At 69.4% G+C, this 49,581-nt stretch carries 45 protein-coding genes; 35 read left to right on the forward strand and 10 right to left on the reverse strand.

Features of this window, described 5'->3' with window-relative positions; genetic code table 11:
* The coding region (locus VKZ50_02315) for a PE family protein (protein ID HLJ58544.1) at window positions 1–610 on the forward strand (610 nt) is incomplete at its 5' end.
* A 27-nt stretch (window positions 611–637) separates the two neighbouring features.
* Here VKZ50_02315 and VKZ50_02320 read toward each other — a convergent pair.
* Window positions 638–1,420, reverse strand: a complete 783-nt coding sequence (locus VKZ50_02320) for a hypothetical protein (GenBank protein ID HLJ58545.1) — start codon at window positions 1,418–1,420, stop codon at window positions 638–640.
* A gap of 165 nt (window positions 1,421–1,585) precedes the next feature.
* Here VKZ50_02320 and VKZ50_02325 point away from each other — a divergent pair, with 165 nt between their 5' ends.
* From VKZ50_02325 to VKZ50_02355, 7 genes are all read left to right on the forward strand, one after another.
* Entirely contained in the window at window positions 1,586–3,391 is a 1,806-nt protein-coding gene (locus VKZ50_02325; protein ID HLJ58546.1) for a hypothetical protein, read from the forward strand.
* A 77-nt stretch (window positions 3,392–3,468) separates the two neighbouring features.
* Window positions 3,469–5,409 carry a S9 family peptidase gene (locus VKZ50_02330; GenBank protein HLJ58547.1) on the forward strand — a complete coding sequence of 647 codons (1,941 nt, stop codon included), beginning with the start codon at window positions 3,469–3,471 and terminating at the stop codon, window positions 5,407–5,409.
* Window positions 5,410–5,512: 103 nt separating this feature from the next.
* Window positions 5,513–6,274, forward strand: a complete 762-nt coding sequence (locus tag VKZ50_02335) for a glycerophosphodiester phosphodiesterase family protein (GenBank protein HLJ58548.1) — start codon at window positions 5,513–5,515, stop codon at window positions 6,272–6,274.
* 22 nt (window positions 6,275–6,296) lie between these two features.
* Window positions 6,297–7,172 carry a sugar ABC transporter permease gene (locus VKZ50_02340; GenBank protein HLJ58549.1) on the forward strand — a complete coding sequence of 292 codons (876 nt, stop codon included), beginning with the start codon at window positions 6,297–6,299 and terminating at the stop codon, window positions 7,170–7,172.
* Complete coding sequence (locus tag VKZ50_02345; protein HLJ58550.1) at window positions 7,169–8,065, forward strand: carbohydrate ABC transporter permease; 897 nt, start codon at window positions 7,169–7,171, stop codon at window positions 8,063–8,065. Before VKZ50_02340 ends, VKZ50_02345 begins: the two co-directional genes overlap by 4 nt.
* A 77-nt stretch (window positions 8,066–8,142) precedes the next feature.
* Window positions 8,143–9,495, forward strand: coding sequence for an ABC transporter substrate-binding protein (locus VKZ50_02350; protein ID HLJ58551.1), 1,353 nt, complete (start codon window positions 8,143–8,145; stop codon window positions 9,493–9,495).
* Window positions 9,496–9,728: 233 nt separating this feature from the next.
* Complete coding sequence (locus VKZ50_02355; protein ID HLJ58552.1) at window positions 9,729–10,640, forward strand: CehA/McbA family metallohydrolase; 912 nt, start codon at window positions 9,729–9,731, stop codon at window positions 10,638–10,640.
* Between the two features lie 107 nt (window positions 10,641–10,747).
* Here the strand turns inward: VKZ50_02355 and VKZ50_02360 are convergent, their stop codons facing one another.
* The 9 genes from VKZ50_02360 to VKZ50_02400 all read right to left on the reverse strand — a co-directional run bounded on the left by VKZ50_02360 (window position 10,748) and on the right by VKZ50_02400 (window position 20,186).
* Entirely contained in the window at window positions 10,748–11,452 is a 705-nt protein-coding gene (locus VKZ50_02360) for a putative N-acetylmannosamine-6-phosphate 2-epimerase (protein HLJ58553.1), read from the reverse strand.
* A complete protein-coding gene (locus VKZ50_02365; GenBank protein ID HLJ58554.1) occupies window positions 11,449–12,447 on the reverse strand; it encodes a BadF/BadG/BcrA/BcrD ATPase family protein in 999 nt (332 codons plus the stop codon). Before VKZ50_02365 ends, VKZ50_02360 begins: the two co-directional genes overlap by 4 nt.
* Before the next feature lie 110 nt (window positions 12,448–12,557).
* Window positions 12,558–13,670 (reverse strand): serine hydrolase domain-containing protein, encoded by a 1,113-nt coding sequence (locus VKZ50_02370; GenBank protein HLJ58555.1) that lies wholly within the window; start codon window positions 13,668–13,670, stop codon window positions 12,558–12,560.
* Window positions 13,671–13,725: 55 nt separating this feature from the next.
* Complete coding sequence (locus tag VKZ50_02375) at window positions 13,726–15,105, reverse strand: anhydro-N-acetylmuramic acid kinase (protein ID HLJ58556.1); 1,380 nt, start codon at window positions 15,103–15,105, stop codon at window positions 13,726–13,728.
* Window positions 15,102–16,007, reverse strand: a complete 906-nt coding sequence (gene murQ, locus VKZ50_02380) for an N-acetylmuramic acid 6-phosphate etherase (GenBank protein ID HLJ58557.1) — start codon at window positions 16,005–16,007, stop codon at window positions 15,102–15,104. Before murQ ends, VKZ50_02375 begins: the two co-directional genes overlap by 4 nt.
* Window positions 16,008–16,098: 91 nt before the next feature.
* Entirely contained in the window at window positions 16,099–17,007 is a 909-nt protein-coding gene (locus VKZ50_02385) for an ABC transporter permease (GenBank protein ID HLJ58558.1), read from the reverse strand.
* Window positions 17,004–17,951, reverse strand: a complete 948-nt coding sequence (locus VKZ50_02390) for an ABC transporter permease (protein HLJ58559.1) — start codon at window positions 17,949–17,951, stop codon at window positions 17,004–17,006. The genes VKZ50_02385 and VKZ50_02390 overlap by 4 nt, the downstream gene beginning before the upstream one ends.
* A 133-nt stretch (window positions 17,952–18,084) precedes the next feature.
* Window positions 18,085–19,605 (reverse strand): ABC transporter substrate-binding protein, encoded by a 1,521-nt coding sequence (locus tag VKZ50_02395; protein HLJ58560.1) that lies wholly within the window; start codon window positions 19,603–19,605, stop codon window positions 18,085–18,087.
* A 107-nt stretch (window positions 19,606–19,712) separates the two neighbouring features.
* On the reverse strand, window positions 19,713–20,186 hold the full coding sequence (locus VKZ50_02400; GenBank protein ID HLJ58561.1) for a GNAT family N-acetyltransferase: 474 nt from the start codon (window positions 20,184–20,186) through the stop codon (window positions 19,713–19,715).
* Window positions 20,187–20,316: 130 nt separating this feature from the next.
* Here VKZ50_02400 and nagA point away from each other — a divergent pair, with 130 nt between their 5' ends.
* From nagA to VKZ50_02535, 27 genes are all read left to right on the forward strand, one after another.
* Window positions 20,317–21,450 carry an N-acetylglucosamine-6-phosphate deacetylase gene (nagA, locus tag VKZ50_02405; GenBank protein ID HLJ58562.1) on the forward strand — a complete coding sequence of 378 codons (1,134 nt, stop codon included), beginning with the start codon at window positions 20,317–20,319 and terminating at the stop codon, window positions 21,448–21,450.
* 371 nt (window positions 21,451–21,821) lie between these two features.
* Window positions 21,822–26,279, forward strand: coding sequence for a glutamate synthase large subunit (gene gltB, locus VKZ50_02410; GenBank protein ID HLJ58563.1), 4,458 nt, complete (start codon window positions 21,822–21,824; stop codon window positions 26,277–26,279).
* Between the two features lie 92 nt (window positions 26,280–26,371).
* Window positions 26,372–27,274 carry a hypothetical protein gene (locus VKZ50_02415; GenBank protein ID HLJ58564.1) on the forward strand — a complete coding sequence of 301 codons (903 nt, stop codon included), beginning with the start codon at window positions 26,372–26,374 and terminating at the stop codon, window positions 27,272–27,274.
* Window positions 27,275–27,410: 136 nt separating this feature from the next.
* Window positions 27,411–29,060, forward strand: coding sequence for a protein kinase (locus VKZ50_02420; GenBank protein ID HLJ58565.1), 1,650 nt, complete (start codon window positions 27,411–27,413; stop codon window positions 29,058–29,060).
* A gap of 17 nt (window positions 29,061–29,077) precedes the next feature.
* Window positions 29,078–29,356 carry a NifU N-terminal domain-containing protein gene (locus VKZ50_02425; protein ID HLJ58566.1) on the forward strand — a complete coding sequence of 93 codons (279 nt, stop codon included), beginning with the start codon at window positions 29,078–29,080 and terminating at the stop codon, window positions 29,354–29,356.
* 108 nt (window positions 29,357–29,464) lie between these two features.
* Complete coding sequence (locus tag VKZ50_02430) at window positions 29,465–29,746, forward strand: metallopeptidase family protein (GenBank protein HLJ58567.1); 282 nt, start codon at window positions 29,465–29,467, stop codon at window positions 29,744–29,746.
* Between the two features lie 295 nt (window positions 29,747–30,041).
* Window positions 30,042–30,674 carry a TetR/AcrR family transcriptional regulator gene (locus VKZ50_02435; GenBank protein HLJ58568.1) on the forward strand — a complete coding sequence of 211 codons (633 nt, stop codon included), beginning with the start codon at window positions 30,042–30,044 and terminating at the stop codon, window positions 30,672–30,674.
* A 29-nt stretch (window positions 30,675–30,703) separates the two neighbouring features.
* Window positions 30,704–31,276 (forward strand): orotate phosphoribosyltransferase, encoded by a 573-nt coding sequence (gene pyrE, locus VKZ50_02440; GenBank protein HLJ58569.1) that lies wholly within the window; start codon window positions 30,704–30,706, stop codon window positions 31,274–31,276.
* A 274-nt stretch (window positions 31,277–31,550) separates the two neighbouring features.
* Complete coding sequence (sufC, locus tag VKZ50_02445; GenBank protein ID HLJ58570.1) at window positions 31,551–32,387, forward strand: Fe-S cluster assembly ATPase SufC; 837 nt, start codon at window positions 31,551–31,553, stop codon at window positions 32,385–32,387.
* 36 nt (window positions 32,388–32,423) lie between these two features.
* The gene (sufB, locus tag VKZ50_02450) at window positions 32,424–33,833 is read left to right on the forward strand and encodes a Fe-S cluster assembly protein SufB (protein ID HLJ58571.1); all 1,410 of its coding nucleotides are present in this window, start codon (window positions 32,424–32,426) and stop codon (window positions 33,831–33,833) included.
* Window positions 33,834–33,977: 144 nt separating this feature from the next.
* Window positions 33,978–35,309, forward strand: coding sequence for a Fe-S cluster assembly protein SufD (gene sufD, locus VKZ50_02455; protein HLJ58572.1), 1,332 nt, complete (start codon window positions 33,978–33,980; stop codon window positions 35,307–35,309).
* Window positions 35,306–35,650: a non-heme iron oxygenase ferredoxin subunit gene (locus VKZ50_02460; GenBank protein HLJ58573.1), complete on the forward strand. Its 345-nt coding sequence runs from the start codon at window positions 35,306–35,308 to the stop codon at window positions 35,648–35,650. Before sufD ends, VKZ50_02460 begins: the two co-directional genes overlap by 4 nt.
* A gap of 74 nt (window positions 35,651–35,724) precedes the next feature.
* Window positions 35,725–36,951 (forward strand): cysteine desulfurase, encoded by a 1,227-nt coding sequence (locus VKZ50_02465; protein ID HLJ58574.1) that lies wholly within the window; start codon window positions 35,725–35,727, stop codon window positions 36,949–36,951.
* On the forward strand, window positions 36,941–37,372 hold the full coding sequence (locus VKZ50_02470; protein HLJ58575.1) for an SUF system NifU family Fe-S cluster assembly protein: 432 nt from the start codon (window positions 36,941–36,943) through the stop codon (window positions 37,370–37,372). Before VKZ50_02465 ends, VKZ50_02470 begins: the two co-directional genes overlap by 11 nt.
* Window positions 37,373–37,534: 162 nt before the next feature.
* A complete protein-coding gene (locus tag VKZ50_02475) occupies window positions 37,535–38,134 on the forward strand; it encodes an NADH-quinone oxidoreductase subunit B family protein (GenBank protein HLJ58576.1) in 600 nt (199 codons plus the stop codon).
* A 50-nt stretch (window positions 38,135–38,184) separates the two neighbouring features.
* Window positions 38,185–39,288: an NADH-quinone oxidoreductase subunit D gene (locus tag VKZ50_02480; GenBank protein HLJ58577.1), complete on the forward strand. Its 1,104-nt coding sequence runs from the start codon at window positions 38,185–38,187 to the stop codon at window positions 39,286–39,288.
* A gap of 18 nt (window positions 39,289–39,306) precedes the next feature.
* On the forward strand, window positions 39,307–39,780 hold the full coding sequence (locus VKZ50_02485) for an NADH-quinone oxidoreductase subunit I (GenBank protein ID HLJ58578.1): 474 nt from the start codon (window positions 39,307–39,309) through the stop codon (window positions 39,778–39,780).
* A complete protein-coding gene (locus VKZ50_02490; protein HLJ58579.1) occupies window positions 39,777–40,439 on the forward strand; it encodes an NADH-quinone oxidoreductase subunit C in 663 nt (220 codons plus the stop codon). The genes VKZ50_02485 and VKZ50_02490 overlap by 4 nt, the downstream gene beginning before the upstream one ends.
* Before the next feature lie 151 nt (window positions 40,440–40,590).
* A complete protein-coding gene (locus VKZ50_02495) occupies window positions 40,591–42,174 on the forward strand; it encodes a molybdopterin-dependent oxidoreductase (protein ID HLJ58580.1) in 1,584 nt (527 codons plus the stop codon).
* A gap of 151 nt (window positions 42,175–42,325) precedes the next feature.
* Window positions 42,326–42,847: a peptide deformylase gene (gene def, locus VKZ50_02500; protein HLJ58581.1), complete on the forward strand. Its 522-nt coding sequence runs from the start codon at window positions 42,326–42,328 to the stop codon at window positions 42,845–42,847.
* A 4-nt stretch (window positions 42,848–42,851) separates the two neighbouring features.
* On the forward strand, window positions 42,852–43,274 hold the full coding sequence (locus VKZ50_02505; GenBank protein ID HLJ58582.1) for a DUF2203 domain-containing protein: 423 nt from the start codon (window positions 42,852–42,854) through the stop codon (window positions 43,272–43,274).
* Between the two features lie 94 nt (window positions 43,275–43,368).
* Window positions 43,369–44,766, forward strand: a complete 1,398-nt coding sequence (lpdA, locus tag VKZ50_02510) for a dihydrolipoyl dehydrogenase (protein HLJ58583.1) — start codon at window positions 43,369–43,371, stop codon at window positions 44,764–44,766.
* A 217-nt stretch (window positions 44,767–44,983) separates the two neighbouring features.
* The gene (locus tag VKZ50_02515; GenBank protein ID HLJ58584.1) at window positions 44,984–45,949 is read left to right on the forward strand and encodes a thiamine pyrophosphate-dependent dehydrogenase E1 component subunit alpha; all 966 of its coding nucleotides are present in this window, start codon (window positions 44,984–44,986) and stop codon (window positions 45,947–45,949) included.
* 2 nt (window positions 45,950–45,951) lie between these two features.
* Window positions 45,952–46,935: an alpha-ketoacid dehydrogenase subunit beta gene (locus tag VKZ50_02520; protein ID HLJ58585.1), complete on the forward strand. Its 984-nt coding sequence runs from the start codon at window positions 45,952–45,954 to the stop codon at window positions 46,933–46,935.
* A 36-nt stretch (window positions 46,936–46,971) separates the two neighbouring features.
* The gene (locus VKZ50_02525; protein ID HLJ58586.1) at window positions 46,972–48,297 is read left to right on the forward strand and encodes a dihydrolipoamide acetyltransferase family protein; all 1,326 of its coding nucleotides are present in this window, start codon (window positions 46,972–46,974) and stop codon (window positions 48,295–48,297) included.
* 57 nt (window positions 48,298–48,354) lie between these two features.
* Complete coding sequence (lipA, locus tag VKZ50_02530) at window positions 48,355–49,218, forward strand: lipoyl synthase (GenBank protein ID HLJ58587.1); 864 nt, start codon at window positions 48,355–48,357, stop codon at window positions 49,216–49,218.
* A gap of 152 nt (window positions 49,219–49,370) precedes the next feature.
* On the forward strand, window positions 49,371–49,581 hold a 211-nt coding region (locus VKZ50_02535; protein HLJ58588.1), incomplete at its 3' end, for a ThiF family adenylyltransferase.

Consider the following 49,581-nt stretch of genomic DNA (forward strand, 5'->3'; position numbering starts at 1 on the left):
GAACGGCGGGAACGATAGCGGGGGCAACGGCGGAAAAGGCGGTAACGGCGGCGACGGCGGTGATGCGGGTAATTCGATGAGCGGGGGGAACGGCGGCGACGGCGGCAGCGGTGGCAGCGGTGGCGATGGTGCGGTCGGACCCAACGGCGGTGCGGGCGGCGCGGGCGGTGCGGGCGGCAACGGCGGCTCGTGCGTCGGTGGTGGATGCACGGCCGGCAACGGCGGCAACGGAGGCAGAGGCGGCAACGGCGGGATGGGCGGATCCGGCGGAAGCAATGGCGCGGGCGGCGCCGGCGGGAATGGTGGGAGCGGAGGCGGCTGCATCGGGGATGGGTGCAGCGCCGGCGACGGTGGCAACGGTGGACTCGGAGGCAGCGCGGGAACGGCATCCGGCGGATCGATCGGCGCCAACGGCCAGAATGGCCGGAACGGCCAGAACGGCAGCCTCGGGTCCGGCGGAAACGGCGGGGCAGGTGGAGCGGGCGGGAACGGCGGCAGCACACCGGGCGCTTCCGCCGCCTCAGGCGGCGTGTCGGGGCCGAACGGTCTGGGGGGTCGTGGCGGCGGGTGCGCGGGAGACGGGTGTTCGCCCGGACGCAACGGTCACTGATCTCTGGTGTGGACGACCGATCGCTCGCTACGCGGGGCTGAAGAAGTCGCTCGTGGTCGTGGTGAAACGGACGCGTCGATACCCCGCCAGCGTAACGGTCGCGACGGTGAGACGTCCCCCAACGAGTTGGTGAAGATCGGGTTCGCCCTGTCTCGCCCGTGCGAAGCGGGCGACGCCGAGCGTGATCGAGCCCAGCAGTTTCGCCAGGGCGACGCCGTCGACGAGGCTCATCTGGCGGAGCGGAACCAGATATTCGAGGCGTGCGACGATCTCCGCAGTCTTCGCGTCAAGCAGGGAGAGGTCCACCGCGGGATCGATCCCCTTGAACAACCGGGTGATCGCGTGGCCCTGACCGCGCCAATGATAGTTCGGCGCATCGGTGGTGGAGAGTAGGCGCCGCTCGCCAGCCGGCCACGCTGCTTCGTAGATCCTCCCCACACCGTCGGGGCCGTACCCGCCGATCAGAAACCCCACGGGCTCCGCGTCCGGCGCCTGGTCGGAGGCGGCCGCCCCGTCTTCGCGCCCGAGCGAGGCGAGAAACCCGTCGACGATCGTCGTGACATCGCGCGAGGCTTCTGGGGCCAGGCGCGCGGCATATCGCGCTGCGAGTGCGGCGATCGTATCCCCGCGCAGATGACTTCGGCCGTGCGTCACCGCGGCCGTCTGAGGGCCGAGCGGAAAGATCTTGCGTGCGGAATCCGTCAGAACGTCGATCGCGCGGTGGTCGCCCGTCTGCCGCCACCGCGTCGTCCGGCCGTCCGCGGCCAGCACGATCCCTTCGGAGAGCGAGATCGCGATTGCGATCGTCATGCCGAGCGCCTCCTTACCGCCATTTCGCTGTCGGTTCAAGGAATTCTGGCTGCGGGCCAGAATCCTTGTCTGCCGTAACGGGCAACGCGTGGCGCGTCAACCGGTCGCCGTAGGAGACGTCGTATCGTCCCAGGGTCCATGATGAAGACAGGTGCGTCACGGATCGTGTGGCTTGCAATCGCGCTGGGCCTCGTGTGTGTGTGGGGTGACGGTCCGGCCGGCGCCCAGGCGTTCTCCGACCGCGCCGCGCCGGCGTGGGTCTCCGGCGTCGTGGACGGCTTGGTCCACCACGGCGTCGTGGCTGGGCCGGCGCTCGATCCGCTGGTCGCGCCGCTCGTCCAAGACGGCGGCAAGGACGTGACTCGCGGGGAAGTCGCCGCCTGGCTCGCCCGGGCGCTGCCCGAGCTCGTGGCGCGGCTGCAGGTCCCCAGTCCGTCGGCCGGGGTCCGCCGAAGCGATCTTGCCGCGGTGCAGCGGCTGGTGCACGAATTCGAGGCGGAGCTTGCCTCGCTCGACGTCCTGAGCGAGGTGTTGCAGCGTCAGGTCGCCCAACTCGGGACCGAGGTGAGACAGGTCAAGGTCAGCGGCGACACCCGCGTCCGCTACGAACTCAGCCGCATTGCGCTCAACAACCCCGGTCGGGGGCCGATCGCGTCGTCGTCAGCGGAACCCCTCCTGAACTTCGCCAGTATGCGCGCTCGGGTGGAGTTCGACGGCGGTCTGACGGACGATGCCCGATTCCGGCTGCGCCTGACGACGTTCAATCAGGTCGGGACGACGGACGGAACATTCAGCGTCGTGAACGCGGCGCCGGCCGGGCAGTTCAACACCATGTTTATCCCGTTCAACAGCGGGCTGACGGACGCGATGGCCCAGATCAACATGTTTCAGTTCGATTGGGGCGGCGCGTTCGGTCTGCCGCTTGAGATTCAGATTGGTCATCTCGGCGGCGACACGTGGTTGCCGCGCAACGGCGATCCGTTGTACCCGATGTCGCCGCCCCCAGGCCAGACGACGGTGTTGCAGCTCGGCCCGGTCGGGCTGCTGCTCGACACGGCGAAAGACGTCGTTGGCGAGCGGAGTCTCGGGACGTACGGGGTCGATGCCCTCGTGGCGACCTACCACCCCGAGGGCATGCAGGCGCAGGTGCTCCTCGGCGGGGTCGGGGGTGTCACGTTCATCGGCGGTCGCGCGCAGGCGGCGCTGACGCCAGACGTGACGGTTGGCGTGAACACGCTCACGGACACGTGTGACCCCGGTGGGGGCGTGAACAACGCCGAGCTCGTCTCCGACCTGACACTCCTGGGCGCGGGAAAGGGCGTTGCCCAGTGTTCGTTCGTCTGGTGGGGCGCGCAGAACGGCTGGGTCAACGCCGCGAACGCGGGGACCACGAGTCCGATCACGAACATTCCCGGCACCGGCTACAGCGCCGACCTGAACGCGGCGCTCGGACGGGACGTGCGCCTGCAGGCCGAGCTGGGATGGTGGTACGATCCCACCGCCCAGACGACGGGCATGGGCTGGCAAGCCCAGGCGGTCGTGGGGAATCCCGACGGGCGCGCCCCGATAGTGGTCCTCGGCTATCAGTCGTTCGACTCCGCGTTCTACCCAGCGTACGGGGCGGCAGAGGATGCCGTCGTCGGATTCATCTGGCCCGGCGGGTTTCGGAACGCCTTCGGCATCGTGGAGTTCCCCCCGGTCGCCGGCTGGACGTTCGCCGCGGGATACGAAAGCGGCACATCGCTCGGCACCGGTCCGCAGCCGGGGGCGGCCGGGTTCGGCGGGCCGGCGTTCGCCAACGCCGTGTGCGAAAGTTGCGCCCCGAAGGGGCAGTCGTTCTCGGGCTGGCTCGTGTCGGCGGGGCACGTCCTCGGCCAGGACGCCACGCTTCGCCTGTACTACTTCTCATGGCAGTTCAACGGCGTGTCGCAGGCCGACTCGTACCGCCTGGAGCTGGATTACCGGTTCTGATCCGGTTCGGCGATTCCGCGACGCTGGGAGTGTCGCCCGGGCGCGTCGAAGCAACTAGCCTCGGGAGGTGACCGCCGTTGTCGCCACAGACCAAGTCGTACGGCTCCTGGACGTCCCCGATCACCGCCGATCTGATCGTTTCCGGTACCATCGGTCTGGACCAGGTCGTCTTGGACGGCGACGACGCGTACTGGATCGAGGCGCGCCCTTCGGAGGGCGGACGGCATGTCGTGGTGCACCGTACGCCGGACGGGCGTGTCGTGGACGTCACGCCGGCCGGCATGAACGCGCGCACGCGCGTGCACGAGTACGGTGGCGGCGCGTACACGGTCCACCGTGGCGTGGTGTACTTCTCCAACTTCGTCGACCAGCGCCTCTTCCGGCAGGACCCGGGCGCACCGCCCCGGCCGCTCAGTCCCGCCGCGGACATGCGGTACGCCGATGCGGTGATTGACGCTCGTCGCGAACGGTTGGTGTGCGTGCGCGAGGACCACACGACCACGGCGTCTGAGGCCGTGAACACCCTCGTCAGTCTGCCCTGGAACGGCGACGACCGCACCGGCGGACGGATCCTCGTCGAAGGCAACGACTTCTACTCGTCGCCGCGCCTCAGCCCGGACGGCTCGCGCCTGGCATGGCTGACGTGGAACCATCCAAACATGCCGTGGGACGGGACCGAGTTGTGGGTCGCGGACCTCGCGGCCGACGGTGCGGTCGCGCGGAGCACGCGCGTCGCGGGCGGCGCAGCGGAGTCGGTGTTTCAACCGGAATGGGCGCCGGACGGCACGCTGTTCTTCGTGTCGGACCGCACCGGTTGGTGGAACCTCTACCGCGGGGGCGACGGACGGAACGATCCCGTGTGTCCGATGGCGGCCGAATTCGGCGTCCCGCAGTGGGTCTTCGGCATGTCCCAGTACGCGCTCAGGCCGGACGGCCGGCTGATCTGCGCGTACCGCGCGCCCGGGGGCGGCGGGCTCGGCGTGCTCGATCCGGCCACGGGTCGGATGGCCCCGGTCGAGATGCCGTACCGAGGCGCCGAGAACGTCCGGTGCGGAAAACGTCACGCGGTCTTCATCGCGGGAAGTCCCGTCGCGTTCCGCGCGGTGGTGCGCCTGGACCTCGACACCGGCCGGACGGAGGTGTTGCGCCGCTCCGCGGAGAGCGAGCCGGATCCGACGTACCTGTCCCAGCCGGAGGCCATCGAGTTCCCGACCGAGGGCGGCCATACCGCGTACGGATACTACTACGCCCCCCGCAACCCCGACTTCGCCGGCCCCGCGGACGCACGTCCGCCGCTCCTGGTCACGAGCCACGGAGGGCCGACGGGTGCCGCATCTCCGACGCTGAACCTGTTGGTCCAGTACTGGACGAGCCGCGGGTTCGGATACCTCGACGTGAACTACGGCGGCAGCACGGGGTACGGGCGTGCGTATCGCGAGCGGCTGTACGGGCAGTGGGGCGTTGTGGACGTGGACGACTGCGCGAACGGCGCCAGGTACCTCGTCCAGCAAGACCGCGTGGACGGCCGCCGCCTCGTGATCCGCGGCGGCAGCGCCGGCGGCTATACGACGTTGTGCGCGCTCGTGTTTCGCGACGCGTTCCAGGCCGGCGCGAGCCACTTTGGCATCGCCGACCTCGAGGTCTTCCGGCAGGACACGCACAAGTTCGAGTCCCGCTACGACCAACACCTGATCGGTCCCTACCCGCAGCGCCGCGATCTGTATCGCGCGCGCTCGCCGATCCACTTCCTCGACCGGCTCGCGCGGCCGTTGATCCTGTTCCAGGGGCTCGAGGACAAGGTCGTTCCGCCGAACCAGGCCGAGATGATGTTCGAGGCGGTGCGCGCGAAGGGACTGCCCGTCGCCTACCTGGCCTATCCCGGGGAGCAGCACGGATTCCGGCGGGCGGAAAACATCAAACGCACCCTCGAGGCGGAATTGTACTTCCATGCCCGAGTGTTCGGATTCCCGCTCGCGGACGCCGTGGACCCGGTGCGGATCGAGAACCTCCCCGGCTGACGGGAGGCGCACGCTCTTCGCCGTTCCTTAACCGAACGACAACGGACGAACGCAGGTATCCGGCAACGGACCCATCGAACAGAGACGCACAGCAGGAGGAGCGGTGGCGAGCGAGGGCATTCGCGGACGGCGGTGGCGGGGAGGGCCCGTGGTTGGCGTGGCGCATCGGGGCGCGGCGCGGTACGCTCCCGAGAACACGCTCCCGGCGTTCCGGCTGGCGCTCGACGAAGGCGCGGCCGCAGTGGAGTGCGACGTTCAGCTGACCCAGGACGGACACGTGGTCGTGATCCACGACCAGATCGTCGATCGCACGACGGACGGGAGCGGCGCGGTCGCCTCGTTGACTCTCGAGGCGCTGCGGCGGTTGGACGCAGGACGGTGGTTGGGCCCGGCGTTCGCCGGGACCACGATTCCCACACTCGATGAGGTGCTGGACCTCGTCCGCGGGCGCGCGCTGCTGCAGATCGAGATCAAGAATGCGCCCGTATTTTACGATGGGATCGAGCGTCGAGTGCTCGACGGGATCCGGCGGAGGGGGATGGAGGAGGACGTGCTGCTGATGTCCTTCGACCACCAGAGCGTGCGGATCGCGCGGGACCTCTCCCCCCGCAGCCCTTGCGGGATCATCTATGCGGCGCGGCTGGTGGACGCTCCGGCGGCCGCACACGCCGCAGGGGCGGACGCGCTGTGCCTCCACTGGACGTTTGCGACCGAGGACGTCGTGGCCGGGGCGCATCGGGCGGGGCTGCGAGTGTTCGTCTGGACGGTCGATGACGAGCCCGCGGCGCGCCGCTGCCTGGCGCTCGGCGTGGACGGCATCACCTCGAACGACCCCCGGTTGCTTCGGCGGGTGCTGCCGGCGTGACGACGGCGCGGATCGGCGCCGCATGAGATCCGCGCGCGCGTTGGTCCAGGCGCTCGTGTACCTCGTGCCGTCGTTTGCCGTGTTCACGCTGTTCGTCTTCTACCCGCTGGTCCGCAACGCCCAGATGAGCCTCTACGAGACGAACCCGTTCGGCGGGCTGACCCTGTTCGTCGGCACCGGCAACTACGCGCAACTGCTCGCTTCGCCCGAGTTCCTCAACAGCCTCCGCGTGACGTTTTTGTTTGCGCTGTACACCGTCCCCGCAGGGATCGCGATCGGCCTGCCGCTGGCGTTGCTGGCCAACCGGCGGATTCGAGCGATCGGCGTATACCGGACTGCCTACTCGTTCACGATCGCGGTGAGCATCGCGGCCGCGGCGCTGATCTGGGAGTGGATGCTGGACCCGAACGTCGGCATCTTGAACTATCTGCTGTCGGTCGTGCACGGGCCCCGCATCGGGTGGTTGACCGACCCCCACTGGGCGCTGCTCGCCATTGCCGCGACCACCGTCTGGAAGGACCTGGGGTTCAACGTCGTTGTGTTGCTCGCCGCGCTGCAGGGTGTCCCCGACGAGCTGATCGAAGCCGCGCGCATCGACGGCGCGGGGCAGTGGGCGGCCTTCCGCAACGTAGTCATCCCGGCGATCTCGCCGGCGTTGTTCTTCATCGGCGTCGTCGCCACGCTCGGTGTGCTGCAGTCGTTCGGGCAGATCCACATCCTGACGCAGGGTGGGCCGGTCGGCTCCACCAACGTCATCGTCTACTCGATCTACCGCAACGCCTTCTTCAACTTCCGGTTCGGGCTCGCGGCCGCGCAAGCGATGGTGCTGTTCGCGCTCGTGCTCATCCTGACGGGCCTGCAGTTTACGGTGTTCGAACGGTGGGTGACGTACCAGTGACACCTGCGTCTGCCGCGTCGGCGGCGGCCCGCGCGGACCGGGTGCTCCCGCGGCGCGCGGCCGCCCGGACCCTGAGGCGCGCGGCGTCGCGCATCGGCCTGGACGTGTTGATGGTCGCCGTCGCGCTCGTCGTGTTGTTTCCGGTGCTGTTCGCGCTCTCGACCAGCTTGAAGACCGCCGCGGAGGTCGATCGGTATCCGCCGACGCTGTGGCCGCACGTGCTGAGCCCGGGCAACTACGCGGAGGCACTCCAGCAGGCCCCGTTGCCGCGGTTCCTATTGAACTCGTTGATCCAGTCCGGCGTGATCACGCTCGGGCAACTGGCGACCGCGTCGCTTGCGGCGTTTGCGTTCAGCTTCATGCAGTTCCCGGGACGCCAGGTCCTGTTCTTTCTGTTTCTCGCCACCCTGATGATCCCCGGCGAGGTCACGCTGATCCCGAACTACCTCACGGTGCGGACATTCGGGTGGATCAACACCTACGCGGGGTTGGTCACGCCGTACCTGGCGACCGCGTTCGGCACGTTCCTGTTGCGCCAGTTCTTCATGACGATCCCGCGCGAGCTGCAGGACGCCGCGCGCATCGACGGCGCGTCGCGGCGCCGGTTCCTGTGGACGATCGTACTCCCGCTGGCGCGCCCGGCGCTCGCGACGCTCTCGATCTACGCGTTCTTGTCGGCGTGGAACCAGTACCTGTGGCCGCTCCTCGTGATCAACTCCACGGATATGCGGACCGCCCAGATCGGCCTCGCGCTGCTGCAGTCCCAGGAGGTGGTGGCGTGGAGCCTGGTCATGGCCGGGGTGGTGCTGATTCTCGTGCCGACGGTGTTCCTGTTCATCCTGGGATACCGCCACGTGGTCCGCGGGCTGACCGCCGGGGCGGTGAAAGGATAGCGCGCCCCCGCGCCTCGGCAGGCCGGAGGCGAACGACAGACCAGGCATGCGCGTACTCAATACCGGGAGGTGGCATCATGGGGAGACGGGTCACACGGCGGACGTTCTTGAAGGCTGCAGGCACGGTGGCGCTCGGCGCGGCGGCGGCCGGCACGCCCGTGCGGCGGGCGTGGGGTCAGACCCCGACGCGCATCGTGTTCTGGCACGCGATGGGCGGCAACCTGGGCGAGACCGTGGTGAACGCGTTCGTGAACAAGTTCAACGCCGCGCGCAAAGACATCCAGGTCGAAGCGCAGTTCCAGGGCAGCTACGATGACCTGATCAACAAGCTGCGCGCGTCGCTCGGGTCGTCCTCGGTGCCGGCGGTGAGCCAGGTCTACGACATCGGGACGCGGTTCATGATCGACAGCAAGGCGATCGTGCCGATGCAGACGTTCATCGACCGTGAGAAGTTCGACATCAGCCAGTACGAACCCAACATCCTCTCGTACTATCGGGTCGGCACGCGGCTCTACTCGATGCCGTTCAACACCTCGTCCGCGATCCTCTACTATAACAAGGACCTGTTCAAGCAGGCGGGCCTCGATCCCAACCAGCCGCCGCGCACGTTTGAGGAGATCGAAGCGTACGCCACGAAACTGGTGCAAAGCAACGCCACACGCTCGGGCATCACGATCGCGATCTATGGATGGTTCTTCGAACAACTCCTTGCCCGCCAGGGCGCGCTGTACGTGAACAACAACAACGGGCGGACCGCCGCCGCGACCGCGGTCGTCTACGATCACGAGGAGCAGGGGACCCGCATCCTGGAGTGGTGGGCTCGAATGGTCAAGAACGGGGTCGCGACGAACCCCGGGCGCCCGACGGCAGCAAGCCAACGCGCGTTCGCGGCTGGCCAGACGGCGATGACCGTGGACTCGACCGCCACCCTCAAGAGCCTCCTCACGCAGTCCGGCGGACGGTTCCAACTCGGGACCGGCTACTTCCCCAAGCCCCCCGCCGCCACGAACGGCGGCAGCATCGTCGGCGGGGCATCCGCCTGGATTCTCAACGGGCGTCCACCGGCGGAGCAGCAGGCGGCGTGGGAGTTCGTGAAGTTCATCTCGGCGCCCCCGCAGCAGGCGGCGTGGTACGTCGGGACCGGCTACTTCCCGATTCGGCGGGACGCGTATCGCGAGCCGATTGCCCGGCAGACGCTCGCCCAGTACCCGCAGTTCCTCACCGCGATCAGCGAGTTGCGGAGCAGCCCGATCAACCCGGCGACCCAAGGCGCGTTGCTCGGCGTGTTCCCCGAGGCGCGCCAGAAGTCCGAGGACGCCATCGAGGCGACCGTGCTCGGCCGCAAGTCGCCGCAGCAGGCGCTGGCGGATGCCGCGCGCGACGTGAACCAGGCGATCGCCGTGTACAACCGCACGATGGGGGTGAGTTAGCGCGCGGCGCGTGCGTCGCGGCGATCAGACAGTCAGAAACGCTCGGGTCGTGGAACCGGCGGACCGGCCGGCCCGTGGGATCGTGTTCGAGCCGCGCCGGACCGCCCGCCCGCAGCACCATGATGACGCGGTCGGGAAGCGCGTCGGCGAACCAACGCGCGGGCGGGTCGTTCCGTGAATGAGCGGCGCCCCGCACTACTCCCGGGGCATCCCGGAACGTCGGAGGTCGATCGGTGACTCGTCGCCCAAACCCGTTTGCGCTGCCGGGACGATGGTATCGCGGGATGTTCCACTGTCACACGACGAACTCGGACGGCGCGCGGTCGGTCGAGGACACGGTCAGTTGGTTCGCAGACCGCGAGTACGATGTGTTGGCGATCACCGATCACAATCAGTTGACATGCGCGCATCCCCCGGCCGGCGGCCGGCTCCTGCTCGTGCCAGGCACCGAGGTGGACGCCGGGCGGTCCCGGCTCGGCGAGCCCTATCACCTCGTCGGAATCGGGGTGGACGCGATGATCGACCTGCCGCACGACGCGGCGTCGCGCCACGGTCTGCCGGTGCAGGAGGTTATCGACCGGCTCCGCCGCGCGGGCGCCGTTGTCTTCGTGGCGCACCCGTACTGGAGCGGTCTCGTCGTCGACGATCTGCTCCCGCTCCAGGGCGTCGCCGGGCTCGAGGTCTACAATACGAACACGGAGGTGGACGTCGCGAAGGGCGTTAGCGGCGTGCACTGGGACGACTGTCTGTGCGCACAGAAGCCGCTCGTGGGCATCGCGAACGACGACACGCACTGGCGGATGGGTGACGCCGGCCGCGCGTGGACGATGCTGCGGGCGGAGAGCCTCTCACAGGCCGCGGTCGTCCGCGCGCTCGCCGAGGGCGCGTTCTACGCGTCCACCGGTGCCGTGCTGGAGAACGTCGTGTTCGACGGCGAAGCCGTGACGGTCCGAGTCGGGGCGCCGGGCGCGCGGGAGATCCGGTTCATCTGCGACCTCCGCTGGGGACACCGCGAGGCGGCGGTCGGGATGCCGCTGCGGGAGGCGACGTTCACGCTTCGCGGGCGGGAGCGGTACCTGCGCGTGGAGGTCATCGGTCCCGCGGGCGAGCGGGCCTGGACGAACCCGTTGTTTGTGGGACGGTAGGATCTCTCACTCGACGAGCGGTGACCGCCCCTCGTCGAACAGGCTCCCCGACACTACTTCACGCGCCGCGCGTTACGGTGATGAGGCGACGCCCCGGCGTCGGCACGCTAGCGCGCGCACCGCTGGGCGGCGTCGAGCGCGCGCACGAACCGTTCGGTGATCGTTTCGGGCATCGTGATCGCGCGGCCCACCACGACCGCCCACGCGCCTGCGTTCAGCGCCGCGGCGGCGTCTTCGGGTGTCGTGATGCGTCCCTCCGCGACGACGGGCACCGCGACCGCCGCGGCGAGCGCCCGTACCAGGTCGAGGTCGGGGCCAGCCGCGTGGCGGCTATGTGGCGTGTAGCCGGCCATGGTCGTCGCGACGGCATCGGCGCCGCGCGACGCGGCCGCGAGTCCCTCCTCGAGCGTGGAGACGTCGGCCAGCACCGGTACCCGGCACTCGGCGTGGATCCGATCGATGAGGGCAGCGAGCGGGTCCGCGCCGGCGTCGCCCTCGCGCTCCGTGGTGGCCTGCACGGCCACGATGTCGGCGCCGGCGCCGGCGACGGCACGGGCTTCTTCGAGTGTCGGCGTGATGTACACCGGCGCGCGGTCTCGGATCTTGTACAGGCCGATGATCGGCACGTCGACGGCCGCGCGAACCGCGGCGACGTCGTCCGGGCCGTCGATCCGGACACCCGCTGCCCCGCCGCGCACGGCGCACCGGGCAAGCGCGGCGATGATCGCCGGATCACGAAGCGGGCTGTCCGGAAGCGCCTGGCAGGAGACGATCAGCCGTCCGCGGAGCCGATCGAGACACTCGGCGCTCATGGCGTGCGCTCGGCGGTGCGCATCTGCCACGTCGCCGCGAGGAGCGCCAAGCGCTCTGGGGTGTGCGTCACCCCCGCTGAACGCAGGGCCAGCAGCAGCGCGCCCGCCGCGGGTTCGTACCTCGGCGGCACGAGCACTGCGCCCGGGGCTGCGGGGGCGAGCGCCAGGCGCAGCGGCTTGAACACGATGGGGCCGGCGTCGAACACCCCCCCGACCGGCGCGACCGGCGTGGCTCCCTCGGGCCATGTCAACCGGCGGATGACTGCCGCGACGAGATCGGCGAGTGAGGCGGCCGCGCGCTCGACGAGTCGGCGGGCGACCACGTCGCCGGCGGTCGCGGCGGCGGTGACGACGCGCGACAGGCTCGCGACCTGAGCCCGATCCATCCGGCCTTCGTAGAACGCCATCGGGATCGCCTCGACGGCCATCCCGATCGCGGGCGGGATTCGGTCGACGAGGACCGTTTCTGGCCCGGTCCCGTCCAGAGCGTGCAAGGCGGCGTGGACGCCCGCGCGGCCGAGGGCAAAGGCGCTTCCGTCATCGCCGAAGATGTAGCCCCAGCCGCCGACGCGCGCCTCCCGGCCCGCGGGATCCAGGCCGAGCGCCACCGATCCGGTTCCCGCGATCACCATCACTCCCGGTCCGCACGCGAGCGCCCCGGCGAGCGCGATAGCGGAGTCGTTGTCGACCCGCGCGGTCTGCGCGCGGAGCACCTCGCCTACGACCTCCGCGAACACGCGCGCGCGGTCGGTGCCGGCCGTGATGCCGGTCATGCCAAACTGCGCCGCGCGAAACTCGATGGACCCGAGGTTCGCCACGCGCAGCGCGGCCTCGAGCGCGGCCCCGACCGCGCGGCGGGCACGCTCGCGCCCGCCTGGGGCGAGGATGTGGTTGCTGGGACCGCCGCGGCCGATACCGAGGACTGCGCCGTCGTCTGCGCAGACGGCGCAGAGCGTGCTCGACGCGCCGCCGTCAACCCCGAGGAAGTAGTCCATGCTCGACCCGATGTTCGGGACGGTGGGAGACAGGTCCTCTCGCGTCGACCGGTCAGCCGCCGCGCGGGCCGCTCGCGGCGGTCGCCCGCGTCGCGTGATGGCGACGGAGGTCAGGCCTGAGCCGAGAGGAGCCCCCGTGCGATCGCCTCGGCGATGCGGGGTCGCAGCGCGAGAATGCCGGTCCGGTCCCGGCCGAGGTGGATCGCGTTCGTGAGGAGCACGATCGCAAGGTCGTGCTCGGGATCGATGACCAGCGCGGTTCCGGTGAAGCCCGTGTGGCCGTAGGCGCGCGGCGACAGGCAGTCCCCCCACCACCCCTGGGTGCCGGTCAGTGCCCATCCGAGCCCACGCGCCGGCTCACCGGACGTCTGGGGCGTGGTGGCCTCCTGCACCATGGTCGGGATCAGCACCGGGCCCCCGGGGCCGCGGCCCTTCGCGAGCCACATGCGAGCGTACGCGACGAGATCGTCGGCGGTGCCGAACAAACCGGCGTGCCCGGAGATCCCGCCCATGGCGTGGGCGTTGCTGTCGTGGACCTCGCCCCAGATCAGCGTCTTCCGCCACGTGTGCCGGCGGCCCGCGCCGCCGGTCATCTCCTGCTCGATCGCGGTGCCGTCCTCGGTCGGCGCGATCCGCTCTCGCAGCGCCGGCATCGGGAGGTATCCGGTGTCCGACATGCGGAGTGGGGCGAACAGGCGCGCGCACGCCGACTCGTCGAGTGGCGCGCCGAGGGTTCTCCGCGCGACCTCCCCCAGGAGGATGAACCCGAGGTCACTGTACACGACCTGCGTGCCCGGCGGCGTCACGAGCGGCGCCGCAGCGGCACGCCCGACGATCGCCCCCCACCCGGAGGTCTCGAGGTAGAATGGGATCCACGCCGGGAGGCCCGAGGAGTGCGACAGCAACTGGCGGAGCGTCACGCCGGCGTGGGGGAACTCGGCGACGTGGCGCGTCACGGGATCGTCGAGGCCAAGGCGGCGCTCCGACGCGGCTTGCAGGATCAGGGGAGTCGTGGCGACGACCTTCGTGAGCGACGCGAGATCGTAGATCGTGGCCGGTGTCGCCGGCCTCGGTACCGGCCGGCGGGCCGCCAGGCCCTCCGCGTGACGCAGGATCACCTCGCCGCGATAGAGGACGCTCAGCACGGCGCCAGGATAGGCGTGGCCGATGCCGTCCGCCAGCAGTTCGAGCGCGGGGCCGAACACGGCCGCCGGTTTGCTCACGCCGCGTCCCTCCCGTGTCGCGCCCGACTCTTCGTCCGACACCTGCGACGGCGCACTAGCGGGGCGGCCACGTCCACTTGCCAAGGATCGCCGCGTGTCGCGCACCGGTGACACGCGGCAGGTTGCCCGGGATGCCCATCAGGGTCGCATGGCCCAGCAGCGCGAACGCGAGTGCCTCCTTCGCGTCGGCAGGCACGCCGAACTCGTCGATCCGCCGGACCCGGATCGGCGCAACCGCGCGTGCGAGGCGGTGCATCAGCGCGGGGTTGTGGACGCCGCCGCCCGCGGCGACCAGATCGGCGATCGCGTGCCGGGGAACGACGTATCGCGCGACGTTGCGTCCCACCGCGTCCCCGGCGAACGCGGTGGCCGTGGCGATCAGATCGTCCGCCGGCAGGCGGCCCCACGTCGCGAGCAGCCCATCCAGGAACGGGCGGCCGAACTGCTCATGCCCGGCCGTCTTTGGGGGCGGGGCGTTCACGAAGGGATGCGCGAGCAGCTCCCGGAGCAGGTCTTCCCGCACGGTGCCGCGGGCCGCGCGCGCGCCGTCGCGATCGAACGTCTCGGCGCCGCCGGAGAAGTGCCGGACGAGGCCGTCGATCAGCATGTTGGCGGGGCCGCAGTCGAACGCGTACACATCGTCGCGCCGCCCGCTGGCGGGCAGGACTGTGATGTTCGAGATGCCGCCGAGGTTGAGCGCGATCCGGCCGTGCGGCGCTGAGAGCAGCACGATGTCGGCGTACGGGACAAACGGGGCGGCCTGTCCGCCCGCCGCGATGTCGGCCGCCCGGAAGTCGGCGAGGACCGGCCGGCGGGTGCGCTCGGCGATCACCGCGGATTCCCCGAGCTGCATCGTCGCCGCGCGGCTCCACGGGTCCGACGGGTCCGGCACACCCACGTGGGCCACCGTCTGACCGTGGGAAGCGATCAGGTCGACGCGGGTCATCGGGCACCCGGCGCGTTTCGCGGCCGCGAGCGCGGCGTCGGCGAAGGACTCGCCGAGCAGGTAGTGCAGCGACGCGATCTCCTGCGTCGTCGCCGGCTGCGTGAAGACGTCGATGACGCGGCGGCGCACCTCGGGCGGGTAGGGCACGGTCGTGTGGGCGACGAGTCGCACCTTCGGATGGTCGTGCCCCGCACCCTCGGTGGGAGCACGGCGTCCCGTGGCGCGGCCACGCCCGGCGGGGAGGCGGTCCGTGATCTCCACAAGCGCGGCGGTGATGCCGTCCGCCGACGTTCCCGAGATGAGGCCGATGATGCGTTTCGTCGTCTTCGCCCGGATGGCCGCCGCCAGATCCGCCGCGGCGGTCCCCGTTCGCGCGGACGGGGCGCGGGACGGGAGCCGGACCCCGTGCGGGCGTGTCGCGGCGCGGGTCGGCCGCGCGGCCACCCTGCGGGTCGGGGTGCGGCCGGTGCGCCGACGTCGGCCGCTCATCGCCCCGCCGCTCCGAGTGCACGACGGACGCTGCCGGCGTCGCGCAGCGCGTCCGCGGCGGCTTCGGGGCCGAGGCCGCGCACGAGCATGATGATCGCGACCGGCACGCGCCCACCAGCGTGTGCGAGGGCGTCGACCGCGGCCGACTCTGGGGCCCCCGTTGCGGTCGTGACGATCCTGACCGCGCGACGCCGCAGCTTCTCGTTGGTGGCCTGGAGGTCCACCATGAGGTTGCCGTAGACCTTGCCGAGCTGGACCATCGTCAGCGTGCTCAACATGTTGAGCACGAGTTTCTGTGCTGTGCCCGCCTTGAGCCGTGTGCTGCCGGCGATCGCTTCGGGGCCGGGCAGGAGGACGATCGCCAACTCGCAGGCTGCTTCGAGCGACGATCCCGGCGAACACGCCACCGCGATCGTCGTCGCCCCCAGTTCCCGCGCACGACGGACCGCGCCCAGCACAAACGGCGTCTCGCCGCTTGCGGCCACGCCGACGACGGCGTCCGCGGGACCGATGCGCCGCGCGTCCATCTCCCGCGCGCCAGCGGGTGCGTCGTCCTCCGCCCCTTCGGCCGCCCGCAGCAGCGCGTCGGGCCCGCCTGCGATCACCGCCTGCACCAGGTCAGGCGGCGTGCCGAACGTGGGCGGGCACTCCGCCGCGTCGAGCACCGCGAGCCGGCCGCTCGTGCCGGCGCCCGCATAGACCAGGCGCCCGCCGCGCCGGAGCGCGTTCGCGATCCGTTCGACTGCGGCGGCGATCTGCGGAAGGGTCGCCGCGACGGCGTCCGGGACCCGCCGATCCTCCTCGTTCATCAATCGCGCCTGCTCGATCACGGGCAGCAGGTCGAGCGAGCGCGTGCGTTCGTTGATCATCTCGGTCAGCGGTTCGCGTGCCGGGGACGTCACCGGAATCCTCCACCGTTGTGTCCGACGTGGATGCGTGTGTGACCGCGGTCGACCGGCGACCCCAGTTCCTCGGCCCCGGAGGCGGCGCGCATCATAGCCTGAGACGGGGATCCAGCAGGTCGCGCAGACCGTCGCCCAACAGGTTGAACCCGAGGACGATCAGTGAGATCGCGATCCCCGGAAACACCGCCGTCCACGGGGCCGTCGTCATGAACCGCCGTGCCTCGGCGAGCATATTGCCCCACGACGGCGTCGGCGGCTGAGTGCCGAGTCCGAGGAAGCTCAGCGCGGACTCCGTGAGGATCGCGAACGACAGGCTGAGCGACGTCTGCACGATAATCGGCGCCAGGATGTTCGGCACGATGTGGTGCACCAGGATGCGCGTCACGCTCGCACCCTGCGCGCGCGCCGCCTCGACGTACTCGACACCGCGCGCTTGGAGCGTGCTGCCCCGCGTGACCCGGGCGAACTGCGGGATGTAGACGAGCCCGATCGCGGCGACCAACACCGGCGGTCTTGTTCCCGCCACCGCCATGATCGCGATCGCGAGCAGCACCGCCGGAAAAGCGAAGATCACGTCCATGATTCGCATCAGGACGTTGTCGAGGGCGCCGCCGTAGTAGCCGCTGAGGACGCCGATCGTCCCGCCGCCCGCGAGCGCGATCGCCACGGACACGAACGAGACCCCGAGTGAGACGCGCGAGCCGAACAGCAGCCGGCTCAGCACGTCGCGTCCGAACTGGTCCGTGCCGAACGGGTGGCCCCCCCCAGGCGGAGCGAGCAGCGCGCCGGGGGCCATCGCGATCGGGTCCACCGGGGCCAGGAATCGGGCGCCCACGGCGGCGAGCAGATACGCACACACGATCACCGCACCGACGAGGGCCGTGGGCGTGTGCACGAACGCCCGCACCTGCGACGGGGGGCGTCGCGTGGTACCGGCCGGCGCGCGGCCGTGCCGGGCCGCGGCCAGGGCGGATTTCGGCGCGGGCGCGGGGCTCATTCGTATCGCACCCGCGGGTCGACGAGCGCGTACAACACGTCGACGGCGAGATTGGTGAGGACGAACAGGCCTGCGATCAGGAGGACGACGCCTTGGACCACGGGGTAATCCCGCTGCCCGATCGCGTTGAGCGCGAGGCGTCCCATCCCCGGCAGGGCGAACACCTCCTCGATCACCACGGTGCCGCCCAGCAGATACCCGGCCTGGAAGCCGATCACGGTGATGACCGGGATCAGCGCGTTCCGCAGGGCGTGCCGGTCCACGACGACGCGCTCCAGGAGGCCCTTCGCGCGCGCGGTCCGCACGTAGTCCTCGCCCAAGACCTCCAGCAGCGAGGAGCGGACGAACCGCATGAACACCGCGGCGAGGGACACCCCGAGCGAGATCGCCGGCAGTGCCATGACCGTGAGGTTGGCGATGGGGTTCGTCGCAAAGCCGACGTACGTGCCGATCGAGGCGATCGGGAAGTTGGCCAGGACCAGGAGGAGCATCGCGGCGAGCCAGAAGTTGGGAACGCTCAACCCGATGAGCCCCACGACGCTGACCAGCGCGTCGATCGCGGTGCCCCGCCGGAGCGCCGCGGTGACGCCGATCGGGATGCCGATCACAAGCGCGATCACCAGGGCGAACAGCGTGATCTCGCCGCTGATCGGAAGCCGCGCCAGGATGTCGGGGAGCACGGGGCGGCTCGTCCGGAGCGAGACACCGAAGTCTCCTTGGAGCACACGGCCGATCCAGTCCACGTACTGCAGCGGTAGCGGCTGATCGATGCCGAACAGCCGCCGGAGTTCGGCCATCTGTTGCGGCGTCATCGCGACCTGGGTGCCGAGAAACATCTGCACCGCGTCGCCCGGGAGCAGGTGGACCAGCAGAAACACCACGATCGACACCCCCCACAGCACCGGCACGAGCGTGAGCAGCCGGCCCGCGAGGAACGCGGTCATCGAAGCCCCGTGCCGCGCCCGCGTCGCCCCACGCAGCGGGCGCGAGGGTCAGGCGGCGTCATCGACGCAGGGATGGATCGGACGGCCGGGGGGCGGCGCCATCGCGGTCGCCACCCCCCAGGTGTCCCATCGGTTACCGTTGGATCGAGGTTTCCTGCAAGTACTCCAGCGAGCCTGTGGGGATGACCCGGAACCCCTTCACGTAGCCCTGCAGCACCTGGCTCGTATACGGCGTGTACAGGAACACCGCCGGTGCGTCCGTGACGAGCGCGCGCTGCGCGTCGTCGTAGATCGGCTTGCGCTCGGCCACGGTCAGGTGCACCCGGCCCCGGTCCAGGAGCTTGTCGACCGCGGCGTCCTTGAACAGGAAGTTGTTCACGGCGCCGGTGCTGTAGAACGTGCGGTACAGGAATCGGTCCGGATCGGGGTCCCCACCCCGGAGCTCGACCATCGTGTCGAAGTCGCGCTTGACCCAGCGGTTGATGTACGTGCCCCACTCGACGTTGTCGATCGTCGGATTCAGCCCCACCGCGCGCAGCTGGGCCTGGATGATCTGCGCGACCGCCAACCCGCCCTCGTACGTCGGCGACGCCACGATGTTGAACGACGCCCCCGCGACGCCGGCTTCCTGCAGCATCTGCTTGGCCTTGGCCGGGTTCGTGTGGTACTCGGGGAACGACGCGACCGGCAGCGCATACACTCGGTCCGGCGCCGGGATCGGCCCGCTCACATCGCCGAGTCCGAACTCCGCCGCGGCGACGATCGCCTGACGGTCGATTGCGTACGCGATCGCGTCGCGCACCTTCGGATTCGTGAACGGTGCGTGCGTCGTGTTGAACGAGAAGATGCGCAGGTTCAGGCTCGCCGCCTGCGCGACCTGCAGCGTCTTGTCTCCCTGCGCCTGCTTGACCAGGCTCCCGTCCGAGATCGTCGCCATGTCCAGGCTCCGGCTGCGCACGCCGGCGAGCAGCGACGCTTCCTCCGGGACCACGCGGATCACGATCTCATCGACTTTCGGCAGCCCGCGCTTGAAGTAGTTCGGATTCTTCTCAAGTCGCATGTAGTTGTCCGGCACCCATTCCGCGAGCACGAACGGGCCGGTGCCGGCCTCGGTCTTCTGGAGGTCGCCGTTCTTGAGCACGGCCGCCTTCTCCACGATCGCCAGGTTGGCCGAGGTCAGCGCCGCGAGCGTGGACGCCAGCGGGTACTTCAGGTGCAACCGCACCGTCAGCGGGTCCGTTGCGGTGACGGTGTCCACCGCGTCCAGGTAGGACCGCGCCGGGGACGCCGTCTTCGGATCGAGGACTCGTTCGATCGTGAAGGCGACATCGTCGGCCGTCAGCGGCGTGCCGTCGTGAAACCGGACGCCCGGATGCAGGTGGAAGACGTAGGTCCGGTTGTCGGGCGTATCCCACGACGTCGCGAGGTCGCCGACGACGTGCAGGCCCGCGTCGTACGTCACGAGCTTGTTGTATAGAAGATCGATCCGGCGGAACGAGGAGAACGCCGTCACCTTGTTGGGATCCAGCCCGACGATCTCCTGGTCCACGCCCATCGTCAGCGTGACCTTTGCCGGCGCCGCGTACGTCTGCCCGGCGAGCGGCAGCGCGAGCAGCAACGCCACGAGCACGACCAGAATCCGCTTCGCGTGCATCTCTCACCCCCTGTGTACGGTTCCCGGAGCCCCGGGGTTACGTCGGCACCGGCGCAGGCTCCGTGACCGCGTCACCGCCTCTATGATAGCCCTTATGGCGCCCGCGGTCACTCCGGCCGGATCGGACCGAGCGTCTTCCGATACAGGGCTTCCGTAATGCCCGCCCTCACGTAGTCGGGGATTTCCCCGATCCACCGGTAGCCCCGCCGTTCGTAGAAGCGGCGCGCGTCCGCGTTGCCCGCCGACACGAGCAGAAAGACGTTGGGACCGTGTGACAGGATGTCTTCCTCCGCGGCGTGCATCAGTCGGTCGCCCGCCCCGCGCCCCTGGGCTCCCTCCGCGACCCCGACGGCGCGCACATACCCGCTGCGATCGAACGTACCGCGCAGGCTGTACACGACGAACCCGATGACACGGCCGCGGTCCTCCGCGACCCGCGCCCGGGCGGATCCGGTCAGCGCGCCGGTGAATAGTGCACGCGCGTCGTCCGGAGTCGTCCCGTAGCGTTGCCAGAGCGGAAGCCCTAGCATGATCGCGGCGCAGAGCTCCACGTCCGTCTCCCGGAGCGGCCGGATCGTCACGCGGCACAGTTCTCCGCCGCGATCCCGTGCGCCTGCCGCCGCGCGGCGCCCCACAGACCGTCGGCGCCGCAGGAGGGCGGCGCGGCGGGCCTGAACCAGTGGGACCATGATCATTTCCGCAGGCACAGTCATGGCGCCCGATCGGAACCTCAGCCCCGGCTTCGTCGCGATCGAGGACGGCCGCATCACGCGCGTCGGTGCCGGCGAGCCGCCGGGCCGCGACGCGGCGGGCGTGCTCAGGTTTCCGGACGGCACCCTGATCCCCGGGCTCATCGATCTTCAAGTCAACGGCGGCGCCGGCGTGGATTGTTCGCACTGCGTCCTCGAAGACTATGACGTGCTCGGGCGGTACCTTGCCGGGACCGGCGTCACGGCCTACCTCCCGACGATCGTCAGCGCCCCGCTTGAGGATATGCGCCGGGCGGCCGAGGTTGCGGCCAGCGCGGGAGCCCGGCGCAGCCAGCTGCCGCAGATCCTCGGGGTGCACCTCGAGGGGCCGTATCTCAATCCGCTGCGCCGCGGGGCCCATCGCGCCCAGGACCTCAGGCACCCGACGGTCCCGGAGGTCACCGAGACGGTGCGCCGCGTCCGCGGCGCCGTGCGCGTGATGACGCTTGCGCCGGAGCTCGAAGGCGCCGAACCCGTGGTGCGCGCGCTGGCCGCACAGGGGATCGTCGTCGCGCTGGGGCATACCGACGCGGCCTACGACGAGATCCGAGCCGCGGCGCAGTGGGGCGCCCGGCTCGTCACCCACGTGTTCAACGCGATGCGCGGCCTGCACCACCGGGAGCCCGGCGCCGCAGGCGGCGCGCTGCTCACACGCGGGCTTGTGGTGAGCGTGATCGCCGACGGCATCCATGTCCATCCTGCGGTGCTCAACCTGATCGCGCGCACGGCGGGCACCAACCGGGTGGCGCTCGTGTCGGACGCCGTCTCCGGGGCCGGGATGGAACGGGGCAATTTCACGCTGGGCGCGCAGGCGATCGAAGTGCGGGACGGCGTGCCGCGCTTGCCCGACGGCACGCTTGCGGGGAGTGTGCTCAGAATGAGCCGGGCCGTTCGCAACTTCGCGGCTGCCGCCGAGGTGGGTCTGCGAGAAGCCGTGCAGTCGGCGACGCTCGTGCCAGCGCGGCTCCTCGGTCTCGCGCGCAAGGGCCAGATCGTCGACGGGCACGACGCCGATCTGGTCGTGTTCGATCGCGAAGGCGGCGTGGCGCTGACGCTCGTCGCGGGGCAAGTCGCCTATCTCCGCCACGGCGCATAGCCCGGGCACGGGGCGGCGGCAACAGTTCTCGCACGCAGCGCCGTGCGAAGATCCGAACAATCTGCCCGTTTCCCTTGACAACCTACGCCAATTCTGGTACACACAGTTAAATAACCGATCAGCATCATCGGCACGGCGGACCCGTTGTTTCGTGCTCGGCGACGGGGAGGGAGTGTGCCTAGGGATCCGCGGCCCCCAGGAGGGGTCGGACCGGACCGAGCGGCACAGGCGGCCTAAAGGGCGCTACACCATCGGGACAAAAGCCCGAGGGAGAGGTTCCTCTCACACAGGATCGCTCCCTCGGGCTTTTGCTTTTGGCGCGGCGGAGCGACGGTCCGGCGGGACGGGTATCTCGCGCGAGGGGGACCACGATGTCCGGCCTCTATGACCGGAGGTTTGAACACGATGCATGCGGCGTCGGGTTCGTGGCGACGACGGGCGGCCGCAGTCACGCGCCCCTCGCGCACGCATTGGACGCGCTCGCGAACCTGGCGCACCGCGGCGCGGTCTCTGCGGACGGCAAGACGGGGGACGGCGCCGGGGTGCTCACCCAGATTCCCCATCGGTTGCTCGCGCCCGACCTGCAGCGACTCTCGGTGCGCGTGCCCCGACACAGCGACCTGGGGCTTGCGATGGTGTTCCTCCCCCGCGACAACCGGACGCGCGGGCGCGCCCGCGCAATCGTTGAGGACGCGATCACCCGCGAGGGGCTGGTGTTCTTCGGGTGGCGGCAGGTGCCGGTCGCCTCGGCGGCGCTCGGCCGAGATGCGCTCCTCACCCGGCCCGAGATCGAGCAGGCGCTGGTCGGCCGGCCCGATCCGCTCGGCGCGGACGAGTTCGAGCGGACGCTGTACCTGGCGCGGAAAGTCATCGAGCGGCGGCTCCTCGAGGAGCGCATCGCGGAGTGTTCGGTGCCGTCGTGCTCGCACCGGACCGTCGTGTACAAAGGCCTCTGCGTCGCCCCGCAACTCCCGCGCTTCTACGCGGACCTGCGCGACCCGGCGTTTGAGACGGCGCTCGCACTGTTCCATCAACGGTACAGTACGAACACATTCCCGAGTTGGCCGCTCGCCCAGCCGTTCCGGTTGCTGGCCCACAACGGAGAGATCAACACGTTGTGGGGCAACGTCAACTGGACGCGCGCCCGCGAGGCCCACCTGCGCTCCCCGTTCTGGCGGGAGCGCATGCGAGACCTGACCCCGGTGATCCAGGCGGACGGCAGCGACAGCGCGATGCTGGACAACGTACTGGAACTCCTCGTGCAGTCCGGCCGCGACCCCCTGCATGCGATGATGACGCTCGTCCCCGAGGCCTCGGAGGGGGCGACGGAGATGGCGCCCGAGCTCCGCGCGTTCTATGAGTTTCACGCTGGTCTCTCGGAGCCGTGGGACGGGCCCGCGGCCCTCGCGTTCTCGGATGGCCGCGTGGCCGCGGCGGCGCTGGACCGCAACGGACTGCGCCCGGCGCGGTACATGATCACGGAGGACGGGTTAGTGGTCGTCGCGAGCGAGGCTGGCGTGCTCGATCTCGACCCCAGCCGGATCGTGGAAAAGGGTCGGCTGGGCCCCGGTCGGGTGATCGCCGTCGATACCGTGGCGGGCCGGATTCTCAACGACGAGACGATCAAGCGCGAGGTCGCCGGCCGTCGGCCATATGCCGCGTGGCTCGCTGCGGGCCGGACCCGCGTGCCTTCGGACACCGCGCCCCCCGCGGTCGACTCCCCCTCGTTGGCGCGGCGGCTCGTTGCGTTCGGTTACTCGGACGAGGAGTTCAAGCGCATTCACACACCGATGTTCATGGAGGCGAAGGACCCGGTTGGGTCGATGGGTGACGATACGCCGCTTGCGGTGCTGTCGTCGCGCCCGCGTCTACTCTACGCCTATCTGAAGCAGCGGTTTGCCCAGGTGACGAATCCGCCGATCGATTCCCTGCGCGAACGCCTCGTGATGTCGCTCGTGACCCTGCTCGGCGCCCGCGGCAACCTGCTGGAGGAGGCACCCGAGCACGCGCGGCTCGTCGAGTTGCGCTCTCCGGTGATCACCGCAGTCGAGCTCGGGTCTCTCGCATCGCTCCCCGAGGAGACGCTGCGTGTGCGCACCCTGTCGGCGCGATTCGCGGCCGCGGGCGGCGCGGACGGGCTCGAGCGCGCCCTCGTGCAGCTGTGCGACGAGGCGGCGTACCAGGTCGAGGAGGGCGCGACGCTCCTCGTCATCTCCGACCGCGGAATCGATGCGGCGCACGCGCCGATCCCGATGGTGCTCGCCGTCGGCGCCGTGCACCAGTCGTTGATCCGCCGCGGGCGACGCATGCGCGTGAGCCTCGTGGCGGAGACCGGCGAGGCGCGGGACGTCCACCACACGGCGGTGCTCATTGGCTACGGCGCGAGCGCGGTCTGCCCGTACCTCGCACACGAGATGATCGTGGAGGAGGCGCGCCGGGCAGGCGCGGATCCCGCGGCGTGGCTGGCCAACCACCGCAAGGCGATCGAAGCGGGGCTGCTCAAGATCATGTCCAAGATGGGCATCTCCACGGTGTCGAGCTACCACGGCGCCCAGATCTTCGAGGCCGTGGGACTGGACACAGCACTCGTGGAGTTTGCGCTGACGGGGACACCGTCCCGGCTCGGCGGCATCGGGCTCGCCGAGATCTCCGAGGACGTGCTGCTGCGTCACCGCCGCGCGTTTGGCGACGACGGCGTGCCTGCGTTGGACGACCCCGGGTTGTTCCGGTTCCGCAAGGACGGGGAGTACCATGCGTTCCACCCGAACGTCCTGCGGACGCTGCACCGGCTCGCGCTCCAGGGCGGCGACGAAGAATATCTCGCGTACGCGTGGGAGGTGACGCACCGGCCGCCGACCGCGCTGCGCGATCTCCTCGAGTTCCACGGCGGCGCCCCGATCCCGGTGGAGGGTGTGGAGCCGGCCGCCGAGATCGCCCGACGGTTCGTCGTCTCGTCGATGTCGCACGGATCGCTCAGCAAGGAAGCGCACGAAACGCTCGCGATCGCGATGAACCGCCTGGGCGCGAAGAGCAGCAGCGGGGAGGGCGGGGAAGACCCCGATCGATTCGTGCGGCGGCCGAACGGGGACTGGCCGAACTCGGCGGTGAAGCAGGTGGCTTCGGGGCGGTTCGGCGTCACCGCGTCGTACCTGAACGCGGCCCAGGAACTCGAGATCAAGATGGCCCAGGGGAGCAAACCCGGCGAGGGCGGTCAGATCCCCGGGGCCAAGGTCTCCGCGGAGATCGCGCGGATCCGGCACACGCAGCCGGGCATCGCCCTGATCTCTCCGCCGCCGCATCACGACATCTACAGCATCGAGGATCTCGCGCAGCTGATCTACGATCTGAAACAGGGCAATCCGCGGGCCCGCGTGGCGGTGAAGCTCGTCAGCGAGGCGGGCGTCGGCACGATCGCCGCGGGCGTAGCCAAGGCGTACGCGGACACGGTGCACATCGCCGGCGCGGACGGCGGCACCGGTGCGTCGCCGCTGGACTCGATCAAGAACGCGGGGGTGCCGTGGGAGCTCGGGCTCGCGGAGACCCAGCAGACGCTCGTCCGCAACAACCTCCGCGGCCGGGTGAAGATCCGGGTCGACGGGGGATTGAAAGTGGCGCGCGACGTGCTGATCGCGGCGCTGCTGGGGGGCGAGGAGTTCGGATTTGCGAGCGCGGCGGTCGTCGCACTCGGGTGCGTGATGGCCCGCCAGTGCCACCTCAACACGTGCCCCGTCGGGATCGCCACCCAGCGGGATGATCTGCGGGCTAAATTCCCCGGGACGCCGGAGCGCGTGGTCCACTTCTTCCTCGCGATCGCCGAGGACCTCCGCCGGTTGCTCGCCCAACTCGGCGCGCGGGGCGTGGACGAGATCGTCGGCCGTCAGGACATGCTGCGGGTGCGGTCGGACATTCCCGTGCCTCGCGCCCGCCGGCTCGCGCTCGACGCGCTGCTCGCCGATCCGGATCCGTCGGGCACACGTGTCCGGCGCCACCAGCAGGAGCGGAACGACCGGCCGGGCGAGCCGTACGACGACGCGATTTTGATCCAGATCGGGGAGGATCTGGCCGCGGGCCAGCGCGTGGACCGGACGTTTGAGATCCGCAACGTGCACCGGACCGCCGGCGCCCGCATCGCGTCGGCGATCGCGCGCCGCCACGGGGACGCGGGGCTTCCGGACGAGACCATCACGCTGCGGTTCGTGGGGAGCGCCGGCCAGTCGTTCGGGGCGTGGTGCGTGGGCGGGATGCGGCTCGCGCTCTACGGCGAGGCGAACGACTACGTCGGCAAGGGAATGGCCGGGGGAGAGATCGCGATCCGTCCGCCCGGCGTGCTGCTCGCGCGATCCCACCGGCACGTGATCATGGGGAACACCGTGCTCTATGGAGCGACCGGAGGCCGCCTGTTCGCCGCCGGCCGGGCCGGCGAGCGGTTCGCGGTCCGCAACAGCGGGACCGTCGCGGTGGTCGAGGGCGTCGGAGATCACGCCTGTGAGTACATGACCGGCGGCGTCGTCGTGGTGTTGGGGGAAACCGGACGCAACTTCGGCGCCGGGATGACCGGTGGCTGCGCGTACGTCCTCGACGAGCGCGGAACGCTCGAGCACCGCCACAACCCCGGTCTCGTCGGCCTTGCGCGCGTGTCCGACCCGGACGACGTGCGGACGCTGCGCCGATGGGTCGAGGCACACCGGCATGCGACCGGCAGCGAGCGCGCCCGCGAGGTACTCGAGGACTGGGACCGATGGCTGCCGCTGTTTTGGAAGGTCGCGCCGCGGGCCCTTCCCACAGCGGACGTGGTCGCGACCCCGGTGCCCTCGCCGGAACGGGCGTAGGCGCGGCCCGCCCGGGGCCGTTCGCAGCCGCGCCGCCACGCTGTGTTACAATGGGGCGTGGTGCAGCCCGAACGGCGAGGGAGTCTGTCGTCGTGACCGCGTTCGATCACCTGACAGGGTTCTTCCGCGGAGAACAGGAGATCGCGGCGGCGTACCTGTACGGACAGCCGGCCGTCAGCCGCACGTGGCCCGATTCGGACATCGAGGTCGGGATCCTGTTCCGCGAGGGCCTGGGGAGCGACGCGATCACCGAGTACCTCGAAGGGATCGGCAGCAGTTCGCCCCTGGGAGACGCGCCGGGCGTGCTGATGCCCTTTGCCCTGAACCTGCACGTGCTTCCGGTCGTGTACGAGGTCCTCACCTGGGGCTCGCTGCTCGCGGACAACGACCCCGCCGCCCGCGAGACGTTCGTGCGACAGACGACCGAGCGGTTGGCGCAGGAACGTCCGAGGCTCCTGGAAGAGGCGCACGAGACGATTCTCAAGGCCCGGGCGTTCGGCCTTCCGTCGACCGACGACGCGGTCCGCACCGCCTCGCAACCAGCGCGCTCGCTGGATCCCGTGCGCATCGGGTGGCGTCTCGCCCGCGTGCTCACGTCGGTGCCGATTCTCGAGATGTTCACCCGGGATATCGAGGCCGTGGCGCAGGACGCGGAGCGGGTCGGCCAGATCATCGGCGTGTTCAGCAACGCAAGCGGCGCCGCGACCGGGATCGCGAAGGCCATGCTCACCACGCTCGGCATCGCCCGCCCCCCCCGCCGGTGGGAGGTGTTCCTGCCGCTTGCGGACGCGGGCGTGATTCCGATGGAGCTCGCGCTCCACCTCGCCGCGATGGTCGAGACCCGGTGGACGCTGCTCACGGGTAGCGGGATCATGTCCCCCGAACGCGTGATTACGCTGATCCGCGGCTACCTCCCGCCCATCATCACGTTCGCGCGACGGGCGTCGTGGACGACCGAACTCCCTGGGTTCACGACGACGCAGCGGCTGCACTGACGATCCGGACGTGTGTCCGCCGCACGCACCGCCCCGAACGCTCGCGCGTAGGCCAGTCGAGAACGCTGTTCCGCTCACGTCTGTGGGCCGGGTCCCCCTGTCCACAGGGGTAGGCACGGTAGGGTAGAGGTCGGCCGTGACGGAGACACCGGGACAGCCTCTCGACCCGCCGCCCACCGCGTCGGACGCCGGCCCGGTGCTTGCCGGGCGTTTCGCGCTCGGGAAGCCGCTCGGCAGCGGCGGCATGGCGACGGTGTACCAGGCGTGGGATCAGGCACGGGGGGTGGCGTGCGCGGTCAAGGTGCTCTCCGATTCTCTCTCGCGCGACGAGGAGTTCCGCACGCGATTCAGCCGCGAGGCCGAGGCGGTGATGAGCCTGGCCCATGAGCGGATTGTCGTGGTCTACGGATATGGCGACGACGGGCCGCGTCAGTACATCGCCATGGAGTACGTGCCCGGCGGCACCGTGCGGGAGATGCTCGTGCGCCGCGGTCCGCTCCCGGAGGCGGAGGCGCTCCGGATCGCCGCCGAAGTCGCCGACGCGCTCGCGTATGCTCACGGGCGCGGCTTCGTCCACCGGGACGTGAAACCACACAACATTCTGCTCACCGCGGACGGGCACGTCAAGGTCGCGGACTTCGGCATCGCCCGCACGCTCGACGGCACGAAGCTCACGCGCACCGGCAGTCTCGTGGGGTCGGCCCACTACATCGCGCCCGAACAGGCTCGGGGCGACCCCGCCGGCCCGGCGGCGGATCAGTATGCGCTTGGGGTGGTGCTGTTCGAGTTGCTCGCCGGCCGCGTCCCCTTCGACGGTGCGGCGCCCGTCGCGGTCGCGCTTCGGCACCTACACGACCCCGTCCCCGACCTGGCCGCGATTCGACCCGGCGTCTCCCCGGCAACGCTGGCGATCGTTTGCCGGCTGCTGGCGAAGTCGCCGGAGGACCGATATCCGTCTGCCGAGGCCGCGGCCGAGGCCCTGCGGACGGCGTCCGACGGGGGCGCCACGGCCGTCCTGCCCGCGTCGCGCGACGCGGAGGGCTCCGCGGGCGATGCGAGCTCCACGGCGCGGGTTGCGACCGCGCCGCCGTCGAACGAGACGATCCAGTTGCCGCCGCCCGCCGAGGCTCGGCCAGTGCACTCGGCCCTGACGGACACCGCGGTCCGGGCCGAGGCGGCGCAGGAGGCGCGGCGCGCCGCCGCACGGCGGCGCGTCGGGACGGCGGTGGTGTGGATGCGGGCGGCGGTCATTGTCCTCGCCGCCGCCGGCGCTATCGCGCTGGCCACCACCGGCTATCGAGGCGCGTGGCTCGCGGCCCACGCGACCGTGCCCGCGTTGATCGGGCGCACCGTGCAGGACGCGGCGCGCGAAGTGGTCCCGCTGCAGCTCGGCGTGATCGTGACGGCGCAGCGCCAGGACGCGCACCTGCCGGTTGGCGTGATCGTCGCGCAGGATCCTCCCGCCGGGCGCGAGGTCCTTAAGGGCGTGGTGCTTCAGCTGACAGTCAGCCAGGGATCAGGGATCGTGCCGGATCTGAACGGGCTCCCCGTGTCCGGGGCGGCGCGCTTGCTGGAAGGAGCCGGGCTCCGGCTGGGCGCGGTGAGCTACACGCGCGATGATCAATTTGCTGCCGGCGATGTGATCCACCAGTTCCAGTCTGCCGGCACGCACCTCGACCCCAACGGTGCGGTGGACGTGCTCGTGAGTGCCGGCGCACCCCAAACGGGTCCGAACACGCCGCCCGGGGTGCCGACGTTGGAAACCGGCAGCAACGACAATAAGTAATTGAACGGGAGGGAAACGTGCCCCCAGCGCTCACAGTGATCGTACAACCGACCCCGAACGTCAACGCCTTGAAGTTCGTGGTCAACAGGCGGATGACCGAGGGCCGCAGCCAGACCTTTACCGAGGCAGGCTCCGCCGCGTCTCCGCTTGCCCGGGACCTGCTCGGCATCGCAGGCATCCGCCAAGTGTTCTTTCTCAACGACTTCATCACGATCACACGTGCAGAGGGTGTTGACTGGGACGCCGTGGTGCCGCCGGCGGAGGAACTGATCCGTCGACATCTCGCCGAGGCGTAGCGGGGCCGAGGAGGGACGCCGCTGCGCAGGGCCGCGTTTGAACGGCTGGTCCGGCGTGCGCTGGACGGGCTGCCGCCAGCGTTTGCGGAGCGCCTTCCGAACGTCGCCGTGCTCGTCGAGGCCCGCCCGTCCGCCGACGTCGCCAAGGAGTTAGGCGGAGACATCCTCGGCCTGTATCACGGGGCCAACGAACTCGAGCGATCCCCGTTCGCGCCGTATGAGTTGCCCGAGGTCATCATCATCTATCAGGACAACATCGAGGCGATCTGCCGTACCGACGCAGAGGTGATCGAAGAGGTCCGGCTGACGGTGATTCACGAGGTCGGGCACCACTTTGGGTTGACCGACGCGGAAATGGAGGCGTGGGAGCAGGGATCTGGCGGCAAGTGATCCCGCCGGCCCCGGCGTGATCAAGTGTCCGTTGCGATTCAATTTCGTCCAAGTGGGACGCGCGGTCATGCGGGCCGTCATTTCTGTACGGGATCATTACCTAACGTGATCCCGTTTTGTATTGCGGTGCTTGACTCAGACCGTGAAGCATGGCAGATCGGTCGATGGATCGTCACGGGGACGCATCTCGCATTCCCCGTCGTGCGTAGACTACGCGGTCGCTCGATTGACAATGTCATAGGTGAATCCTATACTGGCCGTGGAAGACTGACCAGTCAGTCTTAAGGGGGGTCGGATGGCGACCGCGATAGACCGGTTGGGAAGACTCTCACAACGTGAGGAAACCCGCCGTAAGATTCTTGCATCCGCCGCGCAAGTGTTCTCCGAGAAGGGCTTCTATCGATCCGTGGTCGACGACATTGTGAAGGCATCGGGCACGTCAAAGGGCGCCGTCTACTTCTACTTCGACAGCAAGGAACAGATCTTCATGTCCCTGGTCGAGGACTATGCCGCGACGGTGGCCCAGGAGTTGCAGATTGCGGTTCAGCAGAGCCGGGGCCTCGTGGCCCAGGTGGAGGCGACGGTGGCAACGCTCGTCCGAAACTTCCAGGCGCACCGCGAACTGGCCAAGATCGTCCTGATCGATTGGCCGGCGGCCGGTGCCGACTTTCAGGGCAAGCGGATCGCGTTGAAGGCGATGTTGGTGGAAGTGCTGCGCGGCTACCTGGACCGTGCCGTTCAGGACGGTAAGATCCCCGCGCAGGACACGGAGATGGCGGCGTACGTGTGGATCGGTGCCGTGGGAGAGCTCGTCGCCCGCTGGCTGAACACCGGCAAGCCCAATCCTCTTGAGGAGATCCTCGCTCCGCTGACACGCCTGCTGCTGTCCAGCGTCGGGTTGACCGCCTCGCCCGCGGCAGCGCGCTAGCACGCGTGGATCGCGTTCCCGAACATCTCGTGCCCGAGCTGCGCGCTCGCACCTGGGCGCGCATCGTGCGTGCGGCGTTTCTCCGCGGCACATTCACGCTCAGTTCCGGCCGGCAGAGCACCTACTACATCGACAAGTATTTGTTCGAGACCGACCCCGCCGTGCTTCGCGACGTCGGGCGTCTGCTGGCCCATGCGCTCCCGGCCGAGACGACCCGGCTCGTTGGACCGGCGCTCGGAGGGGTGCCGCTCGCAACGGCGGTCGCCCTCGAAACCGGGCTGCCGTTTGCGATCGTTCGGCCGGAGGCCAAGGGGTACGGGACGGCGCGGTCGGTCGAGGGCCGGCTCGAGTCGGGCGATCGGGTCGTTGTCATCGAGGATGTCGTTACGACCGGCGGCCAGGCGATTCGCGCTGCGCGCGCCGTCCAGGCTTCCGGTGCCGAGGTGTTGTTGGTCTTGGCGGTCGTGGACCGTCACGAAGGGGGACGGGACGAGATTGCCGCGGCGGGGTACCGCTTCCAGGCCCTCTATGATCTCCACGAGTGGTCGAGCGACGGCGCCCGCTTGGACCGGCGCCCCGCCGGTCCAAGCGAGGGCGGGTGACGCCAATCTTCTGAAGACGCCGCAATGCGCCCCTGCGCCTGGCTCTGGGTCTGACCGACGCCACTGTCGAGCGATTGCATCGTCAGGTCGCAAGACACACCGCTGCCGCGTTGCCGACGGACGGATCGATTAAGGATGCAATTGACAGCGAAAACTTTCGGTGTCTATACTGAAACATGACTAGTTTAGTCGAGAATCTCTGGCTCTAGGTCGGGCCCCCAGCGACTGGTTAACCCCGCGGTGGGCGCGCGCGACAGCCGCGACGGAGGGATGAATGAGCGCGGAACTGCTAATCAAGGACCTGTGGGCGCAGGTCGAGGACAAGGTGATCCTCAAGGGCGCCAACCTCGACGTTCGGTCAGGCGAGATCCACGCGCTGATGGGACCGAACGGCTCGGGCAAGAGCACGCTCGCAAACGTGCTCATGGGCAACCCGTTCTACCAGGTGATCAAGGGTGAGGTGTTGTACAAGCAGGAGGACCTCGTTGCGATGGCGCCGGACGAGCGGGCGCGCAAGGGGCTGTTCATCGCGTTCCAGTACCCCGTCACAATCCCCGGGGTCACGATGGCCAGCTTTCTGCGGACTGCCGTGAGCGCGCGTCGAGGCTTCGACAAGGACCAGCTGATGGGGCTCGCCGAGTTTCAGAAGCTCGTGCGGGCCAAGGTCGACGAGTTGCAGGTGGATCCGTCCGTGTTAGGCCGCTATGTCAACGAAGGGTTCAGCGGCGGTGAAAAGAAGCGCGCCGAAATCTTGCAGATGGCGCTGCTCGAGCCGGAGATCGCCATCATGGACGAGACCGACTCGGGGCTCGACGTCGATGCGGTCAAGATTGTGGCGGCCGGGGTCAACCGGATGTACGAGCGTTCGGGGAAGAAGATGGGCGTGCTGGTGATCACCCACTACCCGCGCATCCTCAAGTACATCAACCCGACGCGGGTGCACGTGATGTTCGACGGGCGGATCGTGACGTCCGGCGACGCGGAGCTCGCGGATGAGCTCGACCAGATCGGGTACGATGGCATCCGCGCGCAGTACGAGCGCGTCGCCGCGGAAGTGGTCGGCGAGGGAGAAGTGCGCAGTGCCGGCAAGGTGTTCTGGGTGCGGCACTAGACCGTTGGAGCATCATTAGGAGGAGGGGCGACGACCGTGGCTGTTGTCAATCCGCTCGGCATCGATCTCGACCAGTATAAATACGGCTTTCACGATCCCGAGGATGCCTACGCGTTCAAGTCCGAGCGGGGGCTCGACCGCAAGATCGTCGAGCAGATCGTCCACATGAAGAACGAGCCGGACTGGATGCGCGCGTACCGCCTGCACTCGCTCGGGGTCTTCGAGAAGAAGCCGATGCCCACGTGGGGCGGCAACGTCGGCGAGATCGACTTCAACAATATCTACTACTACGTGAAGCCGATGGAGAACCAGGGCCGCACCTGGGACGAGGTCCCCGAAAACATCAAGAAGACGTTCGACCGGCTCGGCATCCCGGAGGCGGAGAAGAAGTACCTCGCCGGCGTGGGCGCGCAGTACGAGAGCGAGGTCGTCTACCACAGCCTGCGCGAGGAGTGGACCAAGCAAGGGGTGGTCTTCCTCGACATGGACTCCGGGCTGCGCGAGTACCCGGACATGGTCAAGGAGTACTTCGGGACCGTCGTGCCCCCCGAGGACAACAAGTTTGCGGCCCTCAACAGCGCGGTCTGGAGCGGCGGGTCGTTTGTGTACGTGCCTGAGGGCGTGCACGTGACGATCCCGCTGCAGGCGTACTTCCGGATTAATGCGCAGAACATGGGCCAGTTCGAGCGGACGCTGATCATCGCCGAGCGGGGCTCGTACGTCCACTACGTGGAAGGGTGCACCGCGCCGACGTACTCGAGCGATTCGCTGCACAGCGCGGTCGTCGAGATCATCGTCAAGGAGGGTGCGCGCGTCCGGTATACGACGATTCAGAACTGGTCGAAGAACGTGTACAATCTCGTGACCAAACGCGCGGTCGCGTACCGCGACGCGACGATGGAATGGGTGGACGGCAACCTCGGCAGCAAGCTCACGATGAAATACCCGAGCGTGTACATGCTCGAGCCGGGCGCCAAGGCCGAGATCCTGTCGGTCGCGTTCGCCGGGGAGGGGCAGCATCAGGACCCGGGTGGCAAGGTGATCCACGCCGCGCCGCACACGCAGTCGTCCGTCGTGAGCAAGTCGATCAGCAAGTCCGGCGGCCGCGCAGGATACCGCGGTCTCGTCAAGGTGTATCCGGGGGCGCACGGCAGCAAGTGCGCGGTGCGCTGCGACGCGCTGATCTTGGACGACCAGTCGCGTTCCGACACCTACCCGACGATGGAGATCGACGAGGACGACGTGCAGGTCACGCACGAGGCGACCGTGTCCAAGGTCTCGGACGAGCAGCTGTTCTACCTGATGAGCCGCGGCGTGAACCAGGACGAGGCGATGAACATGATCGTCCGCGGGTTCATCGAGCCGATCTCCCGCGAGTTGCCGATGGAGTACAGTGTTGAGCTCAACCGGCTGATCGCGCTCGAAATGGAGGGTTCGGTCGGCTAGCACGCGGGCGTCGCGTTCGGCAACGGGTTGTGAGGGGAGGGCAGGGCGTCCCGCCTGCCCTCCCCGACCGTCGGTCCCAGGGGGAGTCGGGCCACGCGCCCGGCCTGAGGGTCCAGCCGATCGGCGCCTCACATGGAGGAGACCGTGAGTGAGACGCGTCCGGTAACGACCAGCACCATCAGCCGGGAAACCGTCGAGCGGCAGAGCGCCGCGGCCGGCGAACCGGCGTGGCTCCTGGAGCGCCGCGTGGCGGCGTGGGAGGCGTTCGTTCGTCTGCCCCCGCCGTCGCCGATCGACGAGGAGTGGCGGCGGACCGACCTGAGCGCTCTCGACTTCAACGCGCTCCGGCCGCTCGCCGCGGAGTCGGGGCGCAAGGCGACGCCGCCCGCGCCTCTCATGCGCCTGGTCGGCGATCCGGCCGAAGCGGCGGGGCTCCGCCTCGTGCTTGACGGGACGCAGATCCAATCCCGGCTCGCGACCGAACTGGCGAAGGACGGGGTGGTGTTCTCCTCGCTGAACGACGCGGTGCAGACCCACGCCGATCTGGTCCGCTCGCATCTCGGCACCGTCGTGCGGGACGACGAGAACCGATATCGGGCGCTCCACGGCGCGTTGTGGTCGGGCGGGACGTTCCTCTACGTGCCCGACGGGGTGGAGGTGGACCTCCCGCTCGTCGCGGGCACCTGGCTCGACCGCGACGGCCTGCTCTACTCGCCGCACACGCTCATCGTCGCGGGCGAGCGGAGCCGGGTGACGCTCGTCGAGCTCTCGGCCTCGGCCGAGGCGCCGGCCCGGACGCTCATCAATCACGAGGTCGAGCTGATTCCGAAGCCCGGGGCGCAGATCCGCTATGTGAACCTGGAGGACTGGGGGCGGAACGTTTGGGAGCTCGGCATCGTGCGCACGGTCGTCGAGCGCGACGCGACCGTCCACAGTCTGATGGTGGCGTTCGGCGCGGGCCTCATCAAGACGAACGTGGAGTCCAGTCTGGTGGGACCGGGCGCGACCTCGGAGATGCTGGGAGTGCTGTTTGGCGACGGCACCCAGCACTTTGACTACCATACGTTGCAGGAGCACGCCGCACCCAGCACCACGAGCGATCTGCTCTATAAAGGCGCGCTCAAGGACAAGGCGCGCTCGGTGTTTGCCGGGTTGATCCGCGCGAACCACGGGGCGCAGAAGACGAACGCGTTCCAGCTCAACCGCAACCTGGTGCTCTCGGAAGGCGCGCGGGCGGACAGCATGCCGAAGCTCGAGATCTTGGCGAACGACCTTCGGTGCACGCACGGCGCGAGCACGAGCCGGCTCAACGAGGACCAGATCTTCTACCTGATGAGCCGCGCCCTGCCCCGTTCCACGGCCATCCGGATGATGGTCGACGGATTCTTCGCGGAGATCTTCGATCGGATCCCGCTCGACTTGGTCCGCCAGCGACTCAACCGTGCGATCGAGCGCAAGATGGCGGACACGATATGAGCGAGTTCGTCCGAGTCGGCCGAGTGGCGGATCTGCCGCCGGGCTCCGTGACCCAGGTGGAGGTGGACGGGCACCTGGTCGCGCTCGCCAACGTCGACGGACAGTTCTACGCGATCGACGACACCTGTACGCACGAGGAGGCGTCGCTCAGCGAGGGCGGGCTCGTTGCGGAGATCGTCGTGTGCCCCAAACACGGGTCCCGCTTCAATGTGAAGACCGGCCGGGTCCTCTCGCTGCCGGCGGTGCGGTCGGTCGCGGTCTATCCGGTTCGGGTCGAGGGCGGCGACGTGCTGATCTCGCCCGATGCGCAGCCGCCGAGTGGGATGCCGCACCGGCGGTAGCCGGCGCGGGGGACGCCCGGCTCGAGGAGGCACCCACCGGCAACCTCCGGGGGCGGGCGCGAGGAGGGAACGTCATGGCGATTCCAGCGACGATCCGCGAGGACTTTCCCATCCTGAAGCAGCGGGTTCATGGGAAGCCGCTCGTCTATCTCGACAGCGCGAACACGTCGCAGAAGCCGCGACAAGTGATCGACGCCCTTGTGCGGTACTATGAGGAGTACAACGCGAATATCCACCGCGGGGTATACGCCATCGCCGAGCGCGCGACGGCGGAATACGAGGCGGCGCGCGCCAAGATGGCCCGGTTTCTCGGTGCGGCCGAGCCGGCCGAGGTCGTCTTTACGCGCAACATCACCGAAGCGCTGAACCTCGTGGCGCATTCTTGGGGCCGCCGTCACGTGGGCCCCGGCGACGAGATCCTCACGACGGAGATGGAGCACCACAGCGATCTTGTGCCGTGGCAGTTCCTCGCGCAGGAACGCGGCGCGCGCCTCAGGCACATCCCGTTCGATGGTGAAGGCCGCCTCGTGCTGGACGATCTCGATCGCCTGATCAATGCGCGGACGAAGATCGTGGCGCTGGTTCACGTCAGCAACGCCTTCGGGACGGTCAACCCGGTCACGGAAATCGCCCGGCGCGCCCACGCGCACGGGGCCGTTGTCGTCGTGGATGGGGCACAAAGCGCGCCGCACCGCCCAGTGGACGTGCGCGCGCTCGGGGCGGACTTCTTCGGGTTCACGGGCCACAAGATGCTTGCGCCGATGGGCGTTGGCGGGCTCTGGGGACGGCGCGCCCTGCTCGAGGAGATGGAGCCGTTTCTGGGCGGCGGCGAGATGATCAGCGACGTGTGGCTCGATCACGCGACGTGGAACGACGTGCCGTGGAAGTTCGAGGCCGGCACCCAGAACGTCGGGGACACGATCGCGTTGGGCGTGGCGGTCGAGTACCTGGAGCGCCTCGGCATGGACGCGGTCGCGGCGCACGAGCGCGAGATCACCACCTACGCGCTCGAGCGGCTTCGGGAGGTGCCGGGTCTTCGGATCCTCGGGCCCACGACCGGAGACCGCGGCGGCGTCATTTCGTTCATGATGGACGGCGTGCACCCGCACGACGTCGCGCAGGTGCTGGACGAGGACGGCGTGTGCGTGCGGGCCGGGCACCACTGCACGAAGCCGCTGCACCGGCGCCTCGGGATCGGCTCGTCGGTGCGGGCGAGCTTCTATGTGTATACGATCCGGGAGGAGATCGACGTGCTCGTGCGCTCGCTGCTCAAGGTGAGGAGCCTGTTCCGTGTCGCTTGACGAGCTGTACCGCGACGTGATCCTGGACCACTACAGCCATCCCCGGAACAAGGGGCTGGCGGAGCCCGCGGATGCGGTCCGCGACGGCGCCAACCCGCTCTGCGGGGACGAGATCCGCGTGTCGCTCAGGGTCCGCGACGGGGTCGTCGAGGACGTCCAGTTCGACGGCAAGGGGTGCTCGATCAGCCAGGCGTCCGCGTCGATGATGACCGAGCTGGTCAAAGGGAAGCGGGTCGAGGACGCGCGGCAGGCGATCGCCGCGGTCAAGGCGATGATGCGTGGCGAACAGACGCCGCCGGACGGACTCGGGGACCTGGAGGCGCTGCAGGGCGTGCGCAAATTCCCGGTCCGCGTGAAATGCGCCACCCTCTCCTGGATCACACTCGAGCTCGCGCTCGAGGACCTCGCGGCCTCGCCCTAGGAGCGTGCCCGACCCGGGCCGGCGATGCGGTCTGGGGTCCCGACGCCTCGGCCCCGTCTCGGTGGAGGTGTGGCCTCGGCCGGTGCGCCCGGCCCGACCCGATTGCGGCGTTGGCGTCCTGATGCTAGGGTGAACGGTGAAGTAGGACCGAGGGGAGGGGCCATGGCAGGAGTGCCGTCCGGACCCAATGCGACGCCGGCCGAACCGAGGCGCAGCCAGATCGCCCCGCTCGCGCAGGCCGTCGAGATCCTGGACAGCCTGCCCGGCGGCGGCCTCGTGCTGACGACCCTGGAGCACGCGCTGAACTGGGGGCGGGCCGCGTCGCTGTGGCCGCTGACGTTCGGGCTCGCCTGCTGCGCGATCGAGATGATGGCCGCGTTTGCGAGCCGGTTCGACCTTGATCGGATGGGGGTGATTCCCCGGGCGTCGCCGCGGCAGGCGGACTTGATGATCGTCGCCGGCCGGTGCTCGATCAAGTTGGCGCCGATCGTGCGGCGGCTGTGGGAGCAGATGCCGGAGCCGCGGTACGTCATTTCGATGGGATCGTGCGCAACCTGCGGCGGGCCGTTCTTCTACGACAACTATTCGATCCTGAAGGGCGTGGATCAGGTGGTGCCCGTGGACGTCTACGTGCCGGGCTGTCCACCACGGCCCGAAGCGCTGATCGAGGGCATCCTGAAGCTGCAGGAGCGGATCAAGACGGAACCGTTCCTGCGCCGGCAAGCGCTCGCTGCGATCGAAGCCCAGGCCGGGACGCGATAGGTCGGCCCCGGCTCCGTCCGGGCGGCAATCCACACGGAGGGGACGAGACGGTGTCGCTTCGCACCGAAGAGCTGCTGCTGAACATGGGACCGCAGCACCCCAGCACCCACGGCGTGCTGCGCCTGGTTGTCACCCTCGACGGCGAAAACATCAAGGATGTCTGGCCGGACATCGGCTACCTGCACTCCTCCGTCGAGAAGATGATGGAGTACCGGACGTACGTGCAGAACGTGGCGCTGACGGATCGCGGCATGGACTATCTCGTTGCGCTCAACAACGAGGCCGCGTACTGCCTCGCGATCGAAGCCCTCGCCGGTGTCGAGGTGCCGGAGCGGGCGCGGTACATTCGCGTGATCTTTCAGGAGCTCAACCGCCTCGCCAGCCACCTTGTCTGGCTCGGTACCTGGGGGATCGATCTCGGGGCGACGACGGTCTTCCTCTGGTGCTTCCGCGAGCGCGAGCGGATTCTGGATCTGTTCGAGCAGGTCACCGGGGGGCGACTGCACCACGTGTACTTCCGGATCGGGGGCGTGTACGCCGACCTCCCGGACGGCTGGACCGGCGCGTGCGAGGCGTTTCTCGACTATTTCTTGCCGCATGTCGACGAATATCATGGGTTGCTCACCCAAAACCCGATCTTCGAGGCGCGGACCCGTGGGGTCGGGGTGATCAACCGGCGCGACGCGGTCGCGATGGGGGCGTCGGGGCCGGTGGGCCGCGCGAGCGGGATCGCGTACGACGTGCGCAAGGCCGCTCCCTACGAGGTCTACGATCGGCTGGAGTTCGACGTGCCCGTCCACACGGAGGGCGACTGCTACGCTCGGTACCTGGTGCGGATGGAGGAGATGCGGCAGTCGGTGCGGATCGTGCGGCGGGCGCTCCGAGATCTGCCGGACGGGGAGACCCGCACGCGCGTGCCCACGACGATGAAGCCGCCGCGCGGCGAGGTGTACGTCCGTACCGAGTCCCCGCGCGGCACGCTCGGCGTGTACGCCGTGAGCGACGGCGGCGAGACACCGTACCGCGTGAAGATCCGGGCGCCCTCGTTCACCAACCTGTACGCGCTCACGGAGATGATGAAGGGGTGGAAGATCGCGGACGTCATCGCGATCCTGGGCAGCACCGACATCGTGTTGTCGGACGTGGATCGGTAGAAGGTAGGGGGGCACAGAATGAGCGTTGCCGAACGCGTCATTCGGGGGGCGGCCGCGTTGGGAACCGGCCTCGGCATGACCTTCCGCACCATGTTCCGCCCCAAGGTCACGGTGAGATATCCGGTCGAGAAGCTGCCGACCTCGCACCGCTTTCACGGGCTGCTGTCGCTGCCGATCGACCCCGAGACGGGCAAGGATCGGTGCATCATCTGCTTCCAGTGCGAGCGCATCTGCCCGGACCGGTGCATCCACATCGAGGCGGAGGGGAAGGGGAAGGAGCGTCAGCTCAGCCGTTTCGATATCGAGATCGATAAGTGCTGTTACTGCGGCCTGTGCGTCGAGGTGTGCCCGACGGAGGCGATCGTGTTCGTGCCGCAATACGAGACGTCGACGTACAACCGCGCCCGCCTTCTCTACTCGCACGAGGACCTCAACCGCGCGGCGCCCAAGGAGCCGATCGCCACGGGCATCGTCTCGAGGCGGCACGAATGACCCCCGAACGGGTTGCCGAACTGCGTCAGCGCTTTCCGCACCTCCGCGATCTCGTCGCCGAACAGCACGCGGAGGAGGCGAAGGGCGACGAGGCTTGGGCGGTCAAGGAACGCGAGTGGCAGGCCGCGGTCGAGCAGGCCAAGGCGGAGGGGAAACCGGCCCCGCGGCCGCTCCGGCGGGAAGAATCGCCCGTGTACCGGTACCGGGCGCCGACGTTTCAAGTGGGCCGCGAGGAGATCGTCGAGGTATGCCGGTGGCTCCGCGACAATCCCGAGTTCGACATGGCCGTGCTCGAGTTCGTGTCCGCGGTGGACTGGCCGGATCGGTTCGATGTGGTGTACCAACTCGTGTCCCTCGCCCGATCCCACGGCGTCATACTCAAGGTCGCGGTGGCGAAGGACGATGCGCACGTCCCCTCCGTCGTCGAGGTCTGGCGCGGCGCGGACTGGCACGAGCGCGAGGCCTACGACCTGTTCGGCATTGTGTTTGACGGGCATCCGGATCTGCGGCGCATCATGATGAGCGAGGACTGGAAAGGGCATCCGCTGCGCAAGGACTACGTCTACGAGGACCCCCAGTGGCTGGTCGACGTTGCGGTCAAGCGGCAGCGCGAGATCGCGGCCACGGGGGACGGCGACGGGCGGGGCTCGCGAAGCTGACGCCGCGGGGCCCAAGGGGTTCCGGGTTCCGGCGTCCGCCGTCCTTTATCGAATCTTTACACGGTTCGCGCTAAGATGGAGGCCACGGGCGTTGTAGAATGAGGGCAGCGCGGGCCGGTGAACCTGAGAGCCCGCCCCCGGGGTGGGAGCGATGACACGGAAACGGGTGATGTGGGCGCGCGGCTTCTGGGCCGGGGCCGCCGGAGGCGTTGCGGTCGCGGCAGTGCTGTTCGCGTACCGTTTTGCCACGGGGATGCCGACGCTGCAGGAGGCGCTCGCCGAGCGCATGATTCGCATGCTGCCCTATCAGGTCTTCGCCCTGATCCTCGAGAAGCTGCAGCACCAGGCCAAACCGCTCGGGTTGGCCATGGCGGTCCTGACGAGCATCATCGGGCTCGGCGTCGGCGGGATGGTGTACGCCGGGCTGGCCCGCGGGAGCCGGTGGCCGCGCACCGCGCTCATCGTTGCCACCGCCGCGGTCGTCTGGGTGATCCTGACGTTTGCGTTTCTCCCCGGAATCGAAGGCGGGCTGCTGGGGGTGCCGCTGACGACCGTCGTCACCGCACCCGAACTCCCGATGGCGATCGCGAGCCTGGTCTACGGGCTCGTGCTGGTGCTGCTGTACGGGCGTCCTGGAGAGGCACGCGCGATGGCCCGAGAGAGCCGGCCGGGAAGCGGCGGCGTCGCGGCGTCCGCGCAGACGGGGACCGCTCGAGGCGGGGACACCGTCGGGCGTCGGGATCTGCTACGTCGGTCGGCGCTGCTCGTGCTGGCGGCCGCCGCCGGCACGACGGCGGCGTCGTGGATCACGGCCGCCGGCGGCGCGGTGGCGCGCGCGGCCGAGCAGACGTTCCGGTTGATCAAGGGGATGCCGGACGAACTGACGCCGATCGGAGAGTTCTATCAGGTGTCCAAGAACTTCTTCGACCCCACGGTCGACGTGAAGAAGTGGACGCTCGAGGTCACCGGGATGGTAAACAAGCCGCTCAAGTTCTCGTTCGACGAGTTTCAGAAGGCGGCGGCGCCGGTGGAGCGGTACCACACGTTTGAGTGCATCAGCAACGAGGTGGGCGGCGACTTGATCGGCAACGCGAAGTGGACGGGGTTGCGGATGAAGGATGTGCTGGATCTCGCCGGGCTGAAGCCCGGGGTCACGAACATCATCATGCGCAGCGCCGACAGCTACGCGGAGTCGATGTCGATCGACGTCGCCATGGATCCGATGACGCTGCTGGCCTACAAGATGGACGGCGAGCCGATCCCGCAGAAGCACGGCGCGCCCGTGCGCGTGCTCATCATGAACCGGTACGGGATGAAGCAGCCAAAGTGGCTCACCAGCATCGAGGCGGCAAACCACGATTTCACGGGGTACTGGGAACAGCAAGGCTGGAGCAAGCAGGCGCTCGTGAAGACGAACAGTGCGTTCAAGGTCGAGACGAAGGACGGCACGATGCTCGCGCTCGGCGGCTGGGCGTTCGCCGGCGATCGCGGGATCTCCAAGGTGGAAGTCAGTCCCGACGACGGCAAGACGTGGATCCAAGCGGCCGTGAAACCGGCGCTCGGGCCGAACGCCTGGCAGTTCTGGTCGCTCCAATGGACGCCCCCGCAGAAGGGCGAGTACAGCCTGAAGGTCCGCGCGACCGACGGGAAGGGGGCGCTGCAACCGGAGAGCCCGGCGCCTACGCTGCCCGACGGAGCGCAAGGGTACCATACGGTCCGCGTAAAGTTCGACTGACAGCTGCCTCGGGGCGCATCGCCGCGGCGCCGCCGGAGTTCCGCCGCGGGCAAGGGTTTTTTTGCGCCGTCACCCAAGAATATCCAACGTGGCTTCGCACCGGACGGCACGCGCCCCATCCTCGAACGCTCAGCGCCGCCCGCGTGGACGGGTGCGCCCGATCGTCAAGCTCGGCACGCCGGACGGCGCGGTGCTGCGCACGCGCAGCCGCCCCGTCGGGTCCGTGGGGGCCGTGGTGCGGGCATTGATCTCAGACCTGATCGCGACGATGCGACGCGCCCAGGGGGTCGGTCTCGCGGCCCCGCAAGTCGGCGTGCGGCTCCGGGTCCTCGTGGCTGACCCCGGCACCGGGCCCATCGCCCTCGTGAACCCTCGCATGCGTCGCCGCTGGGGCACCCAGATCGGCCCCGAGGGCTGTCTGAGCGTTCCGGGCGTTCTGTACAATGTCCCGCGCGCGCTCGGCGTGGAGGTCGAGGGCTTCGCCGCGACCGGCCGGCGCATCCTCGTCCGCGGCACGGGATTGCTCGCGCGGATCCTCCAGCACGAGATCGACCATCTCAACGGGATCATGTTTTTCGACCGGCTTCCCAAGCGGCGAGGCGTTCGGGCCCGCGCGGCGGCGCCCGCGCGTCGACGCGCGCCTAAGACCGCTGCGGCGCGCCGAAGGAAGTGATGCGGTGGCGGAGTGGCGTTACTTCAGCGTGGGCGAGGCGGTCGCGCTCCTGCCCCGCTTGCGTGAGATGCTGGACGCGCTGCGCCGGATCCGAGACCAGACGATCCTGAAGCGGGCTCAGCTCGACCTGCTGTGGCAGCGGTTGGACCGGGGCGAGGCCCTGCTCGGCGCGCTCGGCGAGGCCCAGCAGGAGCTGGATAATCTGGGCGCCCGCGTCGCGGCCGTGGCCGCGGACGTCGAGGCGACGGGGTGTATTCTGCGCGACGTTGATCGGGGGCTCGTCGACTTTGCGTTCCGTTCGCGAGGCGGCGGGACCGTGTTTCTGTGCTGGCACCTCGGTGAGCCCACGATCGCGCACTGGCACGGCGTGGACGAGGGGTACGCGGGCCGCCGGCCGATCTCTGACCTCCCCCTCGACGAGGCGTAGGGGAGCGCGGCATGCCGTCGTACTCTCGGTCGGTCCCATGGCTGCGGGATGGCAGATGTCGGCCCCCGGCGTTTTCGGGGTAGGAGGGAACACCATGGAGCACTCCTTTGATCTGGTGGTCATCGGCGGCGGGCCGGCGGGGTACGTCGGTGCGATCCGCGCGACGCAGCTCGGCCTGCGGACCGCGATCGTGGAGCGGGAGAAGGTCGGCGGTACGTGTCTCCACGTCGGCTGCATTCCCACGAAGGTCCTGCTGCACACCGCGGAACTGCTCGAGGAGATGCGCGGCGCAAGCGAGATGGGGATCGTCGCGGACGGCGTGCGGCTGGACTACGGGTTGGTGCAGAAGCGAAAGGACCGCGTCGTCACCACGAACTTTCGCGGCGTGGAGTACCTCATGCGGAAGCACAAGATCGCTGTGTTCTCCGGGGAGGGGCGCCTCGGCTCCCCGACCCGCGTGCACGTCTCGGCGAGCGACGGTTCCGAGACGGATCTGGATGCGCGACACGTCCTGGTTGCCACGGGCTCGCGTCCCCGAAGCCTCCCGGGTGTGCAGATCGACAACGATCGGATCCTGGACAGCACGGGCGCGCTGCGACTCCCCTCGGTGCCCCGGTCCGTGGCGATTTTGGGAGCCGGGGCGGTCGGCACCGAGTTCGCCAGCGTGTTCGCCGCGTTCGGTGCCGAGGTGACGCTGGTGGAGTTGCTGCCCTCCGTGCTTCCGCTGGAGGACGAGGAGGTCTCGGCGGTCGTCGCCAAAGCGCTCGAGCGTCGCGGGGTCAAGGTGCGGACCGGCACGGCCGTGACCGGCGCGGCCGCCGCGGGCGGCGGGGTGCGGGTGATGATGCGGGCAGGGGACGGTCCGGAGGAGTCCGTGGAGACCGAGTACGTGCTCGTGGCCGTCGGGCGCGCGCCGATCACAGAAGGCGTCGGGCTCGACGCGGTCGGGGTCGCCGTCGGCCGCGGCGGGATCACGGTCGACGCGCAGATGCGGACATCGGTGCCGTCGATCTACGCGGCCGGTGACGTCGTCGGCGGCCTGTTGCTCGCCCACGTGGCGTCGGCCGAGGCCGAGGTGGCCGTCGAAGCGATCGCCGGACACGCCCCGCGGCCGGTCGATCCATTGCTCATGCCGCGCGCCACGTACTCGATCCCCCAAGTGGCGAGTGTCGGTCTGACGGAGAAGCAGGCGCGTGACGGAGGGCACGATGTGGCGGTGGGGCGGTTCCCGTTCACCGCGAACGCGCGGGCCACGATCCTGGGGTCCCGGGACGGATTGGTCAAGATCGTCGCGGACCGGGCCCTGGGCGAGATCCTGGGCGTGCACCTCGTCGGTCCGCATGTCACGGAGTTGCTGCCCGAGGGCGTGCTGGGGCGGGCCCTGGAGGCGACGGTCGTCGAGATCGGCCAGGCGGTCCACGCGCATCCGACGCTCTCCGAGGCCGTCCGCGAAGCCGCGCTCGGGGCGCTGGGCCGTGCGATTCACGGGTGAGTCCCTGCTGCGCCGCATCCTTTGGGCACGCGATTCGGCCGGGGAGGAGGGTCCCGGCGGGGTGCGGAACCTGTGAGGGGGTCGCCGTGACGGCTCGGAGGGCGCAGCTCGTTCGGAGAGGAGAGGCCGCGTGAGCGCGAAAGAGGCCAGGGCGGTAAAGGCCCGCGATGAGCGCACGCCGAAGGCCCTGGGCGTCTCCGACCAGGATCTTCTACAGATGTATTATTTCGTCCGCCTCGCCCGCGCCGTGGATGAGCGGATGTGGGCGTTGCAGCGGTCCGGCCAGGCCGCGTTCGTCATCTCCGGCCAAGGGCACGAGGGCGCCCAGGTCGGGGTGGTGTCCGCGCTCGACCGCGAGAAGGACTGGCTGGTGCCGTTCTACCGATCGGTCGCGGCGGTGCTGGTCAAGGGGATGCCTCCCGCCGAGATCTTTCTGATCCAGCTCAGCAAGGCCACCGATCCGAGCAGCGGTGGCCGGCAGATGCCCGGGCACTACGGGCACTCCGGCCACAAGATTTTGTCCACGAGCAGCCCCGTCACGACCCAGCTCCTGCACGCCGACGGGATCGCCTACGCGGCGAAGGTGCGCCGCACCGGCGAGATCTGCGTCACCGAGGTCGGCGAGGGATCCACGAGCGAGGGGGACTTCCACGAGGCGCTCAATTTCGCCGCGATCCACAAGCTCGGCGTCGTGTTCGTCGTGGAGAACAACGGGTACGCCATCTCCGTGCCCGTGGCGAAGCAGATGGCCGTTCCGAATGTCTCCGCGCGCGCGGTCGGATACGGCATGCCCGGCGTCACCGTGGACGGTAGCCACGTCCTCGAGGTGTACGCCGCGGCCCGCGAGGCGGTCGCGCGCGCACGCCGCGGCGAGGGTCCCACGCTGCTCGAGGTCAAGGTGCCCCGCCTCACGGCGCACAGCAGCGACGATCGACAGGAGAAGTACCGCTCCGCGGACGAGATCGCCCATACGAAGGAACAGGACTCCGTGCACGTCTTCACCGAGGAACTGCGGGCGTGGGGCGTGCTGAGCGAGGCGCGCGAGGCCGAGATCGCCGACCGGGTCCGGCGGGACGTCGATCTCGGCACCGAGATTGCGGAGGCGGCGCCCGTGGTGGACCCGGCCACCGCAACCCGCTACGTGTACTACGAACACGACACGCCTCCCGGCCGGGGTCGCTGACCGTGTCCGACAAGCGCTACCTCGACGCGATCCACGATGCGCTGCACGAAGAGCTGGCGCGCGACGAGCGCGTCATCGTATTGGGCGAGGACGTCGGCCGCAAGGGCGGCGTGTTCGGCGTCACCGACGGGTTGTTTGAGGCGTTCGGCGGGGACCGCGTGCTCGACACGCCGCTCGCCGAGTCGATGATCATCGGCGTCTCGGTCGGCATGGCCGCCAACGGTCTGATCCCCGTCCCCGAGATCCAGTTCGCCGATTTCATCCACCCCGCGTTCGACCAGATCCTGAGCGAGGTCGCCCGCATGCGGTACCGGTCGAACAACGACTACGGGTGTCCGATGACGATCCGGGTGCCGTACGGTGGCGGCGTGCACGGTGCGCTGTACCACTCGCAGTCGATCGAGGCGTTCTACGCCCACATTCCAGGGCTCAAGGTCGTCACCCCGTACACGCCGGCGGACGCCAAGGGGTTGCTCAAGGCGGCGATCCGCGACCACGATCCGGTGCTGTACCTGGAGCACAAGAAGTTGTACCGATTGATCCATGGCGACGTCCCGGACGGGGATGTGACCGTGCCGATCGGCCCCGCCGTCGTGCGGCGCGCCGGTCGCGACGTGAGCATCTTCGCGTACGGCCTGATGGTGCACGAGGCGCTCGGCGCCGCCGAGCGCCTGAGCGGTGAGGGCGTCGAGGCGGAGGTGGTCGATCTTCGTACGCTCCGGCCGCTCGATACGCGCACGATCCTCGACTCGGTGGCGCGCACGAGCCGCGCGCTCGTGGTGCACGAGGACAACCGCTTCGGCGGGTTCGGCGCGGAGATCGTCGCCACCATCGCCGAGGAGGGGTTTCGCCACCTCGACGCGCCGCCGACCCGGCTCTGCGGCCCGGACGTGCCGGGCGTCCCGTTCGCCCACCCGTTCGAGGAATGGTTCATGCCGAACGCCGACAAGATCGCGGCAGCGGCCCGCGCGGTCGTGGCCTACTAGGTCTGTAGCCGTCCGGGTCGCGCAGAGGAGTCCCACATGCCGACGGAAGTCAAGATGCCGCAGTTGGGCGAAAGCGTGCACGAGGGCACGATCGGCAAGTGGCTGAAGCTGCCCGGAGACCGCGTGGCGAAGTACGAGCCGCTCGTCGAGGTGATCACCGACAAGGTCAACGTCGAGATGCCGTCCCCGCTCGCGGGCGTGCTCGGACAGATCCTGGTCGAGGAAGGCAAGACCGTCGCGGCCGGCACGCCGATCGCGCTGATCGACGAGGCGGGCGCCCAGGCGGCGAGGGCCGGCGTCTCGCTACCGGCCGCCGCGACCGCCGCCCCCGCGGGAACCGGCGTCCCGGTGATGTCGGGCGACGGGCGGACCGCGGTCCAGGGTCAGTCCGCGCGCGGAGGCGGGCCGCGTCTCTCCCCCTTGGTCCGCCGGCTCGCGGAGGAGCACCATCTGCCGATCGAAGAGCTGGAGACGATCCGGGGCACGGGCACCGGCGGGCGCGTGACGAAGGACGACGTGCTCCGCCACCTTGAGTCGCGGGGGTCGGCGACGCCGGTCGCGGCGGAGGCCACCGCGCCGGCGCCGGCCCCGGGCGAGCCCGGTGTGGCCGGCGGCCCGTTCTCGGCGCCCGCAGGGAAGGTCGCGCCGGCGCGCGCCCCCGGCGACCGCCTCCAGCCGCTCTCGATCCTTCGGCGGGCGATCGCGGACCGCATGTCGCGAAGCGCGCGGGAGATCCCGCACGCCTACGGTGCCGTGGAAGTGGACGTGACGGGGCTCGTGCGCCATCGCGACGCCCACAAGTCCGCGTGGCGGACCCGCGAGGGCGTGAACATCACGCTTACCGCGTTCGTCGTGCGCGCGGTGACGCGGGCGCTGCGGGCGTACCCGCTCGTGAACTCGACGTTCACGCCGGAGGGGATCCTCGTCAAGCAGGCGATCCACGTGGGCGTCGGCGTCGCGGTCACAGACGGGCTGATCGTGCCGGTGATCAAGCACGCCGATCAACGCAGCGTCGTCGGCATCGCCCGGGAAATCGACGCGCTCGCCGGCCGCGCGCGCCAAGGCAAGCTCGCGCCGGACGACATCGCCGGCGGCACGTTCACGATCACCAACGCGGGGGTGTACGGCTCGATCTACTCGATGCCGATCATCAACCATCCGCAGGCGGCGATCCTGTCGACCGACGCGGTCGTGCGGCGCCCGGCGGTCGTGGGGGAGGGGATCGCGATCCGCGACGTCATGAACGTCGGCATCGGCTTCGACCATCGGGTGTTCGACGGGGCGCTGGCGTTGCAGTTCCTCACGCACATCAAGCGGCAGCTCGAGGAGTTTTCGCCGGTGGGAGAGTCCGCGGAGTTCTGAGTCATCGGGCGGGCCGCCGGCCCGACGATCCGCCCGATCGGACAAAAGGGGTGAACGATGGGCGTTGAACGACGGCCGGAGTGGCTGAAGGTCAAGCTGCCGAGCGGCCCTAATTTCCGCGACCTGGTCGGGATCATGCGCACCCAGGCGCTGCATACCGTGTGCGAAGAAGCACGGTGTCCCAACATCGGCGACTGCTGGGAGCGAAAGACAGCAACGTTTCTGATCCTCGGGAACGTCTGCACGCGGCACTGTGCGTACTGCGCGATCGCCCACGGGCTCCCGACCGAGCTCGACGTGCAGGAGCCCGAGCGTGTCGCCGACGTCGTCGCCAGGATGAAGCTCCGGCACGTCGTGGTCACGTCCGTGGACCGGGACGATCTGCGCGACGGCGGGGCCGGGATGTTTGCTCGAACGATCCGGCTGATCCGCGAGCGCGCCTCGGGGTGTTCCGTCGAGGTGCTGATTCCGGATTTCAAAGGCGACGCGGAGCCGCTCCGCACCGTGCTCGCGGCCGAGCCGGACATCCTCAACCACAACATCGAGACCGTGCCGCGTCTGTTTCGGGACGTCCGGCGGGGCGGCAACTACCGTCGCTCGCTTGCGCTGCTCGAGCGCGCCAAGGCCTGGGGGCGCCGGGGGTTGACGAAAAGCGGCATGATGGTCGGCCTCGGCGAGGCGAGGGAGGAGATCCTCGGCACGATGCGGGATCTACGCGCCGTATCCTGCGACATCCTGACGATCGGCCAGTATCTCAGCCCAGGCAAGGACTACGCGCCGATCGCGCGCTACTACCACCCCGACGAGTTCGCGGCGCTCAAGGCCGAGGGGCTTGCGATGGGATTCCGCCACGTTGAGTCGGGTCCGCTCGTGCGCAGCAGCTACCACGCGGACGAGCAGGCGGTAGCCGCCGCGACATAACGCCCGACCGGGCGCGTTCCCCCTCCGGGAAGAGACAGCGGTCCTCCCGACGTTCACGCAGGAGAGCCTGTTTGTGCCTTCTTGACAGCCTACGGGAACGGGCTCTATCGTAGGGGCTATCGCGGCCGAGGGCCGATACCACGGAGGAACCGATGGCGACGACGGGGACCGAGCAGGCGCGAACGACACCTCCGGTGCTGAGCGCGACACAAATGGAGCGCTACGCCCGCCAGTTGATTCTCGAAGAGGTGGGCATCGCCGGTCAGGCCCGCCTGCTGAACAGCAAGGTGCTCGCGATCGGCGCGGGCGGACTGGGTTCGCCGGTGGCGCTGTACCTCGCGGCAGCTGGAGTCGGTACGATCG

Source organism: bacterium, assembly GCA_035295165.1.
Lineage (GTDB): Bacteria > Sysuimicrobiota > Sysuimicrobiia > Sysuimicrobiales > Segetimicrobiaceae > JAJPIA01.

Coding starts and splice junctions, on each gene's coding strand:
- VKZ50_02320 (HLJ58545.1), bottom strand. CDS start 1,420: ATGACGATCGCAATCGCGATCTCGCTCTCCGAAGGGATCGTGCTGGCC.
- VKZ50_02340 (HLJ58549.1), top strand. CDS start 6,297: ATGAGATCCGCGCGCGCGTTGGTCCAGGCGCTCGTGTACCTCGTGCCG.
- VKZ50_02350 (HLJ58551.1), top strand. CDS start 8,143: ATGGGGAGACGGGTCACACGGCGGACGTTCTTGAAGGCTGCAGGCACG.
- VKZ50_02360 (HLJ58553.1), bottom strand. CDS start 11,452: ATGAGCGCCGAGTGTCTCGATCGGCTCCGCGGACGGCTGATCGTCTCC.
- VKZ50_02365 (HLJ58554.1), bottom strand. CDS start 12,447: ATGGACTACTTCCTCGGGGTTGACGGCGGCGCGTCGAGCACGCTCTGC.
- VKZ50_02375 (HLJ58556.1), bottom strand. CDS start 15,105: ATGAGCGGCCGACGTCGGCGCACCGGCCGCACCCCGACCCGCAGGGTG.
- VKZ50_02385 (HLJ58558.1), bottom strand. CDS start 17,007: ATGAGCCCCGCGCCCGCGCCGAAATCCGCCCTGGCCGCGGCCCGGCAC.
- VKZ50_02390 (HLJ58559.1), bottom strand. CDS start 17,951: ATGACCGCGTTCCTCGCGGGCCGGCTGCTCACGCTCGTGCCGGTGCTG.
- VKZ50_02395 (HLJ58560.1), bottom strand. CDS start 19,605: ATGCACGCGAAGCGGATTCTGGTCGTGCTCGTGGCGTTGCTGCTCGCG.
- nagA (HLJ58562.1), top strand. CDS start 20,317: ATGGCGCCCGATCGGAACCTCAGCCCCGGCTTCGTCGCGATCGAGGAC.
- gltB (HLJ58563.1), top strand. CDS start 21,822: ATGTCCGGCCTCTATGACCGGAGGTTTGAACACGATGCATGCGGCGTC.
- VKZ50_02435 (HLJ58568.1), top strand. CDS start 30,042: ATGGCGACCGCGATAGACCGGTTGGGAAGACTCTCACAACGTGAGGAA.
- sufC (HLJ58570.1), top strand. CDS start 31,551: ATGAGCGCGGAACTGCTAATCAAGGACCTGTGGGCGCAGGTCGAGGAC.
- VKZ50_02460 (HLJ58573.1), top strand. CDS start 35,306: ATGAGCGAGTTCGTCCGAGTCGGCCGAGTGGCGGATCTGCCGCCGGGC.
- VKZ50_02465 (HLJ58574.1), top strand. CDS start 35,725: ATGGCGATTCCAGCGACGATCCGCGAGGACTTTCCCATCCTGAAGCAG.
- VKZ50_02475 (HLJ58576.1), top strand. CDS start 37,535: ATGGCAGGAGTGCCGTCCGGACCCAATGCGACGCCGGCCGAACCGAGG.
- VKZ50_02485 (HLJ58578.1), top strand. CDS start 39,307: ATGAGCGTTGCCGAACGCGTCATTCGGGGGGCGGCCGCGTTGGGAACC.
- VKZ50_02490 (HLJ58579.1), top strand. CDS start 39,777: ATGACCCCCGAACGGGTTGCCGAACTGCGTCAGCGCTTTCCGCACCTC.
- VKZ50_02495 (HLJ58580.1), top strand. CDS start 40,591: ATGACACGGAAACGGGTGATGTGGGCGCGCGGCTTCTGGGCCGGGGCC.
- lpdA (HLJ58583.1), top strand. CDS start 43,369: ATGGAGCACTCCTTTGATCTGGTGGTCATCGGCGGCGGGCCGGCGGGG.
- VKZ50_02515 (HLJ58584.1), top strand. CDS start 44,984: ATGTATTATTTCGTCCGCCTCGCCCGCGCCGTGGATGAGCGGATGTGG.
- VKZ50_02525 (HLJ58586.1), top strand. CDS start 46,972: ATGCCGACGGAAGTCAAGATGCCGCAGTTGGGCGAAAGCGTGCACGAG.
- lipA (HLJ58587.1), top strand. CDS start 48,355: ATGGGCGTTGAACGACGGCCGGAGTGGCTGAAGGTCAAGCTGCCGAGC.